Consider the following 54,281-nt stretch of genomic DNA (forward strand, 5'->3'; position numbering starts at 1 on the left):
ACACGCTGCTGTTTGAAATGCAGCGACGCGGTGCCAAGAAGGGTCTGGCGACCCTGTGTATCGGTGGCGGCATGGGCGTTGCCATGTGCCTTGAGCGTCCGTAACCAACCGTAGGGTGCGTATTCACTGCGCACCTTCACCCCCTTTCCCAAATACCCCACGTAATATTGTTGCGCTGACTTCGCGTCCCGCGTAATGAATGACAACGTCAATTGAACTGGAGAATTCACATGTCCCGCGTCGCACTCGTCACCGGAGGCAGCCGAGGCATCGGCGCCGCCATTTCCAAGGAACTCAAAGAAGCAGGCTATACCGTTGCGGCCACCTATGCCGGCAACGACGAAGCCGCCGCCGCCTTTACCGAAGAGACCGGCATCAAGACCTACAAATGGAACGTGGCGGACTATGACAGTTCCACCGCAGGCATTGCGCAGGTCGAAAGCGATCTGGGCCCTATCGAAGTGGTCGTGGCCAATGCCGGCATCACCCGTGACGCACCGTTCCACAAGATGACGCCAGAGCAATGGCATCAGGTGATCGACACCAACCTCACCGGCGTGTTCAACACCATCCACCCGATCTGGCCCGGCATGCGCGAGCGCAAGTTCGGCCGCATCGTGGTCATCTCCTCCATCAACGGCCAGAAGGGCCAGTTTGCGCAAGTGAACTACGCCGCGACCAAGGCGGGCGATCTGGGGATCGTGAAATCGCTGGCGCAGGAAGGCGCGCGGGCCAACATCACGGCCAACGCCATCTGCCCCGGCTATATCGGGACGGACATGGTGATGGCGGTGCCGGAGAAGGTCCGCGAGAGCATCATCGCGCAGATCCCCGCCGGGCGTCTGGGTGAGCCGGAAGAGATTGCGCGGGCGGTCAAATTCCTCGTGGCGGATGATGCGGGCTTTATCAACGGCTCCACCATCTCAGCCAACGGCGCGCAGTTCTTCGTGTAAAATCTGGGCGCGTCCGTTTGTGCGGGCGCGCCTGTGGCTCTTGGTGGTCCAAAACAGATTTTGATGAGGGCCAGCCCTCATGCTCCCGGGTTTTTTGAACCATTTGGAAGGGGCTTGCGAGGGCTGTGGTTCATTTGGATCTTGTGCTTTTCGGCGACGCAATCAGGGCAGTTTAAAACCAAAGGCCGGCTCAAACGAGCCGGCCTTATGCATGTCGTAAGAAGGGAGCGACCCTTCAGCGGCGCGCAGAACGGACCAACCAGTTCCAGGCCGTGGAGAGGGCTTCGCTGCGGTCGGCATGGGCTTTCTTCATGGCGTCGCGGGCGGCGGGGTTTGTTGTGGCCTCGATCATGGGGGGCTCCTTTGGGAAAAAGTGTTTAGCGGCGCGGGCTGTTGAACAACCAATGCCAGGCGGTGCTGAGCGCGGCACTCCGTTCGGCGTGGGCTTTTTTCATGGCGGCCTGGGCGGCGGGGTTTGTTGTGGCTTCGAACATGGGTGTCTCTCCTCGATGATGCTGCATGAGTGTTTCTGAATTGAGACATATATGGACCTTGTGCAGATTGCTGACAAACGAGACTTTTCAACGCTTCAGTTAAGTTATACTTAAGTGACTATGTCCTTACCCCTGCCCCCCTTGACCGCCCTGCGTGCCTTTGATGCCGCCGCCCGCCATATGTCGTTTGCCAAGGCGGCGGCGGAATTGAGCGTGACCCCTGCGGCGTTGAGCTTTCAGATCAAATCGCTGGAGGCGCATCTGGGCGCACCGCTGTTTCGTCGGCTCAACCGCGCGGTGGAGCTGACGGATGCGGGCCGCGCGCTGGCGCCGGATGCGCAGGCGGGGTTTGAAACCCTGACCAATGGCTGGCGTGCCGCACAGCGCACGCAGGACCATCAGTCGCTTACCGTCACCGCAGGCCCGGCGTTTACTGCCAAGTGGCTGGCCCCGCGTCTGTATGATTTCGCGCAGGAACACCCGGAGATTGAGCTGCGCTTTTCTGCCTCGCTCAGACGGATGGATTTCATGCGCGACGACATTGATGTGGCCATCCGCTTTGGCTACGGGCCTGATCCGGGGCTCTATTCCCTGCCTTTGGCGAAGGAATGGGTCACCCCGGTGATGTTGCCGGAGATGGCCGCGCGGTTTCCAACACCCGAAAGTCTGGTGGACGCGGTTCTGATCATCGACGAATCCATTGATTTTCTGGATCCGCCCACGGATTGGGCGGCGTGGGCGCGGGGCATCGGGATTGCGCCGCTTGTCCCCGCTGGCCCGCGGTTTTCACAGGCCGATCACGCCATGGATGCCGCACTGGCCGGCATTGGCGTGGCGCTGGGACGGCGCGCGCTGGTGATCAAGGATCTGGCGGAGGGGCGGCTGGTCGCCCCTTACGGCAAGGCGCTGCAAACCGGGGCAAGGTTCCGGTTTCTGTGTCCCGAAGGCGCAGAAACGCGCCCGCAGATCGCCGCGTTTCAGGAATGGATCTTGCGGGAGATCGACAAAACCGCCCATATCGCAGATGCGTTTGAGATGATCGGCAGGGCAGAACCATGACACGACACCGCGCCACCACCATTGGATTTGTCGCTGTGCTGCTTTGGGCTTTGCTGGCGCTGTTTACCGTGGGCAGCGCACCAACGCCGCCGTTTCTGCTGAATACGTTGTGTTTTGCGCTTGGCGGCACGTTGGGGCTGATCTGGGCGGCGCGCACGGGCGCGCTGCGGGGGTTGAGGCAGGTGCCGCTGCGGGTCTATGTCTTCGGCACACTTGGTCTCTTTGGCTATCACGCGCTCTATTTCTCAGCCCTCAGGCTGGCGCCTGCGGCACAGGCCGGGTTGATTGCCTACCTCTGGCCGCTGCTGATCGTGGTCTTTTCCGGCCTGCTGCCCGGAGAGCAGCTGCGCCGGGGGCATATCATCGGAGCAGTCATGGGGTTTGCCGGGGCGGCGCTGATCATCACGGGGGGCGGCGCGGGGTTTGAGGGACAATATCTGGCGGGCTACGGTCTGGCGCTTCTGTGTGCGCTGACGTGGTCCGGCTATTCGGTGCTGTCACGGCGTGTGGGCGATGCGCCAACGGCATCGGTCGCGGTGTTCTGTCTGGCGACGGCGGCGCTGTCCCTGCCATTACATCTGATGTTTGAAGAGACGGTTCTGCCCACGACACCCCTTGGGTGGGCGGCGATTGCGGGTCTTGGCATCGGCCCGGTGGGACTGGCGTTCTTTGTCTGGGATATCGGCGTCAAACACGGGGACATCCAACTGCTCGGCACGTCCTCTTACGCAGCACCGCTGTTGTCCACACTGGTGCTGGTCATCGCCGGAGTGGCCGCCCCCGGCATGGTGTTGCTATGGGCGGCGCTGTTGATTACTGGCGGCGCGCTGGCCGCGGCACGCGCCAGTTGGTCTTAGGGCTAACTGGAAAGGCGCATAATCTCCTCTTTCAAGCGCAGCTTTTCCTTTTTCATCGTCGCAACTTCCAGATCGTCAATCCCGGGTGCACGTTGTGCGGATTCGACTGCTTCGCTCATTTCCCGGTGTTTCTTTTTCAGCGTCTCCAGATGCGCGTTGAGAGCCATATATTCCTCCATTTGTGAAACGTCAGGTCTTGATAGGACCACAGAAAACGGCGTCTGTCACGCCGCCCTGCAGCATAACCGCCGGTTGTGCTAACATCCGGTTAAGATGGGCTAGTAATTCAGCGCAGCGCCCCGGCGCAGCACATCGCGGATCATCGGCACATAGCTGTCCCCGTCGTGGGTATGCGCCGCCCCCTGATGCAGAACCAGCGGCGGATGCAGGCGAAAGGCCGCGCGCCCGTTCTTGCGCGCCCGCAGGATCACCCGGTCTGCTTCGCGCCCGGCGCGGGCGGCCAGCGGCAGCACTTCGACAGAGCCAAGGTCATGCGGCAGGGCCCGGATCAGGTCCGGCAGACGTGCCGTCCGGTGGATAAAAGTCGCCACCCCTTTGGGGGCCAGGCGTTTGCCCGCAACCTGCATCCATTTGGCCAGCGGGGTTTGCTCCCCATGGGCGGCCTCCCGCGCGGGATCGTCCGAGGAGACGGAAGCGGCGCGGTCATAGTAAGGCGGGTTGGCAAGGACATGGTCAAACTGCCGGTCCCGCACGGTGAGGGGCAGGTCGGCCAGATCGGCACAGACCACCTCCAGCGCGCCCTGCCCGTTCTGCTGCGCCAGTGCCGCCATGTCCGGCTGCCGCTCCACCCCGGTCAGCACCAGGCCGGGCACCCGCGCGGCGAGACAAAGTATCGCAGCCCCCGCCCCGCAGCCCAGTTCCAGCACACGCTGTCCCGGCGTCGCGGGAAGGCTTGCGGCGAGCAATACCGCGTCCACACCCGCACGGTATCCCTCACGTGGCTGTAAAAGCTGCACTTTTCCGCCCAAAAAGGCGTCCACTGTCAGATCCTGAGACGCAAAACCGCTCACATCCCCAACGGAATGTCGTTGTCCAGCAGCACCCGCACTGCGGCGTCATGGTCATTGGGGTGCACCATCAGACGCCGGGGGAAAATCCCGATCCCCCCTTCGAGCACGCTCATGTTTACGTCCTGCTCGAAGCAGGCTATATCCTCGCCCTCAAGAAGGGCCATGGCAAAGGCGATGACGGTGATATCGGTGCTGCGCAAGAGTTCCTTCATACCTTTTTATGTGGGCCCCTGAGGCCGATTTGTCGAGCCTTGGATAGGGTCATGTTGATGAAAAACGCCACGCAGGCAAAACCGCATGACCGGTTGGCCGCCTATCTTGAAAGCGACATGGCCGAAGTGGGCACGTTGATCCGCGCGCGGATGGCCTCGGAACATGCGCCGCGCATCCCGGAAGTGACCGCGCATCTGGTGGAGGCAGGCGGCAAGCGTCTGCGCCCGATGCTGGTGCTGGCGGCGGCGCGGATGTGTGGCTATGACGGCCCCTATCACGTGCATCTGGCCGCCACGGTGGAGTTCATTCACACCGCGACCCTGCTGCATGACGATGTGGTCGACGAAAGCCAGCAGCGGCGCGGGCGGCCCACGGCGAACCTGCTGTGGGACAACCAGTCTTCCGTGCTGGTGGGGGATTACCTCTTTGCCCGCAGTTTCCAGTTGATGACCGAGCCCGGCTCCATGCGGGTGATGAAGATCCTGTCGAATGCAGCCGCGACCATTGCCGAAGGCGAGGTGTTGCAGCTGACGGCCGCGCAGAACCTCAAGACGGATGAAGGCATTTATCTGCAAGTGGTGCGCGGCAAGACGGCGGCACTGTTCTCCGCCGCCACCGAAGTGGGCGGCGTGATTGCGGGCGCGGAGGATGCGACGGTGAAGGCGCTGTTTGACTATGGCGATGCGCTGGGGATTGCGTTCCAGATTGTCGATGACCTGCTGGATTATCAAGGGCAGGCAGACACCACCGGCAAGAACGTCGGCGATGATTTCAGGGAGCGCAAGCTGACCCTGCCGCTGATCAAAGCCGTGGCCAAGGCCGATGCGGAAGAGCGGGCGTTCTGGGAACGCACCATTGAAAAGGGGCGTCAGGAAGACGGCGATCTGGAACAGGCAATGGCGCTGATGGTGAAGCATGGCACGCTGGAGGCCACCAAGGCCGATGCGCTGGGATGGGCGCAGAAAGCCAACGCAGCACTCGCTCCCCTGCCCGATCACGACCTCAAAACCATGCTGCTGGATCTGAGTGACTATGTCGTCAGCCGGGTGAGCTAGACCCTTCGGTCTTTGCCTTTTCGGCATCAGCTACTTCCGCCGCAGCGTCCGATGCCCATTCCAGGCGCGGTTTTGCGGCATTGCTCATCGAGGTCAGGCGCGTGTTGCGGACCCACCACGCCGGATTGGCTTTGGAGATACGTTCCGCCGCGTCCCTTGCGCGTTCCTTGTTCGGAAAGATCCCGAAACAGGTGGCACCCGATCCGGACATGCGCGCGAACATACAGTCCTTGTCATGTTCCAGCGCATCGATCGCATCGCGGATTTCGGGGACAAGCGCCATCGCAGGGGCCTGCAAATCGTTGCGCTGCTCCTTGAGCCACAGGGCCAGTTCATACACCCCGGCAAAGCGCGGCAGGCGCGCGGGCATAGGCGCGTTGTTCTTGTCATCCAGTGCTTTGAAGATCCGCGGGGTGGAGACGCCGACCCGTGGGTTGACCAGCACCGCGTCCATCCCCGGCAGATTTTCCACAAGGTTCAACGTCTCTCCGACGCCCTGCATCCGCGCGGCCTTGCACGACAGGCACACAGGAATGTCCGCACCCAGCGCCAGCAGGCGTTCGGCAAAAGGCGTCTGGCCGGGGTCATAGGCATCATCACCTGTCTCCCCGCCGCTCCAGATGCACATGAGTGCGCGAAAGGCGGCTGCGGCATCCGCTGATCCCCCGCCAATACCAGAGGCAATCGGCAGGTGTTTTTCCAGCAGGAACGCCGCACCGGGCATATCCTGAAACTGGCGCGCGACCTTCAGGATAAGGTTGTCCGCGTCCTCGGGCACGTTGTCCCCTTCCGGCCCGACGCAGCGCAGCGACAGCACATCGCCGGGGGTCACCGTGACCGTGTCCCCACGCGTGGCGAAGGCGATAAGGGAATCCAGCGTGTGATAGCCATCATCGCGCTGTCCCGTCACATGCAGGGTCAGATTGACCTTGGCCGGGGCAAACACCGTGACGCGCAGCAATTCGTCGTTCACCCTCATCACCGGGCTCAAATGTCCTGGCTGGCCCCGAGGGGGGCTGCGCCTTCCTCTTCCAGCACCTGATCAAGACCGACATCCAGCTTGCGGCGAATGCGCTCGGGGTCTGCCTCCCCATCGGTGTCTTCGGGGTCAATGAAAGACAGGGCACGGCGCCACTGGAATTCCGCTTCACGGTAGCGGCCCACAGCCCAATAGACATCGCCCAGATGATCGTTGACCACCGGATCCACCGGGATCAGCTCAACCGCGCGCTCCATCTGGCCCACGGCTTCTTCGTAGCGGCCGAGGCGGAAGAGCACCCAACCCAGCGAATCCACGATATAGCCGCTGTCCGGGCTGGCCGCGACCGCGCGTTCGATCATGTCGAGCGCTTCGTCCAGATTGCGTTTCTGTTCCACCATCGAATAGCCAAGGTAGTTCAGCACCTGCGGCTGTTCGGGATTGATGCTGAGCGCGGCACGGAAATCCGCCTCGGACGCGGCATCATTGCCGGAGCGTTCATGGGCGATGCCGCGTGAGTAGAACAGCACCCAACGGGCGCGGCGGTTGTCGGGCACCCGTTCAACAGCGCGGTCATAGGCTTCGATGGCTTCCGCGAATTTCTCCTGACGGCGCAGGACATCGCCCAACGTGGAATGGACCACTGCCAACTGGTTGTGGGTGCGGGCCAATTGTTCAAGCACTTCAATCGCTTGATCCACCTTGCCTGAGCGGCGCAGCGCATCCGCCCGGCCCAGTTCAGCGGCATGAAAGGCGGGGTCTTGATCGGGGACATCGCGGTATTCTTCAATCGCCAGATCGTATTGCCCCAGCGCTTCCAGCAAGCCAGCCGTCAGCAGCAATGCGTCGATATGTGTGGGCCGCAGATAACGCGCCACACGGGTATAGAGCAGCACGTAGTAGTCACCCGCATCCTCGGATTTGAGCACCGCGCCAAAGGTAAAGAACACCTCTGCAATGCCTTGCCGCGCATTGCGCACATGGCTGTAGGAGACCTCATCCCCGTTCTCCAACGCGGTGATCAACCCGTCGAGTTCAGGATCGGTGCCATTGCCAAAGGCTTCACGGATCAGGGTCACTGCATCTTCCCGGCGGTCAAGCTGTGCCAGCACCTCTGCATGGGCCACAACGCCGCGACGGGTTTGCCCGGCAGTGCCCGCCTGATCGCTTGAGAATATCGCTTCCGCGCCTTCGAAATCCCCGACTGAGGCAAGCGCCAAGGCCTTGTGATACATCACAAATCCACGCATCCCCGGTTGTTCGCTCAGCGTATCGAACGCCGCCAGTGCAGTGCTCACATCGCCCTGCCCCATATGCGCCCATGCCTTGACCAGACCATCGACCCAAGGGCCAATCCCGCTTTTGTCATCTTCCTGCGCCAGCAGGGCCGCGTAGTCTTCCTCCCGCGCCAATGCCGCGGTGATCACGATGCGCGCCACCTGACTGCTGGCGTTCTTCTCCGCCAGTTGGCGGGCCAGCGGGTAGGCTTTGCCGATCTCGCCCAGTGACAGCAACGACAGTGTCGAGCTTTCGATCAACTCCACATTCTGCGGATCCCGTGCGAGCGCCTGCGTATAGTAGCGCGCCGCCTCGTTGTAGTCGCTGCGCAGCGCGGCTTGCCGGCCGGCCAGGTAGGACCCCGCCACAGACTGCGCCACCACCGGATAGGCCAGAGACCCGGCCACAGCCGCCGCAGCGATAGTGCTTAAGACAATGCGAAACATGCGCAATTTACCCCGTTATCATTTTGGCAAAGGCTAGCAGGTCTGTGTGCAATCGCAATGCAGGAGCAGGCCGATGACAGGCACGTGACAGCAACATGCCTTGCAAAGACGCAAAAGGGCGAGACTTTGCCCGCCCTTCACCTGAGAAGTGATATGCCTCACATGTTCGGATAATTCGGCCCATCCCCGCCCTGAGGCGTGGTCCAGACGATATTCTGGCTGGGGTCCTTGATGTCACAGGTCTTGCAGTGCACGCAGTTCTGGAAGTTGATCTGGAACTTCGTCTCCGCCCCTTCGCCGACGAATTCATAGACACCCGCCGGACAATAACGCGCCGAGGGGCCCGCGTATTCCGCAAGGTTCACCTTAACGGGCACATCCGCGTCTTTCAGGGTCAGATGCGCAGGCTGGCTTTCCTCATGGTTGGTGAAGGAAAACGCCACGTTGGTGAGGCGGTCGAAGCTGAGCGTGCCATCGGGTTTGGGGTAGTCGATGGGTGTATGTTTGGAGGCCTTTTCGGTGGCTTCCGCATCGGATTTGCCGTGGTGCATCGTGCCCAGCAGCGAGGTACCAAAAAGCGTGTTGCACCACATGTCAAACCCGCCAATCGCGAGAGAGGCCGTGAGCCCATACTTCGACCACAGCGGTTTGACGTTGCGCACTTTCTTCAGGTCCGCGCCAATCTCACCACCGCGCACTTCAGCTTCATAATCGCTCAGCTCATCGCCGGAACGGTCGGCCTTGATCGCCGCCATCGCCGCTTCAGCCGCAGCCTTGCCCGACAACATCGCGTTGTGGTTGCCCTTGATGCGCGGCAGGTTGACCATGCCCACCGAACAGCCCAGCAAGGCCACACCCGGTGCAACCATCTTGGGCATCGACTGATACCCGCCTTCGGTGATCGCACGCGCGCCATACGCCACACGTTTGCCGGCCTTCAGCAGTTCCGCCACCATCGGGTGATGTTTGAACCGCTGGAATTCCATGTAAGGAAACACATGCGGGTTCTTGTAGCCAAGGTGCACCACGAAACCCACGTAAACCTGATTGTTCTCAAGGTGATAGATGAAGGATCCGCCCCCGGCATTCTTGTTCAGCGGCCAGCCCATCGTATGGGTGACAGAGCCTTCCCTGTGCTTGGCGGGATCCACTTCCCAGATCTCTTTCATGCCAAGGCCGTATTTCTGCGGTTCAACACCCTTGTCCAGGTCGTATTTCGCAATCACCTGCTTGGAGAGGCTGCCGCGCACGCCCTCGGACAGGAACACATATTTGCCGTGCAGTTCCATCCCCGGCTCTGTATCCGGGCCATAGCTTCCATCGGCTTCGAGGCCGAAGACACCGGCCACCACGCCTTTGACTTCACCCTTGTCGCCATAGACCAGTTCGGAACAGGCCATGCCGGGGAAAATCTCAACGCCCAGCTCTTCGGCCTGCTCTGCCATCCAGCGGCAGACGTTGCCCATCGACACGATGTAGTTGCCGTGGTTGTTCATCAGCGGTGGCATGGGGAAATTCGGCACCCGCAACGCGCCAGCTTCGCCCAGCATATAGAACTTGTCATCCGTGACCGGCACGTTCAGCGGGGCGCCCTTCTCTTTCCAATCCGGGATCAACGCATCCAGACCGCAGGGATCAAGAACCGCGCCGGACAGAATATGCGCGCCCACTTCGGACCCCTTCTCCAGCACAACCACGTTGCACTCCGGGTCCATCTGTTTCAGCCGGATCGCCGCAGACAGGCCCGCAGGCCCCGCGCCGACGATCACCACATCATACTCCATCGCTTCGCGTTCAATCTCAGCCATGACTGGCACCACTCCCTTGGGCAAAAATCGGTTTTGACGTAGCTAAGCCACGCCGAAACCCAATGCAATCGGAACGGCGCGTAAAAACGCCGCAGATTGTGGCAATTGCTGCGTGTTTCAGCGCTTTTGCGCCTCTGGCGCGTCTCCCATCAGGTAGCGTGGGCCCTGCCCCATCTGTGCCGCTGCGTCCCGCGGGTTGTAAAGCGCGCAGACCTCAAGGCTCAGACAGCCGCAGCCGATACAGCCGTCCAGATTGTCGCGCAGCTTGGTCAACGTGGTGATCCGTGCGTCCAATGCGGCGCGGAACCCTTCGGAAATCCGCGCCCAATCGGCCTTGGTGGGCGTGCGCCCCCCCGGCAGCCGGTCCAGCTCTGCCCGGATTTGCGGCAGGGTGAAGCCGAACTGCTGCGCGATCATCACAAAGCTGAGCCGCCGCAAGTCCGCCCGCTCGAACCGCCGCTGTCCCCCACTGTTGCGCCAGGGTTTGATCAGCCCCTGCGCTTCGTAATAGCGGATGGCGGACACCGCCAGCCCCGTCCGCCGCGCCAGCGCCCCAATCGACAACCCATCATTCATCGTTGCACCTCCAAAAAAACTAGCTTGACCTAAAGTTAGGTTTAGAAATTACGGTACGAAGACACGAACCACAATACGAAAGGCCAAACCAATGCCCGATACCACCGCACAACTTGAACACGCCAATATCACCGTCCGCGACCCTGCGGCCACCGCCGCCTGGATGGAAAAGCTGTTCGGCTGGCATATCCGCTGGCAGGGAGATGCGATTTCAGGCGGCTACACAATCCATGTGGGCAACGACCAGCGCTACATCGCGCTCTACAATCCCGGCACCTCGGTCGTCGATGCCACCTCCAGCTACACGCGGGTGGCGGGCCTGAACCACTTGGCCGTGACCGTCGATGACCTTGACGCCACAGAAGCCGCCATCAAGGCTCACGGCTTTGAAACCAGCAACCACGGCGACTATGAACCGGGCCGCCGCTTCTACTTTCACGACAACGAAGGCATCGAATTCGAAGTTGTCAGCTACGCTTAAACGACGTGATTCTCTGCCGGGTCAAGAAGGCCGCAGGCCCCGCGCCCTTCGTGCTGCCTGCCCTTGAGGCGGCAGAGAATCGCCGCCCCCCTTGCGCAGGTGTCTTGAGGCGCAGACCGCGTCCTCAAGCACCTCTCAGCAGGATCACTCCCTCCTCACCCACGTCCAACCCTGACGGGAAGGGCTCAGAGCCGCCGCACAGACCAGGAATGTCATCCGCGCAGCGCGCCTTTTGACAGCACCCTGCGCCCACATCCCCCACTTGCCGCCATTTTCCTTGCAATCCCTCCTCGATTTAGGTCACTTACTTTGCAACCAACTGCCCGCAGTGCCCAGATGTGCCCCTGCGGGCTGCCCTTTTTCCGGACGGAGCCCATGGAAAAGATACCAATGACCCGCGCCGGTCACAGCGCGCTTGAGACCGAGCTTAAAGAGCTCAAAACAATCGAGCGTCCTGCGATCATCAAGGCGATTGCCGAAGCGCGCGAACATGGCGACCTTTCAGAGAACGCGGAATACCATTCCGCCAAGGAAAAGCAGTCCTTCATCGAAGGCCGCATCAAGGAACTGGAAGGCGCGATTTCGCTGGCGGAGGTCATTGATCCGTCAAAGCTGTCGGGTGCCATCAAGTTTGGTGCTAAGGTCACGCTTGTGGATGAGGACACGGACGAAGAGAAAACCTATCAGATCGTTGGTGAATACGAGGCCCGGATCGAGGACGGCCTGCTCAACATCAAATCCCCCATCGCCCGCGCCCTCATCGGCAAGGAAGAGGGGGATTCGGTGGAAGTCCGCACACCGGGCGGAGACAAGTCTTACGAGGTCCTCAAGATCGTCTATGCCTAGGCTGCATGGAAAGAGAACCAGATGACCGACGCCACATCACATTCGGAACCGGGCAACCGGAACACCACCAGTGCCTCTGCCCGCCAGCAGGGGGATGCGGCATCGCGGCCCACCGCGCTTGGCATCTATGACAAGCCGCGTCATGAAATGGTCACCTCAATCGAAGTGATCGCGATCAGCCTCAGCGTGATCTGGCTGCTGGGCTCGGCGATCTTTTTCCTGTTCACGCCGCGTCCCGAGCCCGCACCCGACGGCACCGGCAGCCTGCGTTTCCTGATGACGATGCTGGCGATCTTCATGCCCGTGGCGATGATCTGGGTGGCAGCGACCGCCGCCCGCGCCAGCCGCGTGATGCGCGAGGAAAGCCAGCGGTTGCAGGCGGCCATCGACGCGATCCGTCAGGCCTATATCGCGCAGCAGCAGGGCCAGCACCTGCGCACCGAACCTTCAGTGGCGCGCAAACTGGATGAAATCGCCGCGGCCACCCGCAAGACCGAAACCGCCCTTGCGACCTTCCAGAGCACACGCCGCGAACAACAGCAAAGAGATGCGGCGGCCCCCATCACCAGCGCCGACGATCAACCGGCGCTCGCCCTTGGCACCCAGGCCGAAGACATGGCCCCGCGCCTGTCGAACGACGACTTCATCTGTGCCCTGAACTTCCCCGAAACCGCCGAGGACGAGGCGGGCTTCGCCGCCCTCCGCCGGGCCTTGAAGGACCGCGAAGCCTCACAACTGGTCACCGCAGCACAGGACGTGCTGACCTTGCTGTCACAGGACGGTATCTACATGGATGACCTGCTGCCCGACCGCGCCCGACCCGATATCTGGCGGCAGTTTGCAGGCGGCGCGCGCGGCCGCGCCATCGCTCCTCTTGGTGGCATCCGTGACCGCTCGTCCCTTGCGCTCAGCAATGCACGAATGAAGCAGGACCCGATCTTCCGCGACGCCGCCCACCACTTCCTGCGCCGCTTTGACCGGACCTTTGCCGCTTTCGAAAAAGACGCCACGGATGAGGAAATCTCAGCCCTCGCCGACACCCGCGCCGCACGGGCTTTCATGCTGCTCGGGCGCTGTGCAGGGACGTTCGACTGACCTGTCAAACAAGGACCAGGTCGCTGGGGCCTCTCCTTCCAAATGGTTCTAAAAACCCCCGCGGAGCGCTAAAATCTCTTTTGGTGCTCCAGAAGAGATTTCAGGCCTCTGGCAGGGTTTTTGGAACCATTTGGAAGGGGGGCCGGGCGCATTGCCTGAACGGGTGGAATGATCTTCGCCTAGATCCCGAAGCTGCCGTAGGGGATGTATGTCACCGGATCACCGGGCGAGATGTCGGCAGCAGGTTCTGGCAATTCCACCAGACCGTCTGCCCAGGACAATCCTGAGATCCGGCCGGACCCTTCGGAGGCAAAAACCTCCGCCTGCCCCTCCCGGATACGCGCGCGCAGGTATTCGCGCCGGCCTGCTTTCTTGCGTTTGGAGAACGCCGCGGGCACGGTGAAACCTTGTGGGTGTGCCCATCCTTTGCCGGCCAGCAGCCCCATCGCGGGGCGCGCGAAGATCAGCGTGCAGACCATGGCGGCCACCGGATTGCCGGGCAGGCCAAAGACCGGCACGCCGTTCCACAGTCCCAGCGCCAGCGGGCGGCCCGGTTTGATCGCAATGCGCCACAGCGCCATCGCGCCTGCTTCTGCCAGTAGGGCTGAGACGTGATCCTCGTCCCCGGCGGACGCCCCGCCGCTGGTCAGCACCACATCGACCTCCTGCGCTGAGGCGTCCAGCCGCGCGCGCAGGGCTGTGCGGTCATCCGCAACAGCGCCCAGATCAACAGGTTCAAACCCGAAGCGCGCAATCAGACCCAGCAGCATCGGCCTGTTGGCATCATAGATCTGCCCTGCCCCGGCGTCGGCCCCCACAGGCACCAGCTCATCCCCGGTCGACAAAACCCCAACGCGCAGGGGTTTGTGTACCTTGACCTCCCGCACCCCCGTGGCGGCGAGGAGCGCCAGTGTGGCGGGCGTGATCACTTCTCCCTGTGCCAGTACCGCGTCGCCTGCGTGTTTGTCTTCGCCTGCCTGACGCGTGTTGGCTCCCGCTTTGAGCGGTCCGGAAAAGCGGATGTGGTCGGCATCAACCACCACGTCTTCCTGCAGGATCACCGTGTCCACGCCGTCTGGCAGTGCAGCCCCCGTCAGGACGCGGATCGCGGCCCCGTGGGGCACCGCGCCCGGCGCGTCCCCTGCCGCCGCGCGGCCCGCCACCAGCGGCAGCCGATGCCTGCCCGCCCCCCTGCCCCCGGCAAACCCGTAGCCGTCCACCGCCGTGTTGGGCAGCGGTGGGTTGGCGCGGACAGCCGTGACCGGCGCCGCGGAGATGCGGTTGAGCGCGGCATCCAGGGGCAGTGTTTCCGCACCTGCAACAGGGGAGAGGCGGCTTTGCAGCAGGTCCAGCGCCTCTGCCACCGGGGTCCAGTGCACACCCGGAGGCAAAGCGAAACAATCATTCCGCAAGGGCGTCACTGTTTCCATAGCATGAACAATCAGGTCTTCTTTCAGCTCCGCTGCCAGGATCCAAGCTTCCTCCCGCGCCGCAGCGGGGACCTCGGCCATCACCCGGTACAGATCATCCACTGGAAGGCGCGACAGGGCCATCGCCAGAAGCCGCACTTGCTCCCGATCCCGGATGGCATCCGGACCCTGTGTGGCAAGCGCGGCTTTCACCGCAGGTTCAATCACCCCCGGCCAGATTTCCGCCAACACAACAGGTGCCTGCTGCCAGTCTTCAAACGGCCAGACCCGAACCCCGTCCAGCTTGCGCAGCCGCGACAGCATCGGCAGGCCCATCATGACCTGCCCCCCAACGGTGGGCGGAAAGGCCAATTGAAAACAGGAGGAGGAGGCGCGCGCCACCCGGTCGCAGGCCCGTTTTTCGGCCACGACATCAAAGGCAATCCCCTCTTTCCGGTAGGGCACACCTGGCCATTTGTCGCGGTCCAGCTTGCCCCAGAACGGGCCCGGCCCCTCAAACATCGCATTCAGGGTCTCTGCCACGTCAAAGCGGTTGTTCGCCCCATCAGGCCGGTCTTCGATCCGGTCGGCAAACCACGCCCACAGGGCAAAGGGATCGTCGGATCCGGTCACATGGCGGGCAAAGCCGACGGGATAGCCGAAGGGGAAGTCAAACGTCACAAGCAGACGCCGCCCCGCTGCGGTTTCCTGCGTGATCAACGCCACGATCCACGCCTCCGCCTCTTGCCGGGTCCGGCAATAGACGGGGTCCTCAGACACACCGCTCCGCGTTATACCCAGCCAGATTGCATCCTTTGACGGCCTGGCAGGCGCGCGTTTGGCAGCGGACCAATCCGCCACCACGATGGTGTCAAATGGCTTCACAGCCCAACCTCGGCCAGGATGAAATCCGCAACCGCAACGGTGTCATCCAGATCGAACACCGGTCGGTCCAGATCGAGCGGCACATCGCTGGCCACGGCGCGGATGGTCGGATCGCCCGGCGCGATCAGCGGATTGCCCGGCTCTGCCCGGTGGGCTTCGACCTTGGGATGGCTGTCGCGTTTGTAGCCTTCGATCAGCACCAGATCGACGGGCTTGAGGCGGGTCAGCAGGTCCGCCAATGTCGGCTCCTCCTGATCGCGCAATTCCTGCATCAAGGCCACGCGGTTGCGCGACGCGAGCAGCACCTCATGCGCGCCGGCCTGACGGTGGCGGTAGCTGTCCTTGCCGGCGTGGTCGACGTCAAAAGTGTGATGGGCGTGTTTCACCGTAGACACGGAATGCCCCCGCGCCGTGATCTCGGCCACCAGCCGTTCCATCAGCCCGGTTTTGCCCGCGTTTTTCCAGCCCGTCACACCGTAGAGTCTCATAGCATTCCTTCTGCCCGGACCAGATCCTCCGGGGTATTCACGTTGAAAAAGGCATCTTCCTGCGGGAACATCGCCATGCGTCCGTCGTGTTTGTCGGTCCACATCACGACTTTGCGCAGGCCTCCTGTGAGGGCTGCACGCAGGTCGTCGCGCAAGGCGACAGGCCAGAGGCCGAAGGTGGGATGGCGGGCTTTGCCACGGTCGGGGTCCGGCGTGGCAGCCAGCACCAGCGGATGGGTCATCCCTTCGCTGGCGAGCAGAAGCTGCGGCACCAGATCGGAGGGAAAGAAGGGCGTATCAGCGGCGGCGGTGACGATGGTGTCCGCCCCTTGGGCTGCGGCCCAGTCGAGCCCGGCAAGCACCCCGGCAAGCGGGCCAACAAAGCCGTCGATGCTGTCAGGGAGCACAGGCAGATCATAGCCCGCAAACCGCGCGGGATCGCCGTTGGCGTTCAGGGCGAGCTGATCGACCTGCGGGGCCAGTCGGTCGATGACACGGGTCAGCAGGGTTTGCCCTCCCAAGGACAACAGCCCCTTGTCGCCGCCGCCCATACGGGTCGCCTGCCCGCCTGCAAGGATCACGCCGAGCGGTTGTTTCATGTCGCCCTCTCAACGGGTGTCGGAATTTTCGAAAATTCCGGGCAAATCTCCTTGAAGAAATTTATGTCGCTCATACCGCCCCCTTGCGCCCCGATTTGCGCGGCTCTTCGGCCACCTGTGCGGGGTCCGCATCGCGGATCAGACGGTCCTCCCCACTCAGACACACAAACCGCTGGCCCTTCATCCGGCCAATCAGTGTCAGCCCGATCTGCTGGGCGATCTCCACCCCCCAGGCGGTAAAGCCAGAGCGCGAGGCCAGCACCGGGATCCCCATCATCGCGGTCTTGATCACCATCTCGGAGGTCAGACGCCCGGTGGTATAGAGCACCTTGTCCGCAGGCCCGACCCCTTCGGAGAGCATCCAGCCTGCGATCTTGTCGACCGCGTTATGCCGCCCGACATCTTCCATGTAAACAAGCGGTTGCGCGCCCTGGCACAGCACCGTGCCATGGATCGCGCCCGCCTCCAGATAAAGGCTCGGCGTGCGGTTGATGCGCGCGGCCAGCGCATAAAGATCAGAGGTGCGGACGCGGTGGTCGGGCAGCACCACGTCCTCCAGCCCTTCCATCATATCTCCAAACACCGTGCCCACCGCACAGCCGGAGGTGCGGGTCTTGCGGCGCATCTTGTCCTCATAATCCGTGGCGCGGGCGGTGCGCACAACCACCGTCTCCAGCTCCTCGTCATAATCGACGCCGGTGATCTCATCATCATCGCGCAGCATGTGCTGATTGCGCAGGAAACCCAGTGCCAGATACTGCGGGTAGTCCCCGATGGTCATCGCCGTCACAACCTCCTGCGCGTTGAGGAAGATGGTCAGCGGGCGTTCTTCGACCACGGAAATCGCGGTGCGCGCGCCGGTATGATCCACACCTTCCACCACCCGCGTCAATCGTGGTGCCTTGGGGTCCGGAGCGATCAGGAAATCGCTTTGATCAGGGTCTTGGGCCAATTGTATCCTCCCCCACTTGGCGCTAGGACGTCTTGGTAATCTAGGGGCATCCCATGGCCATCACCACCGTGAAATCCGCATATTTCTCAGGCGTCGCCGCCGGCGCGCCCTTTATTCTGGTCATCATCCCTTTTGCCAGCCTTTTTGGGCTGTTGGCCACCGAAGCCGGGCTGAGTGTGGTGCAGACGCTGAGCTTTTCGGTTGTAGTGATTGCAGGGGCTGCACAATTCACCGCGTTGCAACTGATGGTCGAAGACGCGCCGACGCTTGTCGTCCTTGCCTCCGCCCTCGCGGTGAACCTGCGCATGGCGATGTATTCAGCCTCCCTGACCCCTTACATCGGTTCAGCGCCTTTGTGGCAGCGCGCCTGCGCGGCCTATCTGACGGTGGATCAATCCTATGTTGTGGCGGTGGCGAAGTATGAACGCAGCCCGGACATGACCCTGCCGGAGCGGATGGGATACTTCTTTGGCGCGGTCACACCGATTGTGCCGCTGTGGTATATGTTCACGCTGGTCGGCGCGCTGCTGGGTGCGCAGGTGCCGGACAGTTGGGCACTGGATTTCGCCATTCCGATCACCTTTCTGGCGATGATCGCTCCGATGTTCCGCACGCTGGCCCATGTGGTCGCTGCCTTGGTAGCTGTGGTTGTGAGCCTGCTTTGCGCCGGGGTGCCCTATTCGCTGGGCCTGATCATTGCCGGTATTGCCGGCATGATGGCGGGCGCGCAGGTTGAGCTGTGGACGGCGCGACGCGCGGCAGAGGACAGTGTATGATTGATCCCGTCACCCTCTGGACGGTGATCATCGGCCTTGGATTGGGCAGCTTTTTCCTGCGCTTTGTCTTCACCGGACTGGTGGGAAACCGCGCCATGCCCGACTGGCTGTTGCGGCATCTGCGCTATACGGCGGTGGCGATCCTGCCTGCTTTGGTCGCGCCGCAAGTGCTGTGGCCTGCGGCAACGGGGGGCGAAACGGACCCGGCCCGCCTAGCCGCAGCTGTGGCGGCTTTGACGGTTGGGTTGCTGACCAAGAACGTGATTGCCGCAATGCTGTCAGGCGGATTTACGCTCTATGGCTTGCTCTATCTGTTGGGATAGCGTTCTCAGCTCTGCGACGTGGCCAGCTTTACAGCCGTGACCGCATCGATCACATCACCTTCGTCGTTTTCATAGTATGTGTCGGTCCGCACACCGGGCACCAGCGCAAACTGATCCATCAGCTTGACCGGATAGAAGGTCCGGTTGATCCCCTGAAACCCATCAATCTGAGCCAGAATACCGGAGGTGGAATTGGCGCAATAGGCGCCGGCAACAGACCCGTTTGAGCGCACAAGGTTCAGCGCACGTTCCGCCTGTTCAGGTGTCACATCCACAGTCTGGCTGACCACATGATGCGTGACGCGCGCATGGGCGGATTTGAACGCCTTCACCCACCCCGGTGTCATCCCGTAAAGCACATCACCCTTCTCAACCACACGTTCATCGCGGAACGAGCCTGCGGGATCAAAGATCACCTGTTGGGAACCATTCACGATCAAAGCGGTGTGCCCACCTGCCCCGGTCCGGTTGTTCACCACAGTGACCAGCGTGAGAGAGGTTGGCCCCCCGGCACGGAACGCTGCTGCGGCCACAGCCTGATCTGAACTGTCCGGGTTCTGGTCAACCGAACACCCTGCAACAATGGCCGCAACGGCCAAACCGATTACCAAACGTTTCAACTCAATTGTCTCCGGAAGGACGTGATCAGCGGATGAAAATCGCCATTGCGACCAGCAATACGAGGATCACAATCACTGATTTTGTCACCCAGCTCATGAAGCCGTCAAAGGTCTTCTGCTGATCTTTATAGTCCATGCTGCCATGTTCGTGGTCGGCCATATCATCGTCCCTGATTTGTCTGTCCGCGTTGCTTACACCATGCTTTGAACCCTGTCACCCGGTCAAAACGCGCTACCTGATCACGATTTCTGCTGCGCTTTCTCCATATCCTCAACCAGCCTGAAACCGATGCGCCGCGGCGCGGCGGCGCTGACCTGTTTGGGCAGGGCGCGCAGCATCACGTTCAACTGGCTGACATGCTGGACCAGCTGGGTTCTGCCGCCCGCAGGGTCACTGCCATAGAATGTCACGATGTCGGGATCGAAATAACCCATCCCTTCGATCCGCAACACACCCGCATCGCCACCGGTGAAACCCATGGCAATCTCATGATCGTTGTCCAGTTGTTCCTCAAAATTCTTGAGGTAGAGCACCACCCGCTCATAGGCCCACTGCGCCGGAGATTTCTGGTCCGTCGGTTTGGCCGTCACCGCTTCGGGCACTTCCTGATCACAGGCGCTGCGTTGGTCAGGGTCGCAATGCACCTCATAGATACGCGGCAGCACCTCTGCTTCCGCAGCTTCTGCGGCCGTCTTGATCGGCTCACTCATCACCCGTTACCCCTTGCGCTGGTATACCCATGCGCCATCTTCGGCGCGCAGGGTGCGGGTGGCAAGACCTGTCTGGTAAAGGTGGCTGAGATGGGCAACGGCTTCCACAAGGGCCAGCCCGTATTCCCCTTCGCCGATCTTGCGCTTGAACAGCGGCGGAAAACACTCGGAGGCGGACTTGGGCGTGTCGATGAAATCAAGCAATCGTTTCAACCCGCCATGGTGGTTCTCAATCAGCTGGTCCATGCGTTTGGGCAAGCCGGTGAAGGGCAATTTGTGCCCGCCCAGCACCAGATGATCGGCCCGTGCCAGCCCGGCCAGCCGCTCACAGGCTTCCAGCCATTCAGCAATCGGATCGGCCATGGGTTCGGTCGGATAGACGCCGATGTTGGGGCTGATGGAAGACAGGATCTGATCCCCCGCGATCACCAGATTGTCATCACGGCTCCAGAAGGTTGCATGCTCAGGCGCGTGTCCGTTGCCAATGTGGATATCCCAGGTGCGCCCGCCCATGGTGATCTGATCCCCCTGCCCGATGCGGGTGTACCCCACCGGCAGCGGCGCCACGACATCGGCGAAATTGAACGGCCGGTCGGCGCGGCGCTTTTCCAGCAACGTCGGGTCCATGCCCGCGCGCTGGTAGAACGTCAGCGCCTCGGGGGCGGAAACCTCCTGCACATCCAGTGTCAGCATCCGCGCGGTCAGCCATGCGGTGCGGGTCGTGACCAGCTCTGCCCCATGCGCGGCCTGAAACCACCCTGCAAGACCCACGTGATCGGGGTGATGGTGGGTCACAACAACGCGGCCCACGGGTTTGCCGCCCAGGGGGCCTGCCATCGCCTCTGCCCAGATCGCCCTGGATTTCTTTGACGCAAACCCGGTGTCGATCACCGTCCAGCTGGCACCGTCATCCAGCGCATAGATGTTCACATGATCCAGTTTCATCGGCAGCGGCAAGCGCAGCCACAGCACGCCGGGGGCCACTTCGATCGCCTCGGACCCATGGGCCGGGGGGGTATCCCAGGGATAGCGCAGCCCTTCGGGTGCTACATCTTTCATCAGCTTGCCAATTCTTCTGGTGTGAGTGCGAAGAGATCCGCTTCGCCCGCGCGGGCGTGGGCCAGCAGGCTGCCATGTTCGGGCAACAGGCGCTGGATGTAGAACCGCGCGACCACTTCGCGGGTGCCGCCCTTGTCCGCAAGGGCCGCTTTGAGGTGCAGATCGCCCCCCAGGATTCGCGCAAACGCATGCAGATAGGGCACCGCCCCGGCAAATCGGGTGTTCAGTTCCGACTGGGCCACCAGCCATTCGGTCGCCTCCCGCATGGTCTCTGCTGCCTGCCAGACGGCGTCGGCCATGTTGGGATAGATAGCACGCGCAGCTTCGGCATCGGCCTGTATTTCATCCAGCAGGCGCGAGGCGGCTTCGCCACCGTCCATCATCTTGCGCGCCACCAGATCCATGGCCTGAATGCCGTTGGTGCCTTCATAGATCGCGGTCACCCGCACATCGCGGCTGAACTGGGCAGCCCCGGTTTCCTCGATAAATCCCATGCCGCCGTGCACTTGCAGACCCATCTCGCTGACTGCAATGCCGGTGTCGGTGCCAAAAGCCTTGGCGATGGGCGTCAGCAGTGCCGCCCGCGCGCGCCACTGCGGGTCATCGGTGGCGGTCGTCATATCAATCGCCTGCGCGCAGGACAGGGCAATCGCCCGGGCGGCAAAGATATCCGCCTTCATGGTGATCAGCATCCGCCGCACATCGGCATGATCGACGATGGTGCCCTTGCCCTCGCGGCCCGTCTTGCCCTGCCGGCGGTCCAGCGCGTAATCGAGCGCATGTTCATAGGCCGCCTGCGCCACGCCCACGCCCTGGGTGCCGACACCCAGCCGGGCGTTGTTCATCATGGTGAACATCGCCGCCATCCCGCCCTGCTCCGGCCCCACAAGCCAGCCTGTTGCGGCGTCATACTGCATCACCGCCGTGGGAGAGCCGTGCAGGCCCATCTTGTGCTCAAGGCTCACAACACTCACCCCGTTGCGCTTGCCGGGATTGCCATCCGCGTCGGGAATGAACTTGGGCACCAGAAACAGGCTGATCCCCTTGGTGCCTGCGGGCGCCCCCGGAATGCGCGCCAGCACCAGATGGCAGACGTTGCTGGCCAGATCATGGTCGCCCCAGCTGATGTAGATCTTCTGCCCGGTGATCGCATAGGTGCCATCGCCCTGCGGCTCCGCCTTGGAGGACAGCGCGCCCACGTCCGAGCCCGCCTGCGGCTCCGTCAGGTTCATCGTACCGGTCCATTCGCCGCTGACGAGCTTGGGCAGGTAGAGCGCCTTGAGCTGATCGCTCGCGTGATGCTCCAGCGCCTCAATCTGCCCTGCGGTCATCAGCGGCGCCAGTTGCAACGCCAGACAAGCGCCGCTCATCATTTCGTTCACCGCTGTCATCAGCGTCATCGGCAGGGCCATGCCCCCTGCCTCTTCCGACGCGGTTGTCCCGATCCAGCCGCCTTCTGCAATGGCCCTGTAGCCCTGGTCATAGCCCGGAGAGGTCCGCACCACGCCGTTCTCCAGCCGTGCTGGCGTCAGATCCCCGTTGCGCTGCAAGGGAGCGAGCACTTCGTCACACATCTTGCCCGCCTCAAGCAGGATCGCCTGTGTGACATCGGCGGAGGCGGCAGCAAACCGGTCGGTTGCCCGCAGGGCCGCAAAATCAATGACATGGCTAAAGAGAAAGCTGAAATCCTCAACAGGGGCGCGGTAGGACATGGGGTCTCCTTCTGGGGTGGCGTGCATCGCGTATTGGCAAGCCACGCGGCACCCTGATATGGGCGTGACGCAACAAGCTCAACCATGGAACGCGCCCGGCATCCTCGCAACCTGAACGCGGCGTCACGAGATGAAGATGACCCAGACAGCCCTGACCCTTTCCCCGGATGCGGATGGCATCGCGACTGCGGCACGGCTGCTGGCGACAGGCGCGTTGGTGTCTTTCCCAACAGAGACGGTTTACGGTCTGGGCGCGGATGCGCGCCGCGGCGAAGCCGTGGCCGCCATCTATGCAGCCAAGGGACGGCCCAGTTTCAATCCGCTGATCGTGCATTGTGCCGATACCCGGACGGCAAGGTCATATGTCCAGTGGTCGGATCTGGCTGAGAGGCTGGCGCGCGCGTTCTGGCCCGGACCGCTCACGCTGGTGCTGCCGCTGGGCGGAGATCACGGCCTGTCCTCGCTGGTGACAGCGGGATTGGACACGGTCGCCCTGCGGGTGCCGAAACATGCCTGCGCACAAGATCTGCTGAAGGCCTTCGGCGGCCCCCTCGCCGCGCCATCGGCAAACCCGTCCGGCCGGATTTCTGCGACAACGGCGGCGCATGTCATGGCAGGTCTGGGGGACAGGATCGCCGCTGTTGTGGATGACGGCCCCTGCCCTGTCGGGTTGGAAAGCACCATTGTCAGCCTTGCAGGCGAGACCCCGACGCTGCTGCGCGCGGGCGGGCTGGCGCCAGAGGAGATCGAAGTGGTCCTTGGCACCCCTCTGGCCGTGCAGGCCGGATCCGAGATCATCGCACCGGGGCAATTGGCCTCTCACTATGCGCCGCGCGCGCGGGTGCGGCTGAATGCACAGCACGCACTGGAGGGGGAGGTGCTTTTGGGGTTTGGACCCGGTGCATGTGATCTGAACCTGTCGCCAATGGGAGATCTGACCGAAGCGGCGGCCAGGCTGTTCGATCATCTGCACCGGTTGGATGCCACCGGCGCGCCGATTGCGGTCAGACCGATCCCGAACACAGGTCTGGGCCTTGCCATCAATGACAGACTGGCCCGTGCAGCCGCGCCGCGCGCATAACAGGCGTTGTTTTTTGCCGATACGGGGCGCCGGGATATTTTTGGCCAAAAAGAGGGGCCAGGGCGGTGGTATGGTGGCGGATGGATGCGGGGATGTGGACGGTGCAGGCATGCGGGGTAGAAGGGGTGAGATTGTGATCTGACGGGGCGTTTGCGGCGAGGGGGGGGTCAGGCGCGGCCGGCGGCGGCGGACAGTCCTAACGGATCGATGCCGATGGAATGCAGCGCGGCGCTCCATTTCTTGGCATCGGGCAATTCAAAAACCAGATCCTCACTCGCATCCACGGTCAGCCAGCCGTTGCGCGCGATCTCTCCCTCCAGTTGCTGCGGGCCCCAGCCGGCATAGCCCAGCATCAGTTGCGCCCGGCGCGGGCCATCACCTGCGGCAAGGTCTTCGAGGATATCCAGCGTCGCTGTCACCGCAAAACCGGGGGAGACTTTCATTGTCTGCATGGCAGAGGTGTATTCATCCGAATGCAGCACAAAGCCGCGCCCCGTTTCAACCGGGCCGCCGATGTGCACGCCCAAGGTGCCGGGTTGCGGGATGATGTCACTGTCGAGTTGATCCAGCACATCAGACAGGCGCAGATCCTCTGCCGGCTTGTTCACGATCAGGCCCATCGCCCCCTTGTCCGAATGATCGGCCATGAAGATCACCGCATGACCAAAGCGCGGATCACTCATCCCCGGCATCGCAATCAGCAGTTTTCCAGTGAGGTTCACGGACAGATGCCCCCTTCGGCAATGGCTGGCTTGCCTTTCAAGATGCACAGCGCAGCCGCGCCTGACAAGGCCCCCGTAAGAGGATCCGCGAAACATGGCTGAACCAATCGTGACTTGGCAGCGCCGCGGGGATGGCCCATCTAGGGATCATGATCAAAGCCACACTCTCTGCCGCCCTGTTTGCCCTTGCCCTTGCTGCGCCCGTTCAGGCGCAGGGCGTGCCCGAGAATGCCGTGCAGGCCACAATCGTGCCCGGTTGGCTGCGCGCAGATGGCACCCGCGTTGCAGCACTTCAGCTTACCCTTGCGCCGGGGTGGAAGACCTATTGGCGCGCGCCGGGCGATACCGGCATCCCGCCGCAGTTCAACTGGTCAGGGTCGCGCAATCTTGCAGGCGTCGGGATCAGTTGGCCCGCGCCACAGGTCTACCGTGAAGGCGGCATTCGCACGATTGGCTACAAGGACAGGCTGGTCCTGCCTTTGACGCTGGCCCCAAGACAGGCGAACAAACCGATTGAACTGAACCTCGATCTGGACCTTGGCGTCTGTCGCGACATCTGCATTCCCGCGCAGCTTTCCCTCTCTGCAACACTGGCAGACAGCAACCCAAACCCTACACCGGCCATTGCCGCCGCCCTTGCCGCGCGCCCCTATTCGGCGAAAGAAGCAGGTGTGAGCCAAGCCCGCTGCGCCCTGCGCCCCAGCGCCTTGGGGATGGAGATTGAAGCCACCCTCACCCTGCCCCACGCAGGCGGGCGCGAGGTGGTGGTGATCGAACCCGGCCCTTCAAACCTGTGGATGAGCGAGACGGACACCACCCGTCAAGGCAACCAATTGGTGGCGACGGGGGATATGGCCGCTTACGAAGGGGGCAGCATCGTCCTTGACCGGTCAGAGATCAGGATCACCGTCCTGGGCAAGAACCACGCGGTTGAGATCAACGGCTGCACGCCAGGCTGATCTGTTCGAACTGATCCTCAGGCCTGCCGCCCTCTGGCGCTGAGGACAAAAGCCAGCGCACCAAGGACATACCCCACAAACGCCACCACAGCCGCTCCGACGATAAACAGCAGCAGCGCCGTTGAACCGGCCCCCCGCTCCGCCAGCGCCGGGATCATTTGTGTCAGCGCGGGGTGCAACGCCCCCTGCCACAGGGCCCAGCCCAGCGTCAGCACGCCCCAGCCCGCAACCACCGCCCAAAGCACCGTCAGCCCCCAGCGCAGCCGCCCCACCGGCGCGCGCAGCCCGCGCCGCATCGCCGCGACCTGTCGCGCCATATCATGCTGCACAGCAACCAATGCGGGCACGACCAGCAGCACCAGCACCATGCCGAAACCCAGACCGTAAACCAGCGTGATCACCGTCGGTTTCAGGAACTGCGCCTGCTGGCTTTGCTCATAAAGCAGCGGCGCCATGCCCAGCACCGTGGTCAGCGTCGTCAGCATCACCGGCCTGAGCCGGTCCACTGCCCCTTCGATGATCGAGGGGATCAGCCCGCGCGTTTCCGCATGTTCGTCAATCGTGGTCACCAGCACGATGGAATCGTTGATGATGATCCCCGTCATGCCCAGTAAGCCCACCACGGTGAACATGCTCAGCGGCACCTCCCACAGCGCATGGCCATAGATCGTGCCCACCAGCCCGAAGGGAATGATCGCCATCACCACGAAAGGCCGCGTCCAGCTGCCAAAAACCCAGGCCAGCACGAGGAAGATGCCTGTCAGACACAGGATCAGCCCGGTCAGCGAATCCTGCAAGAACCGGTCTTCCTGCTCGCTCAGCCCCGCCAGCCGGAATGCCACCTGCCGTTCAGAGGCAATGCGCGGCAGGATCTCCTCCTGCAACGCCGCGCCAATCAGCGTCGCCCGCGCCGGATCATCCTCCGAGATGTCGCCGGTGACGGAAATCAGCCGCACGCCGTTCTCCCGCCGTACCGTGGAAAACCCCGTGCGCCGCTCCACGCTGACGATGTCGGCCAGCGGCACGTATATCCCGTCCGGGCTGCGCATCTGGGTCCGGTCAAGGAAATCGGCCGTCAACTCCCCCTCCGGCAGTTCCACCCGGATCGCGGCGGACCGGGGCCCGTCAGGATAGGTCGCCGCTTCGATCCCGCCCAGACGGTTGCGCAACGCGCGGCCCAGCGTGTCGATGGTAAAGCCCAGCGCCTGCCCCTGCGGGGTCAGATCAAGGATCAGCTCTTCCTTGTCGTAGGCCAGATTGTCCTGCACCGCGCTGACTTCGGGATATTGGCGCATCGCCGCTTGCAGGTCTTCGGAGGCAGCTTTGAGCGTATCGGTATCCGCCCCGTAGAACTGCACATCGAGCGCATCCCCACCGGGGCCGGACCGCCATCCGCGGAAGCTGACCGTTTCGGCCAGCGGATGGTTGATCACCTCGTCCTGAAGGGCTGCGACAAAGGCGAAGCTGGAGTAAGGCCGCAAGTCCGCGTCGATCAGTTCGATGGAAATGCCACCCAGCAGATCGGCGTCCTTGGTATCCGCCCCTGACAGGCCCCAGCCCGCATTGCCGCCGACCTGCGCGATGACGTAATCGAGCGGATTGCGGCCATATTCCTCTTCGTAGCGCGCGCCCAGCGCTTCGGTGGCGCGCTGCATGTTGCGCATCATCTCAAGCGTATCGGCGCGGGTGGCCCCTTCGGCCATGGCGAAGTTGCCGGTGACCGATCCGCGTTCCGGCGCGTTGAAGAACCGCCACTGCACCTCGCCCGAGATGAACAGCGCCACCTGACTGGCAAGGATCGCAACCACACCCGCCAGCACCGCATAGCGCGCGGCAATCACGCCGGCCATGAAGGGGCGGAACAGCGTCTCCCGCACCCAGACGAAGCCCTTGTTCACCACGCGGCTGGGCATGTCGTACCAGTGTTCCCTGGCCTGTGCCTTCATCGCATGGGCCATGTGGTTGGGCAGGATCAGGAAGCATTCGACCAGACTGGCAACCAGAACAGCAATCACGGTGAAAGGAATGTCACGGATCAGATCGCCAAAACGCCCCCCCACGGCGACCAGCCCGAAGAAAGCAATCACGGTCGTCAGCGTCGCGGCAAAGACCGGCATCGCCATGCGCCGCGCGGCGTTCTCTGCCGCCTGCATCGGGGTGTCGCCGTTCCGGAAGCGGTGATCGGCGTGTTCGCCCACCACAATCGCGTCATCCACCACGATGCCCAGCGTGATGATCAGCCCGAAAAGGGAGATCATGTTCAACGTCAGCCCGCCCGCATACATCAGCGCAATCGCAGCCCCCATCGCGACCGGGATGCCCGCCGCCACCCAGAAGGCCGTGCGCGCGTTGAGGAACAGGAACAGCAGGCAGACCACCAAAGCCAGACCGGTCAGGCCGTTGTCGATCAACAGATCCAGACGCCCTGTGATCGCCGCCGCCCGCGTGCGGATCAGCTCAAGCGTCACGGTGGCAGGCAGGCTCGCCTCCAGTTCTGCCGCGACCGTTTCCACGGTTTCCTGAATGCCAATCGCATCGCCGCCGTTGGAGCGGTCCACCCGCACCGACATCGCAGGCGTGTCGCCCACGAAAAAGCTCCGCTCCCGATCGACCCCTTCGTCGATGACGCGGGCAATATCGCCCACCACCAGCTTTGATCCATCCGGATTGGACCGCAACACCACTTCGGCGATCTGCTGGGGGGAGCGTTTGGCCGTGCCTGTGCGCACCCGTGCATTGGCGCCCGACACATCCCCTGCCGGGTCTGCATCGACCTCTTCGGCGATGGCTGCCGCGATCTCGGCCATGGTGATGTCATAGGCGATCAGACTGGTGGAGGAGACCTCCACCAATGTCTGGGGCGCGGCGACACCCTGAATGGTCGTGCGCGTCACCCCGGCGGCAAACAGGCGGGTGACAAATTCATCGGCGAACCGGCCCAACTGATCCGGTGCAACCGGCCCGGTGATCACCACATCCGTCACCCGGTCGCGCCAGGCACCGCGTTTGACCTCCGGATCTTCGGCCTCTGACGGCAAGGTCGTGACGGCATCTACCGCCGTTTGCACGTCATTGGCTGCACGCCCCATGTCCCAGCCGGGATCAAACTCCAGCCTGATCACGGCACGCCCCTCCCGCGAGGTGCTTTCGGTGCTTTCCACGCCCTCAACGCTCAACAATGCGGGTTCCAGCACCTGCACGATGGCGCTGTCCACATCCTCGGCCCCTGCCCCTTCCCAAACCGTGGTGACCGAGACGTTGTCGAGGATCACATCAGGAAAGAACTGCGCCCGCATGTTGGGGATTGCAGCAGCACCCGCGACCAGCAACATGACCAGCAACAGGTTCGCCGCCGTGCGGTGCCGCACAAAATAGGACAGGACACCACCCGCCGCACCGGGGATCTGGCGCGCCATGCCCTAGCCCCCCATCCGGCTTTCGATGCGCGCAACCATCTGCGCAGGCACCTTGGGTTCTGCCAACCGGGCCAAGACGCGCGCCTTGGCTTCCTTCGGCATGCGGTTGTTGCTTTCCACAAACGCCACCAGCCGCGCGCGGCGCTCATCGCTCAACTCCAGCATCTCCGGCCCGGCCTCAACCGCGGCCTGCGCATCGCCGGGCTGGATCGGTTTCACCGCGATCCCCGCGCCCAACAACGGAGAACGTTCGCGCACCACCGAGCGCCCTTCGATGGGGCCGCGCACCAGCACGTCATCGCCCTGACGGCGCATCAGTTCGACGCTGACCGCCTCCAGACGATCCTCACTGTCCAGCACCAGCACGTCGTCCCGCGCATCCAGCGCGGAAGCAGGCAAACGCACCACATCAACCAGCAGCGGTTCCTGCACGCGCACGGTCACAAAATCACCCTGCTTGAACCCGGCAGCCTCCCGCAGGGTCGCAAAAATCAAGCGGCCCGTCGCCCCCGCACCCGCCGCCGCACTGGCGCGGGTGATCTGCCCGCGGGCATCCAGATCAAGGCCTGCCACGTCGAGTGTCGCCCGGATCTCGGCCTTCAGAAGACTGCTGTCTGCCCCCAGCAGCCGCGCGTATTGCGCGGTGGAGACACGAAAGGACACTTCCAGATCATCCGGATCAATCAACTCCGCCAGCCGCTCATTGGCAGACACCAGCCGCCCCACCACCACATCCGTGGCCGACAACGTGCCGTCAAAGGGTGCGGTGATCGTCGTGTCCGCCAACCGCCGCTCCGCCTCCGCCAGCGCAATGCGGGTGCGCGACAGACGTGTGGCGGCCAGATCAACGCGCACTTCGGCCTGCGCTTCGGCCTGCCTGCGCGACAACACCGACTGGCGCGCCGCCGCCGCCGCCAGTTCAGCCGTCTCCGTCGCGGTGGCCGTGCCGACCCCGCGTGCCGCCAGATCAACCTGACGGTCAAACGCCCGTGCCCGCAGGTCGGATTGCTCCACCGCTGCGGCCAGTTCATCCTGCGCCAGGATCAATCCCCGCTTGGCATCGCGTTCCTCGGCTGCGGCATCGGCCAGATCGTTCTTGGCCCGGTCCACCGCGTCCTGGGCATTCGCCGGGTCCAGACGGACCAACACCTGCCCGGCAGTCACCGCGCCACCGTCCTGAAAGGCATCCGACAGCTCAATCACCCGCCCGCCAACAGCCGCGCGCAACTCCAGCAAACGGCGGCTTTGCACCTCACCATAGGTCTCCAGCGTGGGCACGATGTCCTCGGCCTGCGCCGTGATCACATTCACCGCAAAGACCCGCTCCCGCGCAGGCGGCGCGCTGGCATCATCGGCCAGCCGCTCCTGCACCGCCCCTCCCACCAGCGATGCGGCGTAAACCAGCAGCCCCACCGCCACGGAGGCCAGAAACAAGCCAATCATCGTCTGCCGCAAAAACCGCATAAAGGTCGGACCCTCAGTTCACCCCGTATCACTGACGCATAAGGTAAGGGGCGCGCCAGAAATACCAAATCACGTTATGGTACGGATGACATACAGTTTTCCGTCGCACAGCGCCCGAATTTATTTGCGGCGCTTGTGTTCATCCAGCCGGGGCATGATCTCGACAAAGTTGCAGGGCCGGTGCCGGTAATCGAGCTGTTTGAGCAAAATCTCGTCCCAGGCATCCTTGCAGGCCCCCGGTGATCCGGGCAGCGCAAAAAGGTACGTGCCATTGGCAACGCCACCCGTCGCCCGGCTCTGCACGGCAGAAGTGCCGATCTTTTGCATCGAGACCATGGTGAAAACCGTCCCGAAAGCGTCGATCTCTTTCTCATAGACATCGCGGTGGGCCTCCACCGTGACATCGCGCCCGGTCAGCCCCGTGCCCCCCGTTGTCAGGATCACGTCGATCTCCGGGTCCTCGCTCCATGCGCGCAGCTGATCGGCGATCAGCTTACGCTCATCGGGCATGATATGGCGCGCCGCCAGCGTATGGCCTGCGCCCGTCAGCCGGTCCACCAGCACATCGCCTGAGCGGTCCTGTGACGCATCCCGGCTGTCCGATACCGTCAGCACCGCAATGCGAACGGCAATGAATTCAATGCTCTCGTCAATTCTGCTCATACCCGCTCCATCACGGCCAGCCTTGCGGCCAGCGCCACGAAAATACCGCTGGTGATCCAGCCCAGCGCCTTGCCGCCCCGCACCATCCGCCGCCCGATGCCGGAGGCAAAGACACCCACCGCACCATTGATCACCAGCCCGCCAAGCGAAATGACAAAGCCCAGCACCAGAAACTGCCCCAGGACGCTGCCCGCGTCGGGCCGAACGAACTGCGGCAGAAAGGCCAACACAAACAGGATCACTTTGGGGTTGGTCAGGTTCACCAGCAGCCCGGTCACAAATGCCTTGCGGGCTGTCAGCCCCGGCGCGCGATCCGTGGTGTCGCCACTCTCGCGCAGGACCTGCGCCGCAAGATAGAGCAGGTACAGAACCCCAACCCAGCGGATCACGTCAAAGGCCCAGGGCGCTTGCGCGATCACCGCGCCCAATCCCAGACCCGCAATTGTGACATGCACGAAACTGCCCGTGCTGATCCCCGCACTCGCCGCCATGGCCGCCCGTGGGCCCGACCGCATGCCTTGCCCGAAACAGAACAGCATATCCGCCCCCGGCGTCAGGTTCAGCGCAAGGGCGGCAGGCACAAAGGCCGCAAGGGTCAGCAGATCAACCATTGCGCAGATGCGCCTTGAGGCTTAACAAATCCGCCCAGGCCTCCCGTTTGAAACCGGGACTGCGCAGCAGATAGGCCGGGTGAAAGATCGGCAGCGCCGGCAGGCCCGCCGCCTGCGTCCATTCGCCCCTGAGCCGCGTGATACCCCGCTTGCCCAGCAATGTCTGGCACGACCAATTGCCCACCAGCACCAGCACCTTGGGCTGCGCCAGCGCGATGTGGCGCAGCAGGAAAGGTTTCATCATCGCAATCTCATCCGGCTTTGGATCGCGGTTCTGCGGCGGCCGCCACGGCAGCACGTTGGTGATATAGACCGGCGAATCCTCCCGCGTGCGCCCCCGGTCAATCGCGCCCAGCATCTTGTCCAGCAACTGCCCCGCGCGGCCGACAAAGGGCTTGCCTTCGCGGTCCTCGTCCCGCCCCGGCGCCTCCCCCACGATCATCACCGGCGCGCCCGGTATCCCGTCGGAGAACACCAGATTGCGCGCGCCTTTCTTCAACTCACAATGCTCAAACGCCGCCATCACGGCCCGCAGCGCGTCCAGATCCTGTGCCGCCGCTGCCGCCTGTTCAGCCACTGCAACCGGGTCCACCTTGGGCGGTGGCGCAGGCCGTCCGGGTTTGGCTGCCGCTGCTTTGGCAGGCTTCGCCGCCGCTGTCGCAGCAGGCAGGTCATAGCGGTTCACGGGGGCATCCAGTATCGCCTCCGTCGCGCCGAGTTCGACCTGCCAGTCCAGCAGCGCAAGGTCGTGATGAAAGGTCGCTGATTCCATGGGACAGACTCTACCCTGCCCGCCGCCCATTCAAAATGCCCAAACGCCTTGCCGCCGCCTTGCCCCTGCGCGTATACGAGCGCCAGCACGTGAAAGGGCCGCGCCATGTCTTTCCCACACCGTCATCTTCTGGGCATCGAACAACTGTCACAGGGCGATATCACCACGCTTCTGGACCTTGCCGACCGCTATGCCGCCCTGAACCGGCAGCCGGACAAACACAGCGACGCACTGGCGGGGCTGACGCAGATCAACATGTTCTTTGAAAACTCCACCCGCACACAGGCGAGTTTCGAGATCGCGGGCAAACGCCTTGGGGCGGATGTGATGAACATGGCGATGCAGGCCTCGTCGATCAAAAAGGGCGAGACGCTGATTGACACAGCGATGACCCTCAACGCCATGCATCCCGACATGCTGGTGGTCCGCCATCCGCAGTCCGGTGCGGTGGACCTGTTGGCCCAGAAAGTAAACTGCGCCGTCCTGAACGCAGGCGATGGCCGCCACGAACACCCCACGCAGGCGCTACTGGATGCGCTGACAATCCGCCGCAAGAAAGGCCGCTTGCACCGTCTTTCCATCGCCATCTGCGGCGACATCGCACACAGCCGCGTGGCCCGCTCCAACATCCTGCTGCTGGGCAAGATGGAAAACCGCTTGCGCCTGATTGGCCCGCCAACGCTCATGCCCTCCGGCATTGCCGACTTCGGCGTGGAGGTCTTTGACAATATGGCCGAAGGTCTGAAGGATGTGGACGTGGTGATGATGCTGCGCCTGCAACGCGAACGCATGGATGGCGGGTTTATCCCGTCGGAACGCGAATATTACCACCGCTACGGGCTGGACGCCGCGAAACTCTCCCACGCCGCCGACGACGCCATCGTCATGCACCCCGGCCCGATGAACCGCGGCGTTGAAATCGACGGCACATTGGCCGACGACATCAACCGCAGCGTCATTCAGGAACAGGTCGAAATGGGCGTGGCCGTGCGCATGGCCGCGATGGATTTGCTGGCGCGCAACCGGACCCAGACAGGAGCCGCCGCATGAAACGCCCCATCAAGGTCCCCGCAAACGAAGCGCTGCACATCCGCGTCTTCGCCCTGTCGATGTCCGACGCCCGCGCCAAGACCCTTCTGGCCACCCTGCCCAACGCCCTGGGGGTGGAAAACATCGACCCTGCGGGTGTGGAAGTCTTTGCCCGCACCAGCCTCGGCGATCTGTCCCTCTCCAACTTCCTGATCGAAGGCAATGACGTGATTGCCGAAACGGTTGAGCCCGACCGCGCCAAGCTCGATGCGCTGGAAGGGCACATCATGCTGGTCTACTCCTCCGCCTTCAATTCGCGCGCGCAGGAACTGACGCCACAACCCGAACTGACCCTCATCGGCACCTACCCGCAGCACGGCATCGATACGACCAGCAAGGTTGATCTTGAGACACCTTCCGCCCTGCCGCAGGACGTGGAGCCTGAACTGCCTGCCAAAAAGCGCCCCTCTGACGCCGCCATGTCAGGCCGGATCGCCATGATCGCGCTGTTGGTGGCCTTCTTCGTGGTCGCGATGATGCTCTGGATCGGGGGATGAGTGAGGATGAGGAATGGGACGCACTGCTTGATCCAGACGAGCGGGTCATTTGGCAGGGCAGACCGTCAAGCCGTATACGGGATGCCTTCGACATCCCTGGTTTTCTTGTAATGACGGTAATTCTAGTTCTACTCTATGCTGCTGCGCATGGTTCTACTCACGATCAGCGAGACGAAGCGAGATTTGGGGTTGGTTTTCTCATCCTATTTTTTGCGTGTGTCCCGTTCTGGAAAGCGTTTCAGCGCAGCCGCGCCTCTTACCTGCTGACCAACAAACGCGCGTTCATCAGCTATCGTGGGCCGATGGGGCATAAGTTGGACATCATTCCCATCACGCCAGACATCAGGTTCAAATTGAAAGAGGGGCGTCGCAACGCGGTGTTGTTCGCTGAGCGTGAAGACCATTGGAGTTCCGGATCTGAGGGCGAGTCTGATATCGGGTTCGAAATGCTCGACGACCCCCACGCTGTCTACCAATTGCTCCGCTCCGTCCAAAGAGGCACCGCATGACCACCACCCACTTTATCAACGCCCGGCTCATCGACCCTGAAGCCGGCACCGACACCCTTGGCCACCTGACGGTCGCGAATGGCATTATCCAAGACATCACCACAGGCACAGCGCCAAACGGCACCCATATCATCGACTGCAAAGGCCGCGCCCTTGCCCCCGGTATCGTTGATCTGGGTGTGAAAGTCTGCGAACCCGGTGAGCGGCACAAGGAAAGCTACCGCTCCGCCGGCCGTGCCGCTGCCGCAGGCGGGGTGACCACGATGATCACCCGTCCCGACACGACCCCCGCCACCGACACGCCCGAGGCGCTGGAATTCGTCACCCGCCGCGCCAATGAAGCCGCCCCAGTGAATGTCGTCCCCATGGCCGCCCTCACCAAAGGCCGTGAGGGGCGAGAGATGACCGAAATCGGTTTTCTCACCGACGCAGGCGCCGCTGCCTTCACCGATTGCGACCGCGTTGTGACCGATACCAAAGTCTTCACCCGCGCCCTCACCTATGCCCGCAGCCTTGGCGCGCTGGTCATCGCCCACCCGCAGGAACCGATCCTCAGCGCCGGTGCGGCGGCGACCTCCGGCAAGTTCGCCTCCCTCCGTGGTCTGCCCGCCGTCTCCCCCATGGCCGAACGGATGGGGCTGGAACGGGACATGGCGCTGGTTGAGATGACCGGAGCACGCTACCACGCCGATCAGATCACAACCGCCGCCGCCCTGCCCGCGCTCAAACGCGCCAAGGATGCAGGCCTCGATGTCACCGCAGGCGTGGGCATTCACCACCTGACGCTCAATGCGCTCGACGTCTCCGACTACCGCACTTTCTTCAAGGTCAAACCGCCCCTGCGGGATGAAGACGACCGCCTTGCCGTGGCCCATGCGGTGGCGGAGGGGCTGATTGACATCATCTCATCCATGCACACCCCGCAGGACGAGGAAAGCAAACGCCTGCCGTTTGAGGAAGCCGCCTCCGGTGCCGTTGGGTTGGAGACCCTCCTGCCCGCCGCCATGCGTCTGGTCCATGCGGAAATCATGGACCTGCCCCACCTCTGGCGCGCCCTGTCGCTGAACCCCGCCAAACGCCTGCGGCTGCCCGGTGGCCGTCTGGCCGAAGGTGCCCCTGCCGATCTGGTCCTCTTCGATCCGGATGCGCCTTTCGTGCTGGACCGCACCACGCTCCAGTCCAAATCCCGCAACACGCCGTTTGACGGCATGCGGATGCAGGGTAAGGTGCTGCAAACCTTCGTTGCAGGCACTTCCGTATTTGAGGCCCCCTGATGCCCCTATTTGAAACCGCCCTCCCGCTCCTTCTGGCATGGGGTCTGTTTGGATACCTGCTTGGCTCCATTCCCTTCGGTATGATCATCGCCCGTGTTATGGGGCTGGGCAACCTGCGCGACATCGGATCGGGTAACATCGGAGCGACAAACGTGCTGCGCACAGGCAGCAAACCTGCCGCCGCGATGACCCTGCTGCTGGATGGTGGCAAGGGTGCCGCCGCCGTTCTGATCGCGCGCGCCTTTGCTTCTGAAGACGCCGTGCAAATCGCGGCTCTCGCTGCAATGATCGGGCATTGCTATCCGATCTGGCTGCGGTTTGCGGGGGGCAAGGGCGTGGCGACATTCCTTGGCATCCTGATCGCACTGGCGTGGCCCGTTGGTGTCGCCTGCTGTGTCGTCTGGCTGATCGCCGCCGCACTCAGCCGCACCTCATCCATGGCAGCCCTTGCCGCCGCGTCTGCCTCTACCTTCCTGATGATGTTTCTTGGTTACGGACAGGCGATGGTGCTGGGCATCCTGCTGACGCTGCTGATCTTCTGGCGACACCGCGCCAATATCTCCCGCCTGCGCGCCGGCACGGAGCCGAAGATCGGCCAAAAGGGGTGACACCCCCCGCCGATGTGCCGGCCCTGCTGAGCGCCCTGCCCCACGGCACGGTGACGGGCACCGCATTCGGGCGCACCTATGTCGCCACCCGCAGCATCTTCAACAACGGCAAATCCGAAAAGCTCGTGGCTGAGGAACGCGGCGGGACGGATTACATCAGCCTCAACCTTTACCACCTTGCCGCCGGTCCGCAGCTCTACCCCTGCGAAATGCCCGCAGAGAAGGTCATCGCCTTCCTGCGTGCCTTCACGCCGGACACTGCGCCGGATTGAACAGACCCGCCCCGCCGCCCGGTTGATAAGCCCAAGCAACTGCTTAAGTGGAGGGCAGATCGAGACACCACACAGCGCTTATCCAGCCCTCACGACCCACCCGGACAGCGCACGCTGGCCACACCGATAGGACAGGCAAACATCAAAGGCAGGACTGACATGCTTCAAAAACACATCGCAACACTGGCACTTACCTTTGGACTGGCATTCGGTGCCTCAACGGTGCCGACCACCGCTGACGCCTCTCAGCGTCTCTCGATGACCGAGGCAAAGAGGATATGCCTCAAGCGCGCTGAACGTTACGCCACCGATAGCGTGGGGCCAAACGGACGGTATCGCTCACCCTATGAAGTACGCGCGATGTATCAGCGGTGTATCTACCGCTACACGCGGGAACACGTGCGCAATGTCCCCCCGATTGGGCGCAGATAGCCTGCCTCTCGGACCCGGCAGCCTTGTCGAAAGGCAGGACGTGCCGTGTGGAGTGCTGAGGTTGCCACAATCGGCGCGATGAACCGGACGCGCAGACGGAAACCCCGGCGTCCATCTTGCTACCAACGCGGGCTGAGCCGCCTGACCGCATCGCGCAGCACCGGCACGATCACATCAACCTCGCGCGCGCCTTCGTCACTGGATACATACCCCGCATGCAGATGCGGTCCCTCCGCCTGCACGACTTCATGAACCAGCCGCCCGTCCTCAACCGAACGGTGATCATCCAGACACCGGCCCCGCCGTTCCGCAACCAGCTCGCGGCACATCTGAACCCGGCCTGCGTCATACAAAGCCATCGGATGGGCAAACCCCGACCCCTCCGCGTAGTCTTCCATTATCCGCACCACAACCGTGACCGATCCCTGACAATCGCGACACTGCATCACGATCTGATCTGCGCTGCGCATCTCTTCCCAAGTGCCCACGGCGGCCAGCCCTCTGCGCAACCCGTCTGCCGCACGCTCCATATAGACAGAACTGTCTTCGGCACGGGCCATGCCCGCGCCCCAGATCAAAAGGAAGGTGAGTATCCGCATGCCCGACCCCTACCGTGCGGGCGCCGGAAAGAAAACACTTGCCACTCCCGTCCATTCTGATATTTCTGTCATTACAGAAATTAATAGCGAGTCGGAAACATGCACCTCACCCCCGCCATGCAGAACTTCATCCTCCACTGGGGGGATATGGGGGCGAAATGGGGCACCAACCGCTCCGTGGCGCAGATCCATGCGCTTCTGCATATCTCTCCCGATGCGCTGAGCGCGGATGAGATTTGCGATCTGCTGAACCTTGCCCGCTCCAACGTGTCCAATGGCCTGAAGGAATTGCAATCGCTCGGCATGGTCAAATCCCAACGCAAACTGGGCGACCGGCGCGATCACTTCACCTCCATCCGCGACATGTTCGATCTGGTCACCACCGTTGTTGAGTCCCGCCGCGAGCGGGAGTTTGCCCCCACCCTGCAAGCCCTGCGCGCCGTGCAGGCGGAAGCCGAGGACGACGCGACGCCACCGGCGGTCAAGGAGCGGATCAACGAAACGCTCACGACCATGCAGATGTTCGACGATTGGTATCGCGACGTCTCCCGCCTGCCCCGTGCGGTACAACTGTCGGTGATCAAACTCGGCGGCCGCGTCGCGCGCTTCCTGCCCAAGGGCAAAAGCTGACTTTCCCTTTTTATTTACCCGGAGATTTCTCTCATGACAGAAATACTTGAAAAGATCGAAATGCGCATGCAGGCCCGCGCGGAAAAACGCGCCGCCGCACCGCGTTACATCATTGATCCGGTGGCATTTTTCGTGGCGCTGCTTGGGGGGCCGCTGCTGGTGACCGCGCTCAGCTTCTGGATGCTGTTCATCCCTGTCTTCGCCCTCGCCTTTGGTGGACCGTTCTATTTGTTGATCGGCACCCCACTACTGCTCTGGCATTTGCGCCGCACTGGCGGAGAGACCCGCGATATCGCCGCCCTCGCCTTCTTCGCCAACCTCATGATCTTCCCTTTGGGCGCAGTAGCCGCCGTGCTCACCCACGACAAGGAGATCTTTACCGGCGCCATGTTCATCGTCTGCTTTGGCATGATCTTCGCCCCTGCCTGGGCCTGGGGCTTTGGCTACCTCTACAACCGCCTGCGCCGCGATTTCTACGCACAACCACAATACATCTGATCACACTCGAAAGGACCAAACCCATGATTATGCTCGCACTTACCTATATCACCCTCGCACTGGCCGCCCTCATTGCCCTGTGCATCATGATCCTCAAAATCGGCCACCTGATCGGCACCTGCCCGCAAAGCAAAACCGCCGCCCATGCAGCCGCCGTGACCGTGGCCACCGGCTTTGCCGCAATCGGCAGCGGCGGGATCATCGTCATTGGCTCTGGATTGGCTTTGGCAGACGGCGCGGCCCTGCCCGCCTTCTTCCTCAGCCTCGGGTTCGCCGCCCTCTGCCTCGGCCTCGGCTTCACCCACGCCATCGCAACCCTGCGCGCCGTGGTGCGGATGCCCGCAGCGAAGGGCAAAGCGCCCAAAGCCAAGGCGGCCAAGAAACAAGCTGCGTCAGAGACCGCACCTGCCTGACCCCTCTTTGAATGGCATCGCCCTAAACAGGGGCCCTCGGACCCGAAGGCCCCTGTCGCGTCATGGCGGTCTGCCCTGCCGCCCAACGCCAAAAAATGCAAAAGGCGAGATGCGCGCTTTCACGACACGCAGGCACTTGCTAGAAAACCGCGAGCTTTTTGGGAGGTGAAGTTGATGATCAGGTTTGTACAGGAAACAGCATTTGTTTGTTGGTTGGTTTGCGTGGCATCGATCGCTTCGGCCAACCCCATTGGCGTGAACTTCAGCTCCTATGCGCCCGGCACACAGTTTCACTACAGCTATTCCGGCCTCATTGGGTCGGGCAGATACATCGACATCTACCAGGGCGTGACGAATGGCCAACACATCGTGCACCGCCATGCTGCCAAAGGGGGAAAACCTGGCCCGCTGCGCCGGATCATCGCCTATGACGCAGCCGGCCGGATGCTCTCGCAGGAACGCCGCGCCCTCCGGATGCGAACGGTTTGGCAGCCTTTTCACTGCGTCCGCTCCGGGCTGGCCCGCTGCGAACATGTGCGTATTACCTATGATGCCAAAACAGGCGCTGAGAAATCCAGTACCCGAAAGGCATACGAAACCAAGCTGCGCGGGCGGACATTGCATGTGGTGACAAACGCGGATTCGAACCGCCTCAAGTCAACGCACAAACTTGGCGAGAACAACCTGCTTGTCAAACGCAGTGAGACCATTCGGTCCAACGGAAAAAACGTCCGACAGACCGTTCAGCTGCAGAAAATCGTCCAACCCTGAACATGTTCCTCACCGGATATCCGGGCTGAACGACGGGACGCGTTGACCACCGATCGGGTTGGGCAGATCGAGATAGGTCAAGGGGGGCGCTACGACACGCCCATGCAAGCCTCCCCCAGCGCGCCACACCAGGCTCCACGTACGAGCTTGCAAGGGAAAATGTCTTCTGCGGCTCAGTAACTGTAATCCGCATAGATCCGGCTCAGATCCCCACCCCACTTGCCGTGGTAGTCCTCCAGCAACTCATCTGCCGGCACTTTCCCGCTCTCCACACTCTCTTTCAGCGCGTTCAGGAAATGCGTCTCATCCGGCACCAGACCACCCGCGCCCGCCCTTGCCCGGTTCTTCAGACCAAGCTCCGCCAGCGCCACCGCTTCGCGCGCGATGTCGTGCATGTTGATGCCCGTGACCTTGGCCTGCAAACCGTCAATGCTCGCCGCCGTCCGCAGCGCATCATGCTCCGCAGGCCCCCAGCCCTTGACCAGATCCCAGGCGCCATCCAGCGCCTCCTGATCATACATCAGCCCCACCCAGAACGCGGGCAAGGCACAGAGCCGCCGCCACGGCCCGCCATCCGCGCCGCGCATCTCGATGTACTTTTTCATCCGCGCTTCGGGGAAGGCCGTTGTCAGATGATCCGCCCAATCGCTCAGCGTCGGCGTCTCACCGGGCAATGCAGGCAATTTGCCCACCAGAAAATCCCGAAACGACATACCCAGCGCGTTGATATACGCACCGTCGCGGTAGACAAAATACATCGGCACATCGAGCGCATATTCCACCCAGCGTTCAAACCCGAAGCCCTCTTCAAAGACAAACGGCAAGGTGCCTGTGCGCGCCGCATCCAGATTGCGCCAAACCATCGAGCGTTGGGATTTATAGCCGTTCGCCCGCCCTTCAAAGAAGGGCGAATTGGCGAAAAGCGCTGTGGCCACCGATTGCAACGCAATCGCCACGCGCATCTTCTGGACCATGTCCGCCTCTGACCCGAAGTCGAGGTTCACCTGCACCGTGCAGGTCCGCCGCATCATCACCCGCCCCATGGTGCCCACGCGGGTCATATAGTCGTTCATCAGCTTGTAGCGGCCCTTGGGCATCAGATCCATCTGCTCATGCGTCCAGATGGGTGCACCGCCCAGCCCGATGAAACCCGCGCCAATCCGGTCCGCTACATCCTGCACTTCCCGCAAATGCACGTTCACCTCGTCGCAGGTCTCATGAATGGTCTCCAGCGGCGCGCCGGACAGCTCCAGCTGCCCCCCCGGCTCAAGCGAGATATTCGCGCCGTCCTTCTCCAGACCAATCAGCTTGCCCGCTTCTTCCACCGGCGACCAGCCGTGCCCGTCGCGCAGCCCCTCCAGCATCACGCGGATGGAGCGATCCCCCTCATAAGGCAGCGGTTTCAGCGTGTCCTTGCAGTAGCCGAACTTCTCGTGCTCCGTCCCGATGCGCCAGTCCTCTTTGGGTTTGCACCCGTCAGACAGATATTCTGCCAGTTGTTCGTGACGTTCGATCGGCCCGCCGCCGGATTGGGGGATGGACATGGGCTTCGCTCCGGGAGTTGGTTTCAAGACGTTCAGGGATGCTGCGATTTGCGCGGGGTGTCAATGCAGCAAGGCACCCTCCGGGCGCAGCGGACCACGCTGCCAGATCACAACTTCTTGACGCGGGTTGGCCTTCAGCGTGCTCAGCATCCGCTCGGTGCGCAGGCCCGGCAAGGTGGCAAAGGCATCAAACAAGCCATCCGCGCCAACCGCATTCACCGGGATCAGCAAAGGCGGCACGCCGCGTTGCTCCAACCGCCAGTGGGGCGGAAACATCGTGCCGCTCAGCACAAGGCTCTGCATTTCGCGCAGGTCAATTGTGCCGCCGGTCAGGGGGCCGAAATAGGTCACCTGCCCTTCGTCGACCTGCACCGCGCCCGCGCCATCCGCCGACCCGCGAAACCGCCCCCGCTGGATGCCGATCCAGACCAGCAAAGCCCCCACCACGATCAGCGCCACACCCGGAAAGCTCAGCAATGCCCCCGGCCCCAGCGCCAGATAGAGACCAAGGACAAGCGCCCCGCCGCCCACGATCACCTCGCGCCAGCGCCACACCTGCGCCTGTGCTTCTGGCCTGAAAAAGCTCATCTTACGTCCAATCGCTGAGCGCTCGTCGCTTAGTGTTCATTCGTCGAACCATTGCCAATCCCCCAACGCTCGTTGCCATAGCGCCATCGCAGCAACTGCTGCGGTATCGGCCCGCAGAATTCTAGGGCCTAACCCAGCATTGTAGACGGTGCCGTCCTGATTGCTAATCAAAGTGCGCTCTCGCTCGGAAAATCCACCCTCAGGCCCGACTAGAATTGCCCAGCTTTGGCGCGGCCCACACTTCCGGAATTGATCAAGCCCCGGATCTGGCGAACCTGCGCCAGTTTCATCGCAAAACATTATCATCCGGGAGCGGTCCCAATCCGCCAACAAACGATCCAGCTTCACCGCCTCCGCCACCTCCGGCACAAAGGTCCCGCCGCATTGCTCCGCGGCTTCCACCGCATGGGCCTGCAACCGGTCCCGATGCACCCGGCCTGCGTTTGTAAACTCCGTCATCACCGGCACGATCCGGGACGCGCCCATTTCCGCTGCCTTCTCCACAATGAAATCCGTGCGCGCCTTCTTGATCGGCGCAAACAGGAGCCACAGATCGGGGGGCATCTGCAAATCCCGCGTCAATGACACGCACATCAACACTCCGCCGCGCTTGCCCGCCTCCGCGACATCCGCCAGAAACTCCCCGTCCCGGCCATTGAACAAGAGCACCTGCGCCCCCACGCCCAGCCGCATCACCCCAAACAGGTAATGCGCCTGATCCCGCGACAAAGGAACCGATTGCCCCGGTGCCAAATCCTGCTCTACATACAATCTGATCTTTGCGCTCATGGGACATGATATATGCAAGACACGCCACTACCGCCAGATGGCACCGTCGCGGATGCGCCTGCCGACAATTGGGTGGATGTCTACGCCCCGGCGTTCACCCGGCCCTACCTGCGCCTCAGCCGTGCGGATCGGCCGATCGGCACCTGGCTGCTGCTTTTGCCCTGCTGGTGGGGTCTGGCACTGGCGATCCTCTATGATCAATCTCCCCGCTGGGAGGACGCATGGATCTTCATCGGCTGCGGCATCGGGGCATTCCTGATGCGCGGCGCGGGCTGCACATGGAACGACATCACCGACCGCGACTTTGACGGTCTGGTTGAACGTACGCGTTCCCGCCCCATCCCCTCAGGTCAGGTCAGCGTCAAAGGCGCCGTCATCTGGATGGTCCTGCAAGCCCTGCTGGCGGCCTGCATCCTGTTCACCTTCAACTGGCAGGCCATCGGCCTTGGCGTGCTGTCGCTGCTGCTGGTGACGGTCTACCCTTATGCAAAGCGGTTCACATGGTGGCCGCAGGTGTTTCTTGGCCTCGCTTTCAACTGGGGCGCGGTGCTGGTCTGGACCGCCCACACGGGTCGCCTCGATGCGCCTGCATTGCTGCTCTATGCAGCAGGCATCGCCTGGACGCTGTTCTATGACACGATCTATGCGCATCAGGACACCGAGGACGACGCGCTGATCGGGGTAAAATCCACAGCACGGCTCTTTGGCAAGCAAACCGCGTCGTGGCTGCGCCGCTTCCTGATGGCCACTGTGGGGCTGATGGGCCTTGCCGTGATCTTCGCCGTGCAAGGCAACGCAAGCGTTCTGGCGCTGGTCATCGCACTTGGCGGCCCATGGGCGATGGGCTGGCACATGGCATGGCAATTGCGCGGGCTCGATATCGAAAATTCCGCCAAATGCCTGCAACTCTTCCGCGCCAACCGCGATACCGGCATGATCCCGCTGTTGTTTTTTGCCGCAGCGCTGCTGGTGTGATTGCACCCCCGCGCCCAGAGGCGTATCACTTGGGTGAACTGAAACGGTGCAAAGCCTTCCCATGCGACCCATGCGTCTCTCTGCCCTTCTGATTGTTGCGATCACCTTCACTGCGGCGGCGGTGGTGTCCCTGGTGGCGGCCAACTTTTCCGTCAAACTGATTGAGGAAAATTCCGAAATCGGCGTGCGTGATGCGCTGGATGAGGCAGGCATGACCTGGGCTGAGGTACAGGCCGACGGCTTGCAGGTGATCCTGGCGGGCATTGCCCCCACCGAAGCCGTCCGGTTCCGCGCCCTGTCGACCGCCGGCAGCATGGTCGACGCCGCCCGCGTCATTGATGAGATGGAGGTGGAGGCACAGGCCGACATCGCCCCGCCCCGCTTTTCTGCCGAAGTGCTGCGCAATGACAGCGGCATCTCCATCATCGGCCTCGTCCCCGCCACCACCTCCCGCGAGGACGCGATTGAGCGTTTTACCGACATCGTTGGCGACACCCGCGTGACCGACCTGCTGGAAAGCGCCGATTACCCCGCGCCGCGCGATTGGGACGATGCCTTTGCTTTTGCCCTCACCGCGATGGCCGAACTGCCCCGCGCCAAAGCCTCCGTGGAAGCCGGGCGTGTGTCGATCACCGCGATTGCCGACAGTGTCGAAGACAAGATGCAGATGGAGGCCCGCCTGAACCGCGCAACGCCACCCAACCTGTCGGTGCGGCTGGATATCGCCGCACCCCGCCCGGTGATCACGCCCTTCTCGCTGCGGTTCCAACTGGATGAAGACGGCGCCAAATTCGATGCCTGCTCCGCCGATACCGAAGAAGCCCGTGTGCGCATTCTGGCCGCCGGCACCCGTGCAGGCATCACCGGCACCGCGCGCTGCGTGGTCGGCATGGGCGTGCCCAGCCCCAACTGGTCCGAAGCCGTCGCCCAGAGCATTGACGCTGTTGCCCGCCTCGAAGGCGGCACCGTGACCTTTGCGGATGCGGACATCACCCTTGTGGCCCTGCCCGGCACGGAACAGGGCAAATTCGATGACATCGTGGGAGAGCTGGAAAACAACCTGCCTGACGTCTTCGCCCTGCGCGCCAAACTGCCCAAGGTCGAAGATCCCAATGCCGGGCCACAGGAATTCCTCGCCACGCTCAGTGCCGAAGGGGACGTGGAACTGCGCGGCAGACTGGCCGATGCGGCTTCCCGCGAACTGGCTGACAGCTACGCCAAGGCGCGCTTCGGTTCCGCCAAGGTAAAGACCGCTGCCCGGCTGGTCGAAGGCCTGCCCGGCAACTGGACCCCGCGCGTTCTGACGGGATTGGAAGCACTGTCGATGCTCAACAACGGATCGCTCAAGGTGACGCCAGACGCCGTTGCCGTGAAGGGGGAGACCGGCAATCCCAACGCCAGTGCGGAAATCACCGCCCTGCTGTCCGAACGCCTGGGCGATGGCAGCGATTATGACATCTCTGTCCGCTATCTTGAAAAACTCGACCCGGTGCTGGGCCTGCCCACCCCCGACGAATGCGAAGCCGAAATCGGTGCTGTACTGGAACTGGGCAAGATCAGCTTTGAACCCGGCAGCGCCACCATTGATGCCTCTGCGCTTGTGGTGATGGATCAGATCGCCGGTATCCTGAAACGCTGCGGCGACATCCCCCTTGAAATTCAGGGCCATACGGACAGCCAGGGCCGCGAAAGCATGAACCTTGAACTCAGCCAGAGCCGCGCCGAATCCGTCCTGAACGAACTGCGCGCCCGCCGCGTCCTCACCGGCTCCTTCACCGCCAAAGGCTACGGAGAGGTGACCCCCATCGCCGATAACAAGTCTGAGGAAGGCCGCGAAGCCAACCGGCGCATCGAATTCCGCCTAATCCGCGAAGAACCTGTTGAAACAGCGCTGGAAAATGCGGACGATACAGGCGATAACAGCGACGAAACCGCGCAAGAAGGCTCAGATAATGAGCAGAACTGAATTTGTCATCGCAACCGCGATCATCCTGTTCGTGGCATTCTGCCTCGGCTGGTTTGCCAATTGGCTGCTGCACCGCTTCACCCGTGTGGCCGCAGGCGATGTGGCTGAACTCGACCGGATGAGCCAGGAGTTGCATGAAGCCGAAGAAACCCGCGATCAGGCCATCACCTACCTGCAACAGCGGGAGGCGGAGCTGACAAATCAGCTCTCCCAGACCGAAGCGGAACTGCGCGCCGCGATGGACGGTTTGCGCGATGCCCGTCATGAAGCCGAAGAAATGCGCAACATCATCGAACGCCAGCAGGCGGGCTGATACCGCCCACCCCGCTTGCGAAACGCCTTACGCGACAGTCATCACCGCGCAGCTTGCGTTCTTGCTGATCGATTGCGACGTGCTGCCCAGAAACAACCCCGTGACACTGCCCAGACCGCGACGCCCGGTCACGATCAGATCCGCATTGGCAACCGTTGCCCGCGCCAGAACGCAATCCACCGGATCACCATGACCGATATGCACCTCGATGTCCTTGATCCCCGCCTCTGAGGCAATCGCCTTGGCGCGCGCGCCGACCTTCTCCGCCGCGTCGCGCAGCAGTTCATCCTGCGCCACGGATGTGCCCACATAAAACCCTGAGATCGCTTCCGCCGCGAATGTGACCGTTTCGTCCAGCGGCGTATGCGACACCTCGATGTGCGCGCCGAATTTGGACGCCAATTCGCATCCCATCTGCAAGGCCCGTTCCGCTGCGTCCGAGCCGTCAAAGCCGACAACGATTGAAGAAATCATGCTGTGTCTCCTGTATGTTGCATCAGCCTTACCCCAAAAGCAGGGGCTCAGACCTTGATGCAGGTCAAGGGCGCGCGGTTTACCAGCGTGTCAGCGCGTCTTCGTCCGCGTCCTTGGCATCCACCCAATCCGCCCCGCCCCGCGTCACTTCTCGTTTCCAGAACGGCGCGCGGGACTTGAGGTAATCCATCAGGAATTCAGCGCCGTCAAAGGCGTCCTTGCGGTGCGGCGCGGCTGTGGCCACCATCATGATCATCTCACCGGGCTTCAACGGCCCGTAGCGATGGATCACCAAAGCATCGCCCAGCGAAAACCGGGTGATGGCATCCGCCGCAATCTGCTCCAGCGCCTTCTCGGTCATGCCGGGGTAATGCTCGATCTCCATCACCTCCAGCGGATCATCGGCCAGATCGCGCACCACGCCGGTGAAGGTCACGATCGCCCCCATATCCTTGCGTCCCGCCGCAAAGGCCGCGCTCTCTGCCCCCAGATCAAACGGCTCTGCCTGCACGCAAATCCGCATGGCCCTAGCCGCCTGTCATCGGTGGAAAGAACGCCACTTCGCGCGCGCCTTCCAGTGATGCGTCAAAATCGGTCAACTGCTGGTCCACAGCCACGCGCAAGGCTGACAGGTCTGAGAACGCCAGATCATACCGCTCTTCCCGCGCGCGCAATTCGGTGACCAGCTCCGCGACCGTCGCCGCACCCGTTTCCACCTCTTCACGGGGCAGACCGATCCGCTCCCGGACCCATGCAAAATAAAGCACATTCATCAGCGTCCCTCCTTCAGATGCGGCATCGCCTTGGCCAGATAATCAAACCCGGTGATCGCCGTCAGCGCCGCTGCAATCCACAGCAGGATCAGGCCAATGATCCCGGCCCATTCCATGCCCAGCAACTTCCATTGCAGGCCCAGCAGGTCCTCTTCATCCCCGTTCAGAATGGCGCTGACCATCTGCTCATCCATCCCGAAGACCGACATGCCCAGGTAATGCTCAAACACCCCCTGCGAAAACAGCACCGCAATCGCGATCATCTGCAACGTCGTTTTCCATTTAGCGAGCTTTGTCACTTTTAAAGTCCCCGCCGTATCCCCCAGATATTCCCGCAAGCCAGAGACAAAAACCTCCCGGAACAGGATCACCGTGGCAGGCAGCACCAGCCAGGGCGACCAGCTGGAAAAGGCCACGATCACCATCAGGGCGATGACCACCATCGCCTTGTCGGCAATCGGGTCCAGCATCGTGCCCAGCTTGGTTTCCTGCTTCCACGCGCGCGCAAGATAGCCGTCAAACCAATCGGTTATCGCCGCTGTCACAAACAGCACCAGCGCAAACCAATCCGCATAAGGCCGGGTGAAATACAAAAACATCACCGCAACGCCCGGTGCCGCAGCAAGGCGCAAAAGGGTCAGGACGTTCGGCAGGTTCCACTTCATACCTCCTTCTACCTCGCCCGGCAGGGGCAGGAAAGCACCAATGAACTGAGATAAATCGACACGATTACCCGTCTTGCCCGACGCTGAGACACCTTCTACCCTCTTGTAAAGTTTACACATTATTCAGAAATTCAGGGGATCACACCGCTTGTGAACCAGTCACCGACCTCGCCCTACGCCGATCTGCCGGATCACGCTTTCTGGAAAACCGCCGTCAGCAGCCGCAGCATGTTCGACATTTCCGCGCTCTGGTCGCCCCGGTTCGCGCTGGATGCGACAACACCTGTCGTCACTTACGGCTCCTGCTTTGCACAGCACATCGGCGCGGCCCTGCGCCAGCGTGGCTTCAACTGGCTGAACATGGAGCCCCCCGCAGGGAACGCGCCCCGGACCGATCCGGCCTTCCACTACAACGTCTTCTCCGCCCGCACCGGCAACATCTACACCACCACGCTTCTGCGCCAATGGGTCCGCTGGGCCGCCGGGGCGGCCGCCCCGCCCGATGAATTCTGGACCTGCGGCGACCGGGTCAAAGACCCGTTCCGCCCCCGGATCGAACCAGATGGTTTCGCCTCTCTGGCAGAGGCGCAGCGCAGCCGCCGGGTCACCCTCAACTCCTTTGCCGACAGCATCCGCCGCGCGCAGGTCTTTGTCTTCACCCTTGGGCTGACCGAACGCTGGCACCACCTGACCGAGGGGTATGAATACCCCCTCTGCCCCGGCACCGCTGCGGGCACCTTCGATCCCACGCTTCACGGCTTTGATACGCTGGGCTTTGCCGACACCCTCGAAAGCCTCTGGGACGCCATCCACCTGATGCGCCAGATCAACCCGGAGCTGCGGGTCCTGCTGACCGTCTCCCCCGTCCCCCTCACCGCCACGATGAGCGGGGACCACGTGATCCCGGCAACCACCCTGTCAAAATCCATCCTCCGCGCCGTCTGCGGCGAACTGGCCCGCACCCTGTCCCATGTGGATTACTTCCCGGCGTATGAAATCATCTCGTCACCCGCATTCCGGGGCACCTTCTTTGCCCCCAACCAACGCGATGTTGCGGCCAAAGGGGTCGACTGCGTGATGCAGCATTTCTTGGACGCACTGGACACCTCGCCTGCACATGCGCCTGCACCACCCCCACCAGACCCCGCACATGTCATCTGCGAAGAAGCCCTGCTGGCCCGCGCCAAAGGGCTGCACTGATGGTGGAGGTCCTGATTGCCGGCGACAGCCAGACCGGCGCGCTTTTCCACCGGGTCCGCCGTCACCCCAACGTGGCCCTTGTCGCGGCCCCCGGCCAGCGGGTGAAAAACTTCCAGATCACGCCCGATGGGCAGGTCACCGGCTATGAGGTTCAGCTCAACAGCCCCGCCGCCCCGGCGCTGCACCGTTTTGATCTGGCCTACATCTATGCCGACATGGCCGAACCGCTCACCCTGATGCCGAAACGTCTGCACCGTTACAGCGCGGCCTATCTGGCCGCCCATGTGACCGAACGCCTGCAAGACAGCCACAGCATCCGGCTGGCGCGGGCCATGGCGCAGGTGCTGCCGCCCCGCCGCATCATCCTGATCCCGAAACCCATCCCCCTCAGCCGTGCCCGCGCCGGGTTTGCCGCCATGACGCTCCAGGACGCCACCGCAAGGGTACAGCGGCACATCGGCTTTCCCATCGCCCATCTGACATCCGGCATCTGCGCCCCCGATGGCACACCCGATCCGGCCTTCTACGAAAACTCAGCCGACTGGCTGGGAGAGATCCCGAAACCCGATACCAAACCCGACCATGACAACGACCACCTGAACACCCGTGGCGGCGATCTGCTGTTTGAAGCCTTCAAACGCGACGTGGCCGCACGCTTCATCCCCGCTCGTGGAAATAGGCATAGATCGTCTCCGCCAGCGCATCCGACACCCCCGCCACCGCCTTGAGGTCGCTGAGGTTCGCGCGGCCCACCGCCTTGGCCGACCCGAAATGTGCCAACAGCGCCCGCTTGCGCGCCGCCCCCACGCCCGGCACCTCATCCAGCGGCGTCGCACCCACCGCCTTGGCGCGTTTCGCCCGGTGCGTGCCAATGGCAAAGCGGTGCGCCTCATCGCGCAAACGCTGCACGAAGTACAGCACCGGATCATTGTGCCTCAGCGCCATCGGCCGCTGCCCGGTGCGGTGGAATTCCTCCTTACCCGCATCCCGGTCAACGCCTTTGGCCACGCCGACCATGGGAATATCCTCCACCCCGTGATCGCGCATGATCTTGCGCACCGCACTCACCTGCCCGGCGCCCCCGTCGATCAGCAGCAGATCCGGCCACATGCCTTCGGTGCGATCCGGGTCTTCCTTGATCAGCCGTTTGAACCGCCGGTTCAGCACCTCTTTCATCATCCCGAAATCATCACCGGGGGTCAGCTCCTCCCCCCGGATGTTGAACTTGCGGTACTGGTTCTTCATCATCCCTTCCGGGCCCGCGACAATCATCGCGCCCACCGCATTGGTCCCCTGAATGTGGGAGTTGTCATAGACCTCAATCCGCTGCGGCGGGCCGGGCAGATCAAAGGCATCCGCCAATCCTTGCATCAACCGCGCCTGTGTCGCCGTCTCCGCCATCTTGCGCGCAAGGCTCTCGCGCGCATTGCGCAGCGCGCCGTCCACCAGTTCCGCCTTTTCCCCCCGGCGCGGCACCAGCAGCTCCACCTTGCGGCCCAGCTTGCCGGTCAGGGCATCCGCCATCAGATCAGCATTCTCAATCTCATTGCTCAGGATCAACTGCCGCGCGGGTTCGCGGGTGTCATAGAACTGCCCGATGAACGCTTCCAGCACCTCCGCCGCATCCACATCCGCACCGACACGCGGGTAGTAATCCCGGTTGCCCCAGTTCTGGTTGGCCCGAATGAAAAACACCTGAACGCAGGCCTGCCCGCTGTCCATGTGCAGCGCGATGATGTCGGCCTCCGTCACGCCCTTCGGGTTGATCCCCTGCGAGGTCTGCACCTGCGTCAGCGCCTTGATCCGGTCGCGCAACGCCGCCGCCCGCTCAAATTCCATCTCCTCGGACGCCTGCGTCATCTCCTTTGCCAGCCGCGCCTGAATGTCGGTCTTCTTGCCCGACAAAAAGCGCTCGGCGTCCTTGACCGTCTGGCGATATTCCTCCGGGCTGATCTTGCCCACGCAGGGCGCGCTGCACCGCTTGATCTGATACTGCAAACAGGGCCGTGTGCGGCTGTCGAACATCGCGTTGGAGCAATCGCGCAGCAGGAACACCCGCTGCAACTGATTCAGCGTCCGGTTCACCGCGCCCGCGCTGGCAAAGGGGCCGTAATACGCCCCCTTCTCCTTCTTCGCGCCGCGATGCTTCTTGATCTGCGGATAATCATGTTCCGCTGTGACCAGAATATTGGGAAAGCTCTTGTCGTCGCGCAGCAGCACGTTGAACTTGGGCTTGAGCTGCTTGATCAGGTTCTGCTCCAGCAGCAGCGCCTCGGTTTCGGTCTTGGTGGTCAGGAACATCATCGACGCGGTGTTCGCGATCATCCGCGCAATCCGCCCCGAATGCCCCGAAGGCCGCGCATAGTTGCTGACCCGCGCCCGCAGATTGCGCGCCTTGCCGACATAGAGCACCCTGCTCTCCGCATCGAGCATCCGGTACACCCCCGGAGAGCTGTCGATGGTCTTGAGGTAGCTCTGGATCACTTCGTGCCCCAGTTGTGGTGTCTCAGCGGTCGATGTCATGCGTGCGGCGGCCTCCAGATTCGCAAGCGTGATGATAGCCGGAATGGCAAGCGCTTTTCAGTCCACCATGTCTGTGGATAACTCTGCCTATAAGTTCACGCATTGCAGAAAAAATCCTTATCATCAGGGCACTTCGTTAAAACGCCTAATTTTTAGGCAGTTATGTAAGTCATTGTTTTAATTTATTACTTTTATTTCAGTTCTGCAAAACACTGAAACCATTAGACTTTAGCAACCAAATCTTCATCTTCATGAAGACAGGTGCAAAACTTCTGTAAACTTCGCGTGTCACTCAACCCCAAGAACGTCCGGCGTCTGCCAGCCAAGGTGCTGGCCACCGTCCACACACATAAGTTGTCCCGTGACCGCCGGCGCATCCAGAAAGTATCCAAGGGCAGCGGTGATGTCATCCGGATTGGCCCCGCGCCCCAGCACCGTGTTGGCCCGCTGATCGGCAAAATGCGTCTGGGATTGCCGCGCGCCTTTCAGGGTCGGTCCCGGCCCGATGGCATTCACGCGAATGACCGGCGCCAGCGCCTGCGCCGTGGTCTGAGTCATCGCCCACAGGCCCATCTTGGCCAGCGTGTAGGTCATGAACTCCGGCGTCAGCTTGCGCACCCGCTGGTCGATCATATTGACGATCAAGCCGGTCGCCACCGGCTCTCCCGCGTCATCAACCTCCGCCGCCATCCCCTGCGCCGCCATGGCTTGCGTCAATACAAACGGCGCCCGTAGATTGCTGTCCATATGCCGGTCCCAGCTGTTGCGCGTGGCACTGTGAACCGTGTCGTATTCGAAGATAGAGGCGTTGTTGACCAGACAGGTGATCGGCCCGCCCAAAGCCGTGACCGCCGCCGGAAACAGCGCTTGCGTCTCCGCCTCATCCAGCAGATCGGCCTTCAGCGCCACGGCCTGCCGGCCCATCGCCTTGATCCGGCGCACCGTCTCTTCCGCGCCCTCGGCAGACTGCGCGTAATGCACTGCCACATCAAACCCGCGTTGCGCCAGATACAGCGCCATCGCCTGCCCAAGGCGCTGCCCCGCCCCCGTTACCAATGCCCGTCTCATGGGTCGCCCCTCAGTCTACGCCAACACGACGAAAAGATAGAACGCATACATCGCGGTCAAGCCGATGCCGGCCATCCGGGTGATGTCCCGGCCCATGAAGACAAACGGGATCAGCAGCAGCGACGCCGCCAGCATCACCCACAGATCAAACCGCAGGAACGCCGGGTCCACGCTGATCGGTCCCACAAGGCTGGCAATGCCGACAATGGCCAGCAGGTTGAACATGTTCGACCCGATCACATTGCCCAGCGCCACATCAGCCTGCCGTCGCAGCGCGGCCATCACCGTGGTCGCAAGCTCCGGCAAGGACGTACCAATCGCCACCAGCGTCAGGCCAATGACCGTATCGCTGACCCCATACGCCCGCGCAATCACCGAGGCGTTCTCCACCAGCAGGTTCGCCCCCACGGGCAGGCCGATCAGCCCCAGCACCAGAAACGTCCCGATCTGCCACTTCGGCATGTCCGGGTCCGCCCCTTCGGGCTCTTCCTCATCATCGGCACAGGCCTTGCGGTGGCTGCGCGCCTCCATGAAGGCCGAGCCCAGCACATATCCCAGCGCCCCCAGCAGCACCAAACCGGCCAGCCAGTCAAAAACCCCGCGGAACGCCAATGCGATAAACAGCAGCGTCGCGGCGATCATCACCGTGAAATTCTTGCGCGTGTCACACTCAGAGGTGTGCATCGTCGCCAGCAGCGCAGGCACGCCCAGCACCAGCAGGATATTGGCCGTGTTCGACCCCACCACATTGCCCAGTGCAATCCCCGGCGCATTGTCCAGCACCGCCTTGATCGCAATCAACAGCTCCGGCGCCGACGTGCCAAAGGCCACAATCGTCAGGCTGACGATCATCGCGGGCACACCCAGCCGCAGCGACAGGTTCACCGCCCCCTTGACCAGCGCATCCCCCGCCAGCAGCAGGATCACCAGCCCCAGCCCGGACAACACCCATGGCATCAGCATCAGGTCTTACCCCCGCAAGGACAATCACCCTTGCCGATCCGGTGCCGCCCGCAGGCGCTGCACTTCGTCTGTTTCAACCGTTTACCGCCCAGCCAATGCATCTTGCCAAAAAAGGCGAGCGTGCCCATCACGACAAGGAAAAGGAGGACGATCTTTGAAATCATGCGCTACAGACCAAAGCGCGCGTAGGCCGCCCGCTCCTCAATGCCCTGCACCGCGTCCTGCACCATCTGGGCGCCAAACCGGCTCAGCAATCCGCGCTTCACGCCATAGCGGCGGAACTTCACCTTGTCGCCAAACCGCTCTTTCATCATCGGCTTGAGGTGCCCGATCCCGTCGATCAACCCCAGTTCCGCAGCACGTCTAGAAAGCCAGACTTCCCCGGTGAACAGGTCCTGATCCTCCGGCAGCTTGCCTGCGCGCCGCGCGCTGACGTGGTCTTTGAAATTCACATG

63 protein-coding genes (2 of these 63 cut by a window edge) are annotated in these 54,281 nt (G+C 62.6%); 29 read left to right on the plus strand and 34 right to left on the minus strand.

Annotated features, from left to right (window positions below):
- The 4 genes from Q1A91_RS01155 to Q1A91_RS01170 all read left to right on the plus strand — a co-directional run.
- Positions 1–104, plus strand: partial view of an acetyl-CoA C-acetyltransferase gene (locus tag Q1A91_RS01155; RefSeq protein ID WP_299871613.1) — the end only. Its footprint begins 1,072 nt before the window's first position; the window shows 104 of its 1,176 coding nt (coding positions 1,073–1,176); its start codon lies beyond the left edge, outside the window; the stop codon is at positions 102–104.
- A gap of 126 nt (positions 105–230) precedes the next feature.
- Positions 231–953 (plus strand): acetoacetyl-CoA reductase, encoded by a 723-nt coding sequence (gene phbB / locus Q1A91_RS01160; protein ID WP_299871616.1) that lies wholly within the window; start codon positions 231–233, stop codon positions 951–953.
- Between the two features lie 614 nt (positions 954–1,567).
- Positions 1,568–2,506: a transcriptional regulator GcvA gene (locus Q1A91_RS01165; RefSeq protein WP_299871619.1), complete on the plus strand. Its 939-nt coding sequence runs from the start codon at positions 1,568–1,570 to the stop codon at positions 2,504–2,506.
- Positions 2,503–3,363: an EamA family transporter gene (locus Q1A91_RS01170; protein WP_299871622.1), complete on the plus strand. Its 861-nt coding sequence runs from the start codon at positions 2,503–2,505 to the stop codon at positions 3,361–3,363. The genes Q1A91_RS01165 and Q1A91_RS01170 overlap by 4 nt, the downstream gene beginning before the upstream one ends.
- A gap of 2 nt (positions 3,364–3,365) precedes the next feature.
- On the opposite strand, the gene Q1A91_RS01175 is transcribed toward Q1A91_RS01170, so the two are convergent.
- The 3 genes from Q1A91_RS01175 to Q1A91_RS01185 form a co-directional block, all read right to left on the minus strand.
- Positions 3,366–3,530, minus strand: a complete 165-nt coding sequence (locus Q1A91_RS01175) for a YdcH family protein (protein WP_299871626.1) — start codon at positions 3,528–3,530, stop codon at positions 3,366–3,368.
- Between the two features lie 111 nt (positions 3,531–3,641).
- Entirely contained in the window at positions 3,642–4,394 is a 753-nt protein-coding gene (locus Q1A91_RS01180) for a methyltransferase domain-containing protein (protein ID WP_299871629.1), read from the minus strand.
- Positions 4,391–4,606, minus strand: a complete 216-nt coding sequence (locus tag Q1A91_RS01185) for a DUF2007 domain-containing protein (protein ID WP_299871632.1) — start codon at positions 4,604–4,606, stop codon at positions 4,391–4,393. Before Q1A91_RS01185 ends, Q1A91_RS01180 begins: the two co-directional genes overlap by 4 nt.
- Positions 4,607–4,663: 57 nt before the next feature.
- Here Q1A91_RS01185 and Q1A91_RS01190 point away from each other — a divergent pair, with 57 nt between their 5' ends.
- The gene (locus tag Q1A91_RS01190; protein WP_299871634.1) at positions 4,664–5,662 is read left to right on the plus strand and encodes a polyprenyl synthetase family protein; all 999 of its coding nucleotides are present in this window, start codon (positions 4,664–4,666) and stop codon (positions 5,660–5,662) included.
- Here Q1A91_RS01190 and Q1A91_RS01195 read toward each other — a convergent pair.
- From Q1A91_RS01195 to soxR, 4 genes are all read right to left on the minus strand, one after another.
- Positions 5,646–6,641, minus strand: coding sequence for a 4-(cytidine 5'-diphospho)-2-C-methyl-D-erythritol kinase (locus tag Q1A91_RS01195; RefSeq protein ID WP_299871637.1), 996 nt, complete (start codon positions 6,639–6,641; stop codon positions 5,646–5,648). The two genes, Q1A91_RS01190 and Q1A91_RS01195, sit on opposite strands and share 17 nt — an antisense overlap.
- Before the next feature lie 8 nt (positions 6,642–6,649).
- Positions 6,650–8,365, minus strand: a complete 1,716-nt coding sequence (locus tag Q1A91_RS01200) for a tetratricopeptide repeat protein (RefSeq protein ID WP_299871640.1) — start codon at positions 8,363–8,365, stop codon at positions 6,650–6,652.
- A 158-nt stretch (positions 8,366–8,523) separates the two neighbouring features.
- Positions 8,524–10,173, minus strand: a complete 1,650-nt coding sequence (locus Q1A91_RS01205) for an electron transfer flavoprotein-ubiquinone oxidoreductase (protein WP_299871643.1) — start codon at positions 10,171–10,173, stop codon at positions 8,524–8,526.
- 117 nt (positions 10,174–10,290) lie between these two features.
- Positions 10,291–10,749, minus strand: coding sequence for a redox-sensitive transcriptional activator SoxR (gene soxR / locus Q1A91_RS01210; RefSeq protein WP_299871645.1), 459 nt, complete (start codon positions 10,747–10,749; stop codon positions 10,291–10,293).
- A gap of 91 nt (positions 10,750–10,840) precedes the next feature.
- On the opposite strand from soxR, the gene Q1A91_RS01215 reads away from it, so the two are divergent.
- The 3 genes from Q1A91_RS01215 to Q1A91_RS01225 all read left to right on the plus strand — a co-directional run bounded on the left by Q1A91_RS01215 (position 10,841) and on the right by Q1A91_RS01225 (position 13,171).
- The gene (locus Q1A91_RS01215; protein ID WP_299871647.1) at positions 10,841–11,230 is read left to right on the plus strand and encodes a VOC family protein; all 390 of its coding nucleotides are present in this window, start codon (positions 10,841–10,843) and stop codon (positions 11,228–11,230) included.
- A gap of 375 nt (positions 11,231–11,605) precedes the next feature.
- Positions 11,606–12,076 carry a transcription elongation factor GreA gene (greA, locus tag Q1A91_RS01220; protein WP_299871650.1) on the plus strand — a complete coding sequence of 157 codons (471 nt, stop codon included), beginning with the start codon at positions 11,606–11,608 and terminating at the stop codon, positions 12,074–12,076.
- A 21-nt stretch (positions 12,077–12,097) separates the two neighbouring features.
- Positions 12,098–13,171 carry a hypothetical protein gene (locus tag Q1A91_RS01225; protein WP_299871652.1) on the plus strand — a complete coding sequence of 358 codons (1,074 nt, stop codon included), beginning with the start codon at positions 12,098–12,100 and terminating at the stop codon, positions 13,169–13,171.
- A 179-nt stretch (positions 13,172–13,350) separates the two neighbouring features.
- Here the strand turns inward: Q1A91_RS01225 and glp are convergent, their stop codons facing one another.
- The 4 genes from glp to Q1A91_RS01245 all read right to left on the minus strand — a co-directional run bounded on the left by glp (position 13,351) and on the right by Q1A91_RS01245 (position 17,510).
- The gene (gene glp, locus Q1A91_RS01230) at positions 13,351–15,465 is read right to left on the minus strand and encodes a gephyrin-like molybdotransferase Glp (protein WP_299871653.1); all 2,115 of its coding nucleotides are present in this window, start codon (positions 15,463–15,465) and stop codon (positions 13,351–13,353) included.
- Positions 15,462–15,953, minus strand: coding sequence for a molybdopterin-guanine dinucleotide biosynthesis protein B (gene mobB / locus Q1A91_RS01235; protein ID WP_299871656.1), 492 nt, complete (start codon positions 15,951–15,953; stop codon positions 15,462–15,464). Before mobB ends, glp begins: the two co-directional genes overlap by 4 nt.
- Positions 15,950–16,552: a molybdenum cofactor guanylyltransferase MobA gene (gene mobA / locus Q1A91_RS01240; protein WP_299871659.1), complete on the minus strand. Its 603-nt coding sequence runs from the start codon at positions 16,550–16,552 to the stop codon at positions 15,950–15,952. The genes mobB and mobA overlap by 4 nt, the downstream gene beginning before the upstream one ends.
- Positions 16,553–16,622: 70 nt before the next feature.
- Complete coding sequence (locus tag Q1A91_RS01245) at positions 16,623–17,510, minus strand: formate dehydrogenase accessory sulfurtransferase FdhD (RefSeq protein WP_299873643.1); 888 nt, start codon at positions 17,508–17,510, stop codon at positions 16,623–16,625.
- 47 nt (positions 17,511–17,557) lie between these two features.
- On the opposite strand from Q1A91_RS01245, the gene Q1A91_RS01250 reads away from it, so the two are divergent.
- Together Q1A91_RS01250 and Q1A91_RS01255 are read left to right on the plus strand one after the other, a co-directional pair.
- A complete protein-coding gene (locus tag Q1A91_RS01250; RefSeq protein WP_299871662.1) occupies positions 17,558–18,280 on the plus strand; it encodes an AzlC family ABC transporter permease in 723 nt (240 codons plus the stop codon).
- Positions 18,277–18,603, plus strand: coding sequence for an AzlD domain-containing protein (locus tag Q1A91_RS01255; RefSeq protein WP_299871665.1), 327 nt, complete (start codon positions 18,277–18,279; stop codon positions 18,601–18,603). The genes Q1A91_RS01250 and Q1A91_RS01255 overlap by 4 nt, the downstream gene beginning before the upstream one ends.
- 5 nt (positions 18,604–18,608) lie before the next feature.
- On the opposite strand, the gene Q1A91_RS01260 is transcribed toward Q1A91_RS01255, so the two are convergent.
- From Q1A91_RS01260 to Q1A91_RS01280, 5 genes are all read right to left on the minus strand, one after another.
- Positions 18,609–19,223, minus strand: a complete 615-nt coding sequence (locus Q1A91_RS01260; RefSeq protein ID WP_299871668.1) for a hypothetical protein — start codon at positions 19,221–19,223, stop codon at positions 18,609–18,611.
- A 25-nt stretch (positions 19,224–19,248) separates the two neighbouring features.
- On the minus strand, positions 19,249–19,383 hold the full coding sequence (locus tag Q1A91_RS01265) for an aa3-type cytochrome c oxidase subunit IV (protein WP_299871671.1): 135 nt from the start codon (positions 19,381–19,383) through the stop codon (positions 19,249–19,251).
- A gap of 80 nt (positions 19,384–19,463) precedes the next feature.
- Positions 19,464–19,934 (minus strand): DUF6173 family protein, encoded by a 471-nt coding sequence (locus Q1A91_RS01270; RefSeq protein WP_299871673.1) that lies wholly within the window; start codon positions 19,932–19,934, stop codon positions 19,464–19,466.
- A 6-nt stretch (positions 19,935–19,940) separates the two neighbouring features.
- Positions 19,941–20,993, minus strand: a complete 1,053-nt coding sequence (locus tag Q1A91_RS01275; protein ID WP_299871676.1) for an MBL fold metallo-hydrolase — start codon at positions 20,991–20,993, stop codon at positions 19,941–19,943.
- Positions 20,993–22,705, minus strand: coding sequence for an acyl-CoA dehydrogenase (locus tag Q1A91_RS01280; RefSeq protein ID WP_299871678.1), 1,713 nt, complete (start codon positions 22,703–22,705; stop codon positions 20,993–20,995). Before Q1A91_RS01280 ends, Q1A91_RS01275 begins: the two co-directional genes overlap by 1 nt.
- A gap of 136 nt (positions 22,706–22,841) precedes the next feature.
- Between Q1A91_RS01280 and Q1A91_RS01285 the strand changes: the two genes are divergently transcribed.
- Entirely contained in the window at positions 22,842–23,786 is a 945-nt protein-coding gene (locus Q1A91_RS01285) for an L-threonylcarbamoyladenylate synthase (protein ID WP_299871680.1), read from the plus strand.
- Between the two features lie 167 nt (positions 23,787–23,953).
- Here the strand turns inward: Q1A91_RS01285 and Q1A91_RS01290 are convergent, their stop codons facing one another.
- On the minus strand, positions 23,954–24,508 hold the full coding sequence (locus tag Q1A91_RS01290; RefSeq protein WP_299871682.1) for a YqgE/AlgH family protein: 555 nt from the start codon (positions 24,506–24,508) through the stop codon (positions 23,954–23,956).
- Between the two features lie 149 nt (positions 24,509–24,657).
- Between Q1A91_RS01290 and Q1A91_RS01295 the strand changes: the two genes are divergently transcribed.
- On the plus strand, positions 24,658–25,467 hold the full coding sequence (locus Q1A91_RS01295) for a protein-disulfide reductase DsbD domain-containing protein (RefSeq protein WP_299871685.1): 810 nt from the start codon (positions 24,658–24,660) through the stop codon (positions 25,465–25,467).
- 17 nt (positions 25,468–25,484) lie between these two features.
- Here Q1A91_RS01295 and Q1A91_RS01300 read toward each other — a convergent pair whose 3' ends face one another.
- From Q1A91_RS01300 to Q1A91_RS01320, 5 genes are all read right to left on the minus strand, one after another.
- Positions 25,485–28,883 (minus strand): efflux RND transporter permease subunit, encoded by a 3,399-nt coding sequence (locus tag Q1A91_RS01300; protein ID WP_299871687.1) that lies wholly within the window; start codon positions 28,881–28,883, stop codon positions 25,485–25,487.
- A gap of 3 nt (positions 28,884–28,886) precedes the next feature.
- Positions 28,887–30,347: an HlyD family efflux transporter periplasmic adaptor subunit gene (locus tag Q1A91_RS01305; RefSeq protein WP_299871690.1), complete on the minus strand. Its 1,461-nt coding sequence runs from the start codon at positions 30,345–30,347 to the stop codon at positions 28,887–28,889.
- A gap of 120 nt (positions 30,348–30,467) precedes the next feature.
- Complete coding sequence (moaB, locus tag Q1A91_RS01310) at positions 30,468–31,010, minus strand: molybdenum cofactor biosynthesis protein B (RefSeq protein WP_299871693.1); 543 nt, start codon at positions 31,008–31,010, stop codon at positions 30,468–30,470.
- Positions 31,007–31,621, minus strand: coding sequence for a LysE family translocator (locus Q1A91_RS01315; RefSeq protein ID WP_299871696.1), 615 nt, complete (start codon positions 31,619–31,621; stop codon positions 31,007–31,009). Before Q1A91_RS01315 ends, moaB begins: the two co-directional genes overlap by 4 nt.
- Positions 31,614–32,393 (minus strand): uracil-DNA glycosylase, encoded by a 780-nt coding sequence (locus Q1A91_RS01320; RefSeq protein ID WP_299871698.1) that lies wholly within the window; start codon positions 32,391–32,393, stop codon positions 31,614–31,616. Before Q1A91_RS01320 ends, Q1A91_RS01315 begins: the two co-directional genes overlap by 8 nt.
- 105 nt (positions 32,394–32,498) lie before the next feature.
- On the opposite strand from Q1A91_RS01320, the gene Q1A91_RS01325 reads away from it, so the two are divergent.
- The 7 genes from Q1A91_RS01325 to Q1A91_RS01355 all read left to right on the plus strand — a co-directional run bounded on the left by Q1A91_RS01325 (position 32,499) and on the right by Q1A91_RS01355 (position 37,074).
- Positions 32,499–33,443 (plus strand): aspartate carbamoyltransferase catalytic subunit, encoded by a 945-nt coding sequence (locus tag Q1A91_RS01325; RefSeq protein ID WP_299871701.1) that lies wholly within the window; start codon positions 32,499–32,501, stop codon positions 33,441–33,443.
- The gene (locus tag Q1A91_RS01330; protein ID WP_299871704.1) at positions 33,440–33,979 is read left to right on the plus strand and encodes a hypothetical protein; all 540 of its coding nucleotides are present in this window, start codon (positions 33,440–33,442) and stop codon (positions 33,977–33,979) included. The genes Q1A91_RS01325 and Q1A91_RS01330 overlap by 4 nt, the downstream gene beginning before the upstream one ends.
- Positions 33,976–34,488, plus strand: coding sequence for a hypothetical protein (locus Q1A91_RS01335; protein ID WP_299871707.1), 513 nt, complete (start codon positions 33,976–33,978; stop codon positions 34,486–34,488). The genes Q1A91_RS01330 and Q1A91_RS01335 overlap by 4 nt, the downstream gene beginning before the upstream one ends.
- Positions 34,485–35,762 carry a dihydroorotase gene (gene pyrC / locus Q1A91_RS01340; protein ID WP_299871712.1) on the plus strand — a complete coding sequence of 426 codons (1,278 nt, stop codon included), beginning with the start codon at positions 34,485–34,487 and terminating at the stop codon, positions 35,760–35,762. The genes Q1A91_RS01335 and pyrC overlap by 4 nt, the downstream gene beginning before the upstream one ends.
- Positions 35,762–36,370, plus strand: coding sequence for a glycerol-3-phosphate 1-O-acyltransferase PlsY (plsY, locus tag Q1A91_RS01345; protein WP_299871715.1), 609 nt, complete (start codon positions 35,762–35,764; stop codon positions 36,368–36,370). The genes pyrC and plsY overlap by 1 nt, the downstream gene beginning before the upstream one ends.
- Positions 36,367–36,642 carry a hypothetical protein gene (locus Q1A91_RS01350; RefSeq protein WP_299871718.1) on the plus strand — a complete coding sequence of 92 codons (276 nt, stop codon included), beginning with the start codon at positions 36,367–36,369 and terminating at the stop codon, positions 36,640–36,642. The genes plsY and Q1A91_RS01350 overlap by 4 nt, the downstream gene beginning before the upstream one ends.
- A 159-nt stretch (positions 36,643–36,801) precedes the next feature.
- Entirely contained in the window at positions 36,802–37,074 is a 273-nt protein-coding gene (locus Q1A91_RS01355) for a hypothetical protein (RefSeq protein ID WP_299871721.1), read from the plus strand.
- Positions 37,075–37,193: 119 nt separating this feature from the next.
- Here the strand turns inward: Q1A91_RS01355 and Q1A91_RS01360 are convergent, their stop codons facing one another.
- Complete coding sequence (locus Q1A91_RS01360) at positions 37,194–37,673, minus strand: hypothetical protein (protein WP_299871723.1); 480 nt, start codon at positions 37,671–37,673, stop codon at positions 37,194–37,196.
- A 99-nt stretch (positions 37,674–37,772) separates the two neighbouring features.
- On the opposite strand from Q1A91_RS01360, the gene Q1A91_RS01365 reads away from it, so the two are divergent.
- The 4 genes from Q1A91_RS01365 (at position 37,773) to Q1A91_RS01380 (ending at position 39,985) form a co-directional block, all read left to right on the plus strand.
- A complete protein-coding gene (locus tag Q1A91_RS01365) occupies positions 37,773–38,303 on the plus strand; it encodes a MarR family transcriptional regulator (protein WP_299871725.1) in 531 nt (176 codons plus the stop codon).
- Positions 38,304–38,336: 33 nt separating this feature from the next.
- On the plus strand, positions 38,337–38,801 hold the full coding sequence (locus Q1A91_RS01370) for a hypothetical protein (RefSeq protein WP_299871726.1): 465 nt from the start codon (positions 38,337–38,339) through the stop codon (positions 38,799–38,801).
- Between the two features lie 23 nt (positions 38,802–38,824).
- Entirely contained in the window at positions 38,825–39,214 is a 390-nt protein-coding gene (locus Q1A91_RS01375) for a hypothetical protein (protein ID WP_299871729.1), read from the plus strand.
- Between the two features lie 174 nt (positions 39,215–39,388).
- Entirely contained in the window at positions 39,389–39,985 is a 597-nt protein-coding gene (locus tag Q1A91_RS01380) for a hypothetical protein (protein ID WP_299871732.1), read from the plus strand.
- A gap of 173 nt (positions 39,986–40,158) precedes the next feature.
- Here Q1A91_RS01380 and Q1A91_RS01385 read toward each other — a convergent pair whose 3' ends face one another.
- Genes Q1A91_RS01385 through Q1A91_RS01395 form a run of 3 tightly spaced genes read right to left on the minus strand, consistent with a single transcriptional unit; the run spans position 40,159 to position 42,906 of the window.
- Positions 40,159–41,529, minus strand: coding sequence for a glutamate--cysteine ligase (locus Q1A91_RS01385; protein WP_299871735.1), 1,371 nt, complete (start codon positions 41,527–41,529; stop codon positions 40,159–40,161).
- A gap of 60 nt (positions 41,530–41,589) precedes the next feature.
- Complete coding sequence (locus Q1A91_RS01390; protein WP_299871737.1) at positions 41,590–42,117, minus strand: hypothetical protein; 528 nt, start codon at positions 42,115–42,117, stop codon at positions 41,590–41,592.
- 36 nt (positions 42,118–42,153) lie between these two features.
- A complete protein-coding gene (locus Q1A91_RS01395; protein ID WP_299871740.1) occupies positions 42,154–42,906 on the minus strand; it encodes a 16S rRNA (uracil(1498)-N(3))-methyltransferase in 753 nt (250 codons plus the stop codon).
- Positions 42,907–42,918: 12 nt separating this feature from the next.
- On the opposite strand from Q1A91_RS01395, the gene ubiA reads away from it, so the two are divergent.
- The 3 genes from ubiA (at position 42,919) to Q1A91_RS01410 (ending at position 46,160) form a co-directional block, all read left to right on the plus strand.
- The gene (ubiA, locus tag Q1A91_RS01400; RefSeq protein ID WP_299871743.1) at positions 42,919–43,881 is read left to right on the plus strand and encodes a 4-hydroxybenzoate octaprenyltransferase; all 963 of its coding nucleotides are present in this window, start codon (positions 42,919–42,921) and stop codon (positions 43,879–43,881) included.
- A gap of 70 nt (positions 43,882–43,951) precedes the next feature.
- Positions 43,952–45,847, plus strand: a complete 1,896-nt coding sequence (locus Q1A91_RS01405) for an OmpA family protein (RefSeq protein ID WP_299873645.1) — start codon at positions 43,952–43,954, stop codon at positions 45,845–45,847.
- Positions 45,834–46,160: a hypothetical protein gene (locus Q1A91_RS01410; RefSeq protein WP_299871745.1), complete on the plus strand. Its 327-nt coding sequence runs from the start codon at positions 45,834–45,836 to the stop codon at positions 46,158–46,160. Before Q1A91_RS01405 ends, Q1A91_RS01410 begins: the two co-directional genes overlap by 14 nt.
- Before the next feature lie 27 nt (positions 46,161–46,187).
- Here the strand turns inward: Q1A91_RS01410 and Q1A91_RS01415 are convergent, their stop codons facing one another.
- From Q1A91_RS01415 to pgsA, 4 genes are all read right to left on the minus strand, one after another.
- Positions 46,188–46,634, minus strand: a complete 447-nt coding sequence (locus tag Q1A91_RS01415) for a universal stress protein (RefSeq protein WP_299871748.1) — start codon at positions 46,632–46,634, stop codon at positions 46,188–46,190.
- A gap of 79 nt (positions 46,635–46,713) precedes the next feature.
- Positions 46,714–47,157, minus strand: coding sequence for a molybdenum cofactor biosynthesis protein MoaE (locus Q1A91_RS01420; protein ID WP_299871750.1), 444 nt, complete (start codon positions 47,155–47,157; stop codon positions 46,714–46,716).
- 4 nt (positions 47,158–47,161) lie between these two features.
- The gene (gene moaD / locus Q1A91_RS01425) at positions 47,162–47,410 is read right to left on the minus strand and encodes a molybdopterin converting factor subunit 1 (RefSeq protein ID WP_299873648.1); all 249 of its coding nucleotides are present in this window, start codon (positions 47,408–47,410) and stop codon (positions 47,162–47,164) included.
- Complete coding sequence (gene pgsA / locus Q1A91_RS01430) at positions 47,407–48,072, minus strand: CDP-diacylglycerol--glycerol-3-phosphate 3-phosphatidyltransferase (RefSeq protein WP_299871752.1); 666 nt, start codon at positions 48,070–48,072, stop codon at positions 47,407–47,409. The genes moaD and pgsA overlap by 4 nt, the downstream gene beginning before the upstream one ends.
- Positions 48,073–48,222: 150 nt before the next feature.
- On the opposite strand from pgsA, the gene Q1A91_RS01435 reads away from it, so the two are divergent.
- Positions 48,223–49,272, plus strand: a complete 1,050-nt coding sequence (locus Q1A91_RS01435; RefSeq protein ID WP_299871755.1) for a GSCFA domain-containing protein — start codon at positions 48,223–48,225, stop codon at positions 49,270–49,272.
- Positions 49,272–50,000 (plus strand): hypothetical protein, encoded by a 729-nt coding sequence (locus Q1A91_RS01440; protein ID WP_299871757.1) that lies wholly within the window; start codon positions 49,272–49,274, stop codon positions 49,998–50,000. The genes Q1A91_RS01435 and Q1A91_RS01440 overlap by 1 nt, the downstream gene beginning before the upstream one ends.
- On the opposite strand, the gene uvrC is transcribed toward Q1A91_RS01440, so the two are convergent.
- The 3 genes from uvrC to Q1A91_RS01455 all read right to left on the minus strand — a co-directional run bounded on the left by uvrC (position 49,930) and on the right by Q1A91_RS01455 (position 53,823).
- Positions 49,930–51,795 carry an excinuclease ABC subunit UvrC gene (gene uvrC, locus Q1A91_RS01445; protein WP_299871760.1) on the minus strand — a complete coding sequence of 622 codons (1,866 nt, stop codon included), beginning with the start codon at positions 51,793–51,795 and terminating at the stop codon, positions 49,930–49,932. The genes Q1A91_RS01440 and uvrC overlap by 71 nt on opposite strands.
- Before the next feature lie 288 nt (positions 51,796–52,083).
- A complete protein-coding gene (locus Q1A91_RS01450; RefSeq protein WP_299871763.1) occupies positions 52,084–52,863 on the minus strand; it encodes an SDR family oxidoreductase in 780 nt (259 codons plus the stop codon).
- Positions 52,864–52,878: 15 nt separating this feature from the next.
- A complete protein-coding gene (locus Q1A91_RS01455) occupies positions 52,879–53,823 on the minus strand; it encodes a calcium/sodium antiporter (protein WP_299873651.1) in 945 nt (314 codons plus the stop codon).
- Between Q1A91_RS01455 and Q1A91_RS01460 the strand changes: the two genes are divergently transcribed.
- Positions 53,814–53,984 (plus strand): hypothetical protein, encoded by a 171-nt coding sequence (locus Q1A91_RS01460; protein ID WP_299873717.1) that lies wholly within the window; start codon positions 53,814–53,816, stop codon positions 53,982–53,984. The genes Q1A91_RS01455 and Q1A91_RS01460 overlap by 10 nt on opposite strands.
- Before the next feature lie 9 nt (positions 53,985–53,993).
- Here Q1A91_RS01460 and Q1A91_RS01465 read toward each other — a convergent pair whose 3' ends face one another.
- Positions 53,994–54,281, minus strand: the end of a protein-coding gene (locus tag Q1A91_RS01465; protein ID WP_299871766.1) for a S49 family peptidase. 510 nt of this gene lie beyond the right edge of the window; the window shows 288 of its 798 coding nt (coding positions 511–798); its start codon lies off the right edge, out of view; the stop codon is at positions 53,994–53,996.

It is taken from the genome of uncultured Sulfitobacter sp. (assembly GCF_947500075.1).
Taxonomy (GTDB): Bacteria; Pseudomonadota; Alphaproteobacteria; order Rhodobacterales; family Rhodobacteraceae; genus Sulfitobacter.

Excerpts from the sequence above, each read along its gene's own strand:
- phbB (WP_299871616.1), top strand. The coding sequence starts at position 231 with ATGTCCCGCGTCGCACTCGTCACCGGAGGCAGCCGAGGCATCGGCGCC.
- Q1A91_RS01165 (WP_299871619.1), top strand. The coding sequence starts at position 1,568 with ATGTCCTTACCCCTGCCCCCCTTGACCGCCCTGCGTGCCTTTGATGCC.
- Q1A91_RS01170 (WP_299871622.1), top strand. The coding sequence starts at position 2,503 with ATGACACGACACCGCGCCACCACCATTGGATTTGTCGCTGTGCTGCTT.
- Q1A91_RS01175 (WP_299871626.1), bottom strand. The coding sequence starts at position 3,530 with ATGGCTCTCAACGCGCATCTGGAGACGCTGAAAAAGAAACACCGGGAA.
- Q1A91_RS01185 (WP_299871632.1), bottom strand. The coding sequence starts at position 4,606 with ATGAAGGAACTCTTGCGCAGCACCGATATCACCGTCATCGCCTTTGCC.
- Q1A91_RS01190 (WP_299871634.1), top strand. The coding sequence starts at position 4,664 with ATGAAAAACGCCACGCAGGCAAAACCGCATGACCGGTTGGCCGCCTAT.
- Q1A91_RS01195 (WP_299871637.1), bottom strand. The coding sequence starts at position 6,641 with ATGAGGGTGAACGACGAATTGCTGCGCGTCACGGTGTTTGCCCCGGCC.
- Q1A91_RS01200 (WP_299871640.1), bottom strand. The coding sequence starts at position 8,365 with ATGTTTCGCATTGTCTTAAGCACTATCGCTGCGGCGGCTGTGGCCGGG.
- Q1A91_RS01205 (WP_299871643.1), bottom strand. The coding sequence starts at position 10,173 with ATGGCTGAGATTGAACGCGAAGCGATGGAGTATGATGTGGTGATCGTC.
- soxR (WP_299871645.1), bottom strand. The coding sequence starts at position 10,749 with ATGAATGATGGGTTGTCGATTGGGGCGCTGGCGCGGCGGACGGGGCTG.
- Q1A91_RS01215 (WP_299871647.1), top strand. The coding sequence starts at position 10,841 with ATGCCCGATACCACCGCACAACTTGAACACGCCAATATCACCGTCCGC.
- greA (WP_299871650.1), top strand. The coding sequence starts at position 11,606 with ATGGAAAAGATACCAATGACCCGCGCCGGTCACAGCGCGCTTGAGACC.
- Q1A91_RS01225 (WP_299871652.1), top strand. The coding sequence starts at position 12,098 with ATGACCGACGCCACATCACATTCGGAACCGGGCAACCGGAACACCACC.
- mobB (WP_299871656.1), bottom strand. The coding sequence starts at position 15,953 with ATGAGACTCTACGGTGTGACGGGCTGGAAAAACGCGGGCAAAACCGGG.
- mobA (WP_299871659.1), bottom strand. The coding sequence starts at position 16,552 with ATGAAACAACCGCTCGGCGTGATCCTTGCAGGCGGGCAGGCGACCCGT.
- Q1A91_RS01250 (WP_299871662.1), top strand. The coding sequence starts at position 17,558 with ATGGCCATCACCACCGTGAAATCCGCATATTTCTCAGGCGTCGCCGCC.
- Q1A91_RS01255 (WP_299871665.1), top strand. The coding sequence starts at position 18,277 with ATGATTGATCCCGTCACCCTCTGGACGGTGATCATCGGCCTTGGATTG.
- Q1A91_RS01265 (WP_299871671.1), bottom strand. The coding sequence starts at position 19,383 with ATGGCCGACCACGAACATGGCAGCATGGACTATAAAGATCAGCAGAAG.
- Q1A91_RS01270 (WP_299871673.1), bottom strand. The coding sequence starts at position 19,934 with ATGAGTGAGCCGATCAAGACGGCCGCAGAAGCTGCGGAAGCAGAGGTG.
- Q1A91_RS01275 (WP_299871676.1), bottom strand. The coding sequence starts at position 20,993 with ATGAAAGATGTAGCACCCGAAGGGCTGCGCTATCCCTGGGATACCCCC.
- Q1A91_RS01280 (WP_299871678.1), bottom strand. The coding sequence starts at position 22,705 with ATGTCCTACCGCGCCCCTGTTGAGGATTTCAGCTTTCTCTTTAGCCAT.
- Q1A91_RS01285 (WP_299871680.1), top strand. The coding sequence starts at position 22,842 with ATGACCCAGACAGCCCTGACCCTTTCCCCGGATGCGGATGGCATCGCG.
- Q1A91_RS01295 (WP_299871685.1), top strand. The coding sequence starts at position 24,658 with ATGATCAAAGCCACACTCTCTGCCGCCCTGTTTGCCCTTGCCCTTGCT.
- Q1A91_RS01300 (WP_299871687.1), bottom strand. The coding sequence starts at position 28,883 with ATGGCGCGCCAGATCCCCGGTGCGGCGGGTGGTGTCCTGTCCTATTTT.
- Q1A91_RS01305 (WP_299871690.1), bottom strand. The coding sequence starts at position 30,347 with ATGCGGTTTTTGCGGCAGACGATGATTGGCTTGTTTCTGGCCTCCGTG.
- moaB (WP_299871693.1), bottom strand. The coding sequence starts at position 31,010 with ATGAGCAGAATTGACGAGAGCATTGAATTCATTGCCGTTCGCATTGCG.
- Q1A91_RS01315 (WP_299871696.1), bottom strand. The coding sequence starts at position 31,621 with ATGGTTGATCTGCTGACCCTTGCGGCCTTTGTGCCTGCCGCCCTTGCG.
- Q1A91_RS01320 (WP_299871698.1), bottom strand. The coding sequence starts at position 32,393 with ATGGAATCAGCGACCTTTCATCACGACCTTGCGCTGCTGGACTGGCAG.
- Q1A91_RS01325 (WP_299871701.1), top strand. The coding sequence starts at position 32,499 with ATGTCTTTCCCACACCGTCATCTTCTGGGCATCGAACAACTGTCACAG.
- Q1A91_RS01330 (WP_299871704.1), top strand. The coding sequence starts at position 33,440 with ATGAAACGCCCCATCAAGGTCCCCGCAAACGAAGCGCTGCACATCCGC.
- Q1A91_RS01335 (WP_299871707.1), top strand. The coding sequence starts at position 33,976 with ATGAGTGAGGATGAGGAATGGGACGCACTGCTTGATCCAGACGAGCGG.
- pyrC (WP_299871712.1), top strand. The coding sequence starts at position 34,485 with ATGACCACCACCCACTTTATCAACGCCCGGCTCATCGACCCTGAAGCC.
- plsY (WP_299871715.1), top strand. The coding sequence starts at position 35,762 with ATGCCCCTATTTGAAACCGCCCTCCCGCTCCTTCTGGCATGGGGTCTG.
- Q1A91_RS01355 (WP_299871721.1), top strand. The coding sequence starts at position 36,802 with ATGCTTCAAAAACACATCGCAACACTGGCACTTACCTTTGGACTGGCA.
- Q1A91_RS01360 (WP_299871723.1), bottom strand. The coding sequence starts at position 37,673 with ATGCGGATACTCACCTTCCTTTTGATCTGGGGCGCGGGCATGGCCCGT.
- Q1A91_RS01365 (WP_299871725.1), top strand. The coding sequence starts at position 37,773 with ATGCACCTCACCCCCGCCATGCAGAACTTCATCCTCCACTGGGGGGAT.
- Q1A91_RS01370 (WP_299871726.1), top strand. The coding sequence starts at position 38,337 with ATGACAGAAATACTTGAAAAGATCGAAATGCGCATGCAGGCCCGCGCG.
- Q1A91_RS01375 (WP_299871729.1), top strand. The coding sequence starts at position 38,825 with ATGATTATGCTCGCACTTACCTATATCACCCTCGCACTGGCCGCCCTC.
- Q1A91_RS01380 (WP_299871732.1), top strand. The coding sequence starts at position 39,389 with ATGATCAGGTTTGTACAGGAAACAGCATTTGTTTGTTGGTTGGTTTGC.
- Q1A91_RS01385 (WP_299871735.1), bottom strand. The coding sequence starts at position 41,529 with ATGTCCATCCCCCAATCCGGCGGCGGGCCGATCGAACGTCACGAACAA.
- Q1A91_RS01390 (WP_299871737.1), bottom strand. The coding sequence starts at position 42,117 with ATGAGCTTTTTCAGGCCAGAAGCACAGGCGCAGGTGTGGCGCTGGCGC.
- Q1A91_RS01395 (WP_299871740.1), bottom strand. The coding sequence starts at position 42,906 with ATGAGCGCAAAGATCAGATTGTATGTAGAGCAGGATTTGGCACCGGGG.
- ubiA (WP_299871743.1), top strand. The coding sequence starts at position 42,919 with ATGCAAGACACGCCACTACCGCCAGATGGCACCGTCGCGGATGCGCCT.
- Q1A91_RS01405 (WP_299873645.1), top strand. The coding sequence starts at position 43,952 with ATGCGTCTCTCTGCCCTTCTGATTGTTGCGATCACCTTCACTGCGGCG.
- Q1A91_RS01410 (WP_299871745.1), top strand. The coding sequence starts at position 45,834 with ATGAGCAGAACTGAATTTGTCATCGCAACCGCGATCATCCTGTTCGTG.
- Q1A91_RS01415 (WP_299871748.1), bottom strand. The coding sequence starts at position 46,634 with ATGATTTCTTCAATCGTTGTCGGCTTTGACGGCTCGGACGCAGCGGAA.
- Q1A91_RS01420 (WP_299871750.1), bottom strand. The coding sequence starts at position 47,157 with ATGCGGATTTGCGTGCAGGCAGAGCCGTTTGATCTGGGGGCAGAGAGC.
- pgsA (WP_299871752.1), bottom strand. The coding sequence starts at position 48,072 with ATGAAGTGGAACCTGCCGAACGTCCTGACCCTTTTGCGCCTTGCTGCG.
- Q1A91_RS01440 (WP_299871757.1), top strand. The coding sequence starts at position 49,272 with ATGGTGGAGGTCCTGATTGCCGGCGACAGCCAGACCGGCGCGCTTTTC.
- uvrC (WP_299871760.1), bottom strand. The coding sequence starts at position 51,795 with ATGACATCGACCGCTGAGACACCACAACTGGGGCACGAAGTGATCCAG.
- Q1A91_RS01450 (WP_299871763.1), bottom strand. The coding sequence starts at position 52,863 with ATGAGACGGGCATTGGTAACGGGGGCGGGGCAGCGCCTTGGGCAGGCG.
- Q1A91_RS01460 (WP_299873717.1), top strand. The coding sequence starts at position 53,814 with ATGGCATCAGCATCAGGTCTTACCCCCGCAAGGACAATCACCCTTGCC.